This is a genomic window from Erythrobacter sp. S267, from assembly GCF_057365045.1.
On sequence record NZ_CP200298.1, the window covers coordinates 112891 to 168002 of the forward strand.

Genomic DNA, 55112 nt, shown 5'->3' on the forward strand with positions numbered 1-55112 from the left:
ACTCTTTGCGATAGCCCTGATGGCTGAAGTCATAGTGCCGCCGCGATCCGAAACCGCGCGGGTTCCCGTCTGCGTCCACCGCGACCATGTCGGGCATACGGTCGACCAGCCATTTGGGCGGCGTGGCGGTGGGGGTGCAGAGGATGACCTTCAGGCCCTCGGCGTGAAGCACCTCAATCGCGCGGTCAAGCCAGCCCCAATTGAAGCGTCCCGGCTCCGGCTCGATCCGGCTCCACGCAAACTCGCCGATCCGAACAAGGCTCAGCCCCATTTCGCGCATCCGGCGCGCATCGTCGGCCCAAGTCTCTTCTGGCCAATGTTCGGGAAAGTAACAGCAGCCGAGTTTCACGCATCACGCCTTTCTGAAAGTTTCAGGTGGCGGTACCATATCGGTGCATAAGCACCAGTACGATCCCCATTTACACATATAAAAATATCTTTATATCCTTGCGATAGAACACTGATCCCATGGCTATCGACACTCTCTTCAAGGCGCTCGCCGACCCCACACGCCTCCGCATTGCGCGGCTGCTTTCCGCTATGGAATTGGCGGTGGGTGAGCTGGCGCAGGTGCTGGGCCAAAGCCAGCCGCGCGTCTCGCGCCATGTCGGCATTCTGTGCGATGCAGGTCTGGCAGAGCGGCGGCGCGAAGGGAGCTGGGTGTTCCTGCGCGCAACCATGACGGGCGAAGCTGCGGGACCAGTTCTCGCAGCGCTCGACCAGCTGCTCGCCATTGCAGAGGAGCAGAATCCCGACTTTGCCGCCCAATGCGCTGACGACCGACGCAAGCTTGCCGCAATTCGCGCCGCGCGGGAGAGCAATGCCGGTGAATATTTCGCCCGCCACGCTGGTGAATGGGACGAGCTACGCGCGCTCCACACGCCTGAGGCTGAGGTGGAAGCGGCGCTTGCCAAGGCGCTCTCCACCGCGCCCATCGGACACTTGCTCGACGTGGGCACCGGCACGGGCCGCATGGCGGAGCTGTTTGCGGAAACAGCCGAGCGGATCACCGCGCTCGACCGCAACCTCGAAATGCTCAAAGTGGCGCGGGCGAAATTGCAGCACCTCTCCAGCCCCCAGATCGACATTGTCCAAGGCGACTTCACCGACCTGCCCTTTGGCGAGGGGGCGGTGGACACAGTCCTGTTCCACCAAGTCCTCCACTTCGCGCCCGATCCCGCTCAGCCGCTTGCCGAAGCGGCGCGCGTCATCAGCCACGGCGGGCGGATCGCGATTGTCGACTTCGCCGCGCATGACCGTGAGGAATTGCGCAGCCGCCACCAGCACACACGCCTCGGCTTCTCCGATGGCCAGATGGCGGAGCTTCTCACCCAAGCGGGTTTCTCCGCTGCGGACCCAATCGCGCTTGAAGGCGGAGAGCTGGTGGTCAAGATTCTGGATCGCTACCCGAGTTTCCTCTCCCAACAACCCCTGACCTGAAACGAAATCATGGCCCCGACCCTCGACCAACTTCACGAAGCGCGCACCGCAACCGATGCGCCCCTGTTCTCCGGCTTGCCCGGCGACATTGCGATCAGTTTCGAATTCTTCCCGCCAAAGAGCGAGAAGATGTCGGAGACTTTGTGGAACTCGGTTGCGATGCTGGGGCCGCTGGGGCCGCGCTTTGTCTCGGTCACCTATGGCGCGGGCGGCTCGACGCGGGAGCGCACGCATGAACAGGTCGTGCGCATCCAGAATGAAGCGAAGATCCCCGCCGCCGCGCACCTCACCTGCGTCAACGCGACGAAGGAAGAGGTGAACGCGGTCGCGCAGCATTATTGGGACGAAGGCATCCGCCACATCGTCGCTCTGCGCGGCGATGCTCCCGATGGTGGAGCCTACACGCCCCATCCCGGCGGCTATGCCAATGCGGTTGAGCTGATTGCGGGCCTCAAGCAAGTCGCCGATTTCGAGATTTCGGTCGCCGCCTATCCGGAGGTTCACCCCGACAGCCCCGATGCGCAAACCGACATCGCCAACCTCAAAGCGAAATTCGACGCAGGCGCAGACCGCGCGATCACGCAGTTCTTCTTTGATCCGGAATGCTTCTTCCGTTTCCGTGACGAGGCTGCTGCGGCTGGCATCGACGCCGAGATCGTGCCGGGCATCATGCCGGTGATGAGCTTTGCAGCAGTTCAACGGATGAGCGGGCTGTGCGGAACCGCGATCCCGGCTTGGATGGAGGGGCTGTTCGAAGGCCTCGACGAACGCCCCGAAGCGCGCCAGCTGGTCAGCGCGACTATCGCGGCTGAGCTGTGCCGCAAGCTTTATGCAGGCGGCGTGCGGCAGTTCCACTTCTACACGCTGAACCGCGCAGAGCTGAGCTATGCGATCTGCCATATGCTCGGGAAGCGTCCCATCGGAGACGCCGCATGAGCGCCCGCGAGCGGTTAAATGAAGCGGCCAAGGACCGCGTGCTGATTTTCGACGGCGCGTTCGGGACGCAGATTCAGGAGCGCAAGCTGTCGGAGGAGGACTATGCCGGTTCGCTGGGTCTAAATGCCGACCAAAAGGGCAATAATGACATCCTTGCTTTGACCCGGCCCGATGTCATCCGCGACATCACGCGCGCCTATCTGGACGCGGGATCGGACGTGATCTCGACCAACACCTTCTCTGCGAACTCGATCAGCCAAGCCGATTACGCGGCAGAAGATCAGGTGCGCGCGATCAACATCGCCAGCGGCAAGATCGCACGCGAGCTGGCGGATGAGTATGAGGCCAAGGATGCGGCCAAAGGGATAAAGAGGCCCCGCTTTGTCGCAGGCGCCATCGGTCCGACCAACAAGACGCTCTCGCTAAGCCCCGATGTCGAAGACCCCGGCTTTCGCGAGATCGATTTTGACGAGCTGACCGCTGTCTACAAGGAACAGGCGGCGGCCCTGATCGAAGGCGGCTGCGACTTCATCCTGATCGAGACGGTGTTCGACACGCTCAACGCGAAAGCCGGGATCATGGCAGTCAAGCAGCTCGAAGCTGACCTCGGACGCGAAGTGCCGGTGATGATCTCCATGACCCTCACCGACCTTTCGGGCCGCAACCTTTCGGGCCACACGGTGGAGGCGTTCTGGTACGCGGTGCGCCACGCCAAGCCTGCGACCATCGGCCTCAATTGCAGCTTCGGCGCGGACCAGCTGCGCCCGCATGTCCAATCGCTCTCCGGCATCGCTGATACGCTGATAATGGCCTATCCGAACGCAGGCCTGCCCAATGAGCTGGGCGAATATGACGAGCTGCCTGAGACGACAGCGACGCTGGTGCGTCAATGGGCGGAACAAGGCCAGGTGAATATTGTTGGCGGCTGCTGCGGGTCTTCTCCAGAGCATATCGCAGCGATTGCAGAGGCGGTTTCGCAGCTGCCCCCGCGCGACATTCCGACGCCCGAGGTTGCAATGCGTCTATCCGGCCTCGAACCCTTTGTGGTGGCCGCATAATGACCGAACAACAAAACTCCTCAGCGCGCTTCATCAATGTGGGTGAGCGCACCAATGTCACCGGCTCGGCGCGGTTCAAGAAGCTCATCATGGCGGACGATTATGCGACCGCTGTCGAAGTCGCTCGCCAGCAGGTCGAGAACGGCGCGCAGGTGATCGACGTCAATATGGATGAAGGTTTGCTCGACGCGGAAGCCGCGATGACGACCTTCCTCAAACTGATCGCAGCGGAGCCTGACATTGCGCGGGTCCCGGTGATGATCGACAGCTCCAAATGGGATGTGATCGAAGCAGGGCTCAAATGCGTCTCGGGCAAGCCGATTGTGAACTCGATCAGCATGAAGGAGGGCGAGGAGTCTTTCCTCGACCAAGCGCGCAAATGCATGGCCTATGGCGCGGCGGTTGTCGTGATGGCCTTTGACGAGACCGGTCAGGCCGACACCAAGACCCGCAAGGTCGAGATTTGCAAACGCGCCTATGACCTCCTCACCGGGATCGGCTTCCCGCCCGAGGATATCATCTTTGACCCCAACATCTTCGCGGTCGCCACTGGCATTGAAGAGCATGATCGCTACGGCCTCGACTTCATCGAAGCGGTTCAAGAGATCAAAAAGCAATGCCCGCATGCCAAGACCAGCGGCGGGCTCTCCAACCTCTCCTTCTCCTTCCGCGGGAATGAGACGGTGCGGCGCGCGATGCACTCGGTGTTCCTCTACCACGCCATCCCCGCCGGGCTCGACATGGCGATTGTGAATGCGGGGCAGTTGGACGTCTACGACACGATTGACCCGGTGCTTCGCGATGCCTGCGAAGACGTGATCCTGATGCGGCGCAAAGATGCGACCGAGAGGCTGATCGACCTTGCTGAAAGCTTCAAGGGCAAGAGCGTTGCGGATGAGAAGGCGGCAGAGGAATGGCGCGGCTGGGACGTGACCCGGCGGCTCGAACACGCTCTCGTCAAAGGCATCGACGCGCATGTGGTCGACGATACGGAGGAAGCGCGGGCCGCCATCGCCGACAAAGGCGGGCGGCCTATCGAAGTGATCGAAGGCCCGTTGATGGACGGCATGAATGTCGTCGGCGACCTGTTCGGCTCGGGCAAAATGTTCTTGCCCCAAGTCGTCAAATCCGCGCGCGTGATGAAGAAGGCGGTCGCCCACCTGATCCCCTACATCGAGGCTGAAAAGGAGCTCCTGCCCGAGGCTGAGCGCAGTTCCAAAGGCACGATCATCATGGCGACCGTGAAGGGCGACGTGCACGATATCGGCAAGAATATCGTCGGCGTCGTCTTGCAGTGCAACGGTTATGACGTGATCGATATGGGGGTCATGGTCCCGTGGCAGGACATCCTGAAAGCCGCGAATGACAACAAGGCCGATATGATCGGTCTCTCCGGCCTCATCACGCCGTCCTTGGACGAGATGGTGACGGTGGCAGAGGAAATGCAGCGTTCCGGCATGACCATGCCGCTGCTGATCGGTGGGGCTACGACGAGCAAGGTTCACACCGCGCTCAAAATCGACCCCAATTACGAAGGTCCGGTGATCCATGTGCTCGATGCGAGCCGTGCTGTGGGCGTTGCGTCAAAGCTGCTTTCCGACACGCAGCGGGATGGCTTTGTGGAGGAGGTCGCGGACGAATACACCCAAGTCCGCGATGCGCGCGCTGGCAAGGCGGAGAAGCAATTGCTCACCCTCGAAGAGGCGCGGGCGAATTATTACGACGCCTATCTGTCCGACAAGCCAGCGCCTCCGCTGAAGCCCGGTGTGCATGTGTTCGACGATTGGTCGCTGGAGAAATTGCGCGACTATATCGACTGGACGCCCTTCTTCCGCGCTTGGGAACTGCACGGCAATTACCCCGCGATCCTCGATGACGAAGTGGTGGGGGAGAGCGCGCGCAGCTTGAAGGCCGATGCCGATGCGATGCTCGACCAGATCATCGAAGAGAAATGGCTCACTGCGCGCGGCGTTGCCGGTTTCTGGCCGTGCGCGCGGGACGGCGACGACATCACCATCCACCGCGTCCGGCGAGAGGAGCATGTCGTGCTCCCCATGCTGCGCCAGCAGATCAAGAAATCGCGCGACCGGGCGAATATGTGCCTTGCTGACTTCATCGACCCCCATGGCGATTGGATCGGCGGCTTTGCGGTCGGCATTCACGGGCTGGAACCGCACTCTGCGCGCTTCCAGGCGGATAAAGACGACTATTCCGACATCTTGCTGAAAGCGCTGGCCGACCGCTTTGCCGAAGCCTTTGCTGAGGCGCTGCACGAACATGTGCGCCGCGATCTGTGGGGCTATGCTCCGGGCGAGCAGCTCACCAATCAGGCGCTGATCAAGGAACAATATCGCGGCATTCGGCCTGCGCCGGGCTATCCAGCATGCCCCGACCACTCGCTGAAACCGATCCTGTTTGAGCTGCTGGAGGCGGAGGCGAATGTCGGGCTGTCTTTGACTGAGAGCTTTGCGATGTGGCCGACAGCGGCGGTCAGCGGGTTCTATTTCGGCCATCCGGAGGCGCAATATTTCGGCGTCGCCAAGATCGGGCGCGACCAATTGGAGGACTATGCCAAGCGGCGCGGAGTGGATCTCCAGACAGCTGAGCGGTGGCTTCGCCCGAACCTGTGAGGCAAGCGTCTCAGAGTGAAACAACTCGTCGCAAAATCCGCTCTGATCGTTGGAATTACTCGCCAAAATGCGACGGATGGAAATGAATCCGCTCGACTCTTCCCCTTTGACTACGTAGTAACACCAAGCGAAATGTTAACCGTGGTGTAGAGCTGCCCGTCTGGGCAGGGGGGAAATTGTCATGAAAGTATTGTCAGCGACCGCTGTGGCGCTTGGCCTGTGCATGACCGCGACGCCTGCTTTGGCGCAGGATTTGGTTCACCAGCCGATTAGCCCGACTTTTGGCGGCAACCCTTTCAATTCCAACCATATTCTTGGCACTGCCAATGCGCAGAACAAGACCACTGATCCCGATGCGATCGACCGCAACGATCAGTCGAGCATCTTTTCGCGCCAACTTGAATCGCGGCTGCTCTCTGCACTCTCATCCCAGATCGTCGACGCGATCTTTGGTGAAAATCCGCAAGAGCAAGGCACGATCACTTTTGGCGGCCAGACCATCGAATTCTTCCGCGGCCTTGATGAGGTAACGCTGATTATCCGCGATGATGACACTGGCGAAGAAACCCGCATCGTTATCCCTCTGTTCGTAGAGGTGAATTGATGGGTCTTTGGGGGAAGACTGCTGCTCGGGTGAGCGCGCTTGCTGCTGCTTCGGCGATGCTGGGCGGCTGCATGTCAATTCCAAGCGATGGCCGTGATTTCCTGCCGGAGACGACCAGCCTCGCCTATTTCCCGAAACAGACGCAGACGCAGAACTTGCTGAAGCAGCTGCCCGCACCGCAGCGACAGGTGGCGATTGCGGTCTATGGATTCTCGGATCAGACCGGCCAGTTCCGCCCTACCAACACTGGGCAAACCCTATCGCGCGCTGTGACGCAAGGGGCGGGCTCGATCCTCGTCAAAGCGTTGCAGGATGCAGGCGACCGTCAGTGGTTCACTGTGGTGGAGCGCGAACGGCTCGATAACCTTCTGAAAGAGCGTCAGATCATCGGTGAGATGCGTCGGCGTTATCTGGGTGAGGAGCAAGTTGATCCCAACGCGCTGCCCGCTCTGCTGTTTGCAGGCGTGCTGCTGGAAGGCGGGATCGTCGGCTATGACACCAACACCGTGACCGGCGGGGCAGGCGCAGCCTTCCTCGGCATCGGGGCGCGGACCGAATATCGCCAGGACACCGTCACGGTTTACCTGCGCGCAGTTTCGGTGCGGACCGGCGAAGTGCTGGCCAACATCCAAACCTCCAAGACCATCGCCAGCCAAGCCATCGGCGCCAGCGCTTATCGCTTCGTCGCCTTCCGCGAATTGCTGGAAGCTGAAGCCGGGATCACCTCGAACGAGCCGGATCAGGTCGCGCTGCAGCAAGCGATTGAAAAGGCGGTCTATGGCCTCGTCTTGGAAGGGGTGGATCTGGGCCTTTGGCGATTTGACGACATGGCCGGTGCGGAGGCCTTGATGAGCAATTACCGCGCTGAGCGAGATGGGATTTACGACGCACACGATGTGCAGAAAGCGGTGGAGCGCGCAGGCTCTCTTACCGCACTGACCGTGGTCGAAAGCGAAGATGGCGAGGACGAAGGGTCCTAGCCAGCCGCGCAGATAACAATACCTCCTGGCGCTGCACATAAAACGAATAGGCGCACGGGAGCCAAGGGTCGCAAACCAGAGTTTTTCGGAGCCTGTCTTCGGGAAGCTGACAAATATCTTGGGGGCTCGTTCGCTCAGCAGCATGCGTTGTTGGTGTGGGGAAACGGGGCCATGGTGAGGAGACACTTGTTATGAGTGCGACTATAAGAATGAGAAGCCTTTTGACCGGTGCAGCGGTCGGGGCGCTGGCGGTTGCGTCGCCCGCGATGGCGCAGGACAATTCCAGCACGGTGACGCAGACCGGGACGAGCAGCTCCGTGACGGTCGATCAGATCGGCGTGGATGGCACATCAGCCGTGACACAGGGCGCTGACAGCAGCAGCGTCACGATTGAGCAGGATGGCATTGATCTTGGCTCACTTAACCCCAACACCAGCGCAAGCACGGTGACGCAGGATGGCTTTGACCAGCGGGTCAATTCGTTCCAGCGCGGCGATGGCAACGCATCGAGCGTGTCGCAATCGGGTATCGAAATGGAGCTCGACCTGATCCAGGGCGGCTTCGACAACAGCTCTGTCGTCAATCAGTCCGATACCGATAACGCGGCTGACGTCTTTCAGGACGGCAACGGCAACTTCTCGACGATTACGCAGGCGAACCGGGACGGGACGATTGATCTCGACCAGTTGGGCGATGCCAACAGCAGCACGATCACTCAGCAGTTTGACAACAACCAGAACGCCGCGGTGATCCAGTCGAACTTTACTGGCGCTATCGGCAACACCTCGATCATTACGCAGAATGCATCGAACAGCGATGCCTTCGTGACGCAGTCGGGTGAGGAGAACTTCTCCAACGTTCTGCAAGGCGACATTTCTGACAATCAGGAAGCGACGATTATCCAGACGGGTAATCGCAACTCTTCCAACGTGCAGCAGGGGCTCAACCTGAGTGGCCCGCTGGATGACGACAACGAAGTGTTCGTCACCCAGCAAGGCAATGACAACATCGCCTTCTCGCGCCAGATCAATGAGCGCAACTTTGTCGACATCGACCAGATCGGCGATTTTAACGAAGCACGGGTCGATACGCAGGGCAACGGCGCTTCGGGTAGCGGCAACGAAGACAACACTGCTCTGATCGCACAGACCGGCAACAACAACTTTGCCAGCGTCGATCAGCCCGGTGAGAACAACCTCGCCGATGTCCTACAGATGGGCAACGACAACCGGTCCGAAGTGACGCAGGGCGCGGGTTCTGACGGCAACATCGCCACCATCATGCAGACCGGCGATTTTGACGCTTCCTTTGTCACGCAAAATGGCGACGGCAACACCGCCACCGTGACCCAGGGGCCGTAATCACGCTTTCCCAGACCAGACATTGAACACACGAATTTGAAGATAGAGAAGAGGACGAAATCATGAAGAAGACAATCCTTACAGGTGCATCGCTGATTGCTTTTGCATTGGCCGCTCCGGCCCATGCGCAAAACAGCTCAACCATCAACCAGACTGGCAACAGCAACGCCGCTGACGTCACCCAGACGGGCGGCAACACATCCGAGATCGACCAAGTTGGCGACGGCAACGACGCTGATGTGGTTCAGACGGATATCGGCACAACCGGCAACTTTGCTGACATCGATCAGGTTGCGACCGGTTCGAACACCGCCTTCATCACGCAGGGTGCAGGCTCGACCGGATCGTTCGCTGATGTGACGCAAGATGGCACGTCGGATGCCAACAACGCTGTCATTAATCAGTTCTCCACCCAAGTCTCCACCGCAGAGGTCTTCCAGACCAATTCTGTCGGCAGTTTCGCAGAACTCAATCAGGGCGGCGGCAACGGCATCAACAACTTTGCTGCAGCAACGCAAGGCGACACCTCTGTGGTCGGGGGCGTAGTGGCTGATGCAACAAACGCCAATTCGATCATCCGCCAGGAAGGCGATAACAATGTTGCTTTGAGTGTTCAGGGCGGCGCAAATCAGATCTCGTTGATTGACCAGAACGGCATCAGCTCCGACAATTTCGCGAGTGTCGATCAGGGCGCATTCGGTGGCAGCGGCAGCGACGCATTCATTTTGCAGATCGGCGATGGCGACGTTGCTAGCATCTCGCAGAACAGCGACGGCAATGAGGCGGATATTGGCCAAGCCAATGGCACCGGCAATGCCTCCACTATCAATCAGGGCCTCGTCGGTGGCGCCGGTCTTGGCGGTGACGGCAACATCGCCTTCTCCGCGCAGGATGGATCGAACAACACCAGCACGATTGATCAGAACTCTCTGACCGCAGGTGGCGGAAACAGCGCTGATGTGCTGCAGTTTGGTGACGGCAACAGCAGCACCGTGTCGCAGGATGGCAGCAGCAACACTGCTCTCGTGAACCAGCTCACGAATGGTAACAGCTCCGCCATCACGCAATCTGGCATGGGCAACTCTGCCACTGTCAATCAGTGATCAAACGCTGACCATAGATGCGCCGGGCGGGCAGTGGGCTCGCCCGGCGCATTCTAATCGTGTAAGGTAACTACCAGCACCATGTTTCGACGCATCGCCTCTTTCAGCGCCACCAGCGCAGTTCTCGCAGCCAGTGTGGCCCTAGCCGTACCTGCCGCTGCGCAGACCTTCGCGCCGATTGAAGAGCCAGCGACCGAAAACAGCAACGTCTTCGTTGAGCAGATTGGCAGCGGCAACACGGCCTCGGCCACGCAAAGCTCAAACACTCAGAAATCCGTCATCCGCCAGGACGGCGACGGCAACACAGCCGGCGTCACGCAAGAGGATGCTGGCGCGCATATCGCCGTCATCGAACAGGACGGCAATGGCAATGAAGCGCAAGTCGGGCAGAGCGGCAATGGACAGGCCATTGCAACGATCGCTCAAACCGGTGACAGCAATTCGGTCCTGCTCGCCCAGCGCGACAACAGCGCGATTGGCAGCGCGGCAGAGATCGTTCAGTCGGGCGCGGGCAATTCAATCGGCCTCATTCAGGACGGCTCGGACAATCAGGCGCGCCTGATCCAGAACGGTGACAACAACACCATGACCGCCTCGCAATTGAACTCGGGCAATCGGCTTGAGTGGGTGCAGGACGGATCGGACCTGTCGGACATTACGGTTGAACAGACCGGCGGGCAGGCGATGTTCATCCTCCAGACCAATGGGGGCTAAGCGGCCTCTACTGGCGCTTTTGGCGGTGGCCCTTGCTGTGCCGAGCGCGGTCGCTGCGCAAGACGCACCCGATGACACCAATCCCAACCAAGTCCCGCGCGAGGAAAGCGCTTTCATCAGCCAGACGCGCGATGACACATCGCCGGTCTATCTGACCGAGCAGATCACACCCCAAAAAGTCGAAGCAGCGCGCGCGGCGCAGCAGCAACAGCTTGAACCTCGCGCTGGTGCCGATGAAGAGGTCACGCAGCTCTCTCAAGGGGGCGAGGGCGCTCCTGCCACGACCCAGCTTTCCGATGGCGATTCCGCCCGCGCTTTGGCGCAGCTGACCCCGGCTGAGCGACAAGTGCTGCTGGAAGCTGTCGAAGGCACCGACATTTGCGACCGCAGCTCAAATATCCCTGCGATCAAGGCCCTGTGCGATGGGCGGATTGAAACCCGCTCGGCTGAATTCCGCACCGCCCGCGACGAAGGCTCAGCGGAAGACACATTGCTCGGCGGGCGGTTCGATGCGGAGCGGGTCGCGACCCTCGAAGCGGCGATTTCGCGGCTTGCGCGCGGCTCTGGCCAGGCGGAGGATTTCTCCGACCAAGCCATCGCCTCGGTCGCCTTGGCCCAGCAGGGCGTTGGGGCAGACGCGGAGAGCGGCGCAGGCGAGGGCGATCCCGCCGGAGACCTCTCGCCTGAGACACAGGCGCTGGTCAATGCGATTGTCCAGCAATTTGGCGGTTCTTGAGCGGAGAATGATATGCGCGCGATCCATGGAATATGTCTTGGCCTGTGTGCCCTCGCGGCGGTGCTCGTAGTGGGCGGAGACGAGCCTGTGTCTGCTGGGAATGGACAGCAAGCCGCTGAGGCTGGAGCCGTCGCATTGGACGTCAAAGAGGGCGACGGCAGCGTCTCAATCGATGTGGTCGCCTATTCACGCGCTCCGCAAAGGGTTGCGTTCACCATTGAACTGTTCACCGGCAACACCTCCCGCCACAGCGGTGAGACGAGCGTCGGTGAGCGGGATCGGGTGGTGCTCTCGACGTTGAAAGCCAACGTGTCCGATGGCTGGTGCGCGCGGCTTAAAGTGCGCGAAGAGCTGGGCGACGAATACACCCATCTGGCTGGCGATTGTGCGCGGTTCGGCGTCTCGGCGACCGATTAAGCTGCTCAGGCGCACGCAGGCGCACATTTCTTTTCCACTGTAGCTCATTTTGGCGTCGTCCCCGGATTGACGCGCCATTTCGCATCCGCAACATGGGTGCCGCCTACCAGAAGTGATTCTGGCGTCTTTCGCGGGAGAGACTGGTGCGGGGCTCGCCCCGATCTGGCGCCGAAGGAGCAACCGCCCCGGAAACTCTCAGGCAAATGGACCGCGCGATGAATATGGGCACTCTGGAAAGCGTCTCGAATTTCTGTTCGAGGCCACCGAAGGGGAAGGCTGCGGACCGCGAAAGCACCGCTGGCTAAGCTCTCAGGTTCACCCGACAGAGGGGGCAGGAACGATGCCTTGGTTTGAGGCGTTGATGCTCCTGTACGGGGACCGATGATTTGAGCGATACGATTACACAAGACGAGCCGGAAGTGGTCGAGGAGCTGGGCCAAGAGCTGGGCAAGCTCCCGCTCGATGCGTGGCACCGTGCAAACGGCGCGCGCATGGTTCCGTTTGCGGGCTATGAAATGCCGATCCAATATGCGGGCGAGGGCGTGAGCCATGGCGGCGGTATCGTTGCCGAGCACAATTGGACGCGGAACTCCGCCAGCCTGTTCGATGTCTCGCATATGGGCCAATTGGCGTTGAAATCGCCTGCGGACGATCCCGATCTTGCCGCGCGTGAGCTGGAAAAGCTGCTCCCCGGCGCGATCAGCAACCTGAAACCCGGCAAGATGCGGTATTCGATGCTGCTGACGGAGGCTGGCGGGATCATCGACGATCTGATGGTCACGAATACCGGGCCTCACTTGGCTCTGGTCGTCAACGGCGCGTGCAAGTGGGACGACATCGCCCACCTGCGCGAACATCTGCATGACGATGTGACGATGACCCATTTCGACGACTTCGCGCTGCTTGCTTTGCAGGGGCCGAAGGCAGGCGAAGTGCTAGAGGCGCTGATCCCTGGCACAGGCGCGCTGACCTTCATGACGGCGGGTCTGTTTGAGTGGAACGGAGCGCATCTCTGGGTCTCACGCGCAGGCTATACCGGCGAGGACGGGTTCGAGATTGCGGTGCATGAGACCCGCGTCGAAGAGCTCGCCAATGCGCTGATCGCCGATGACCGCGTGGAGCCAGCAGGGCTGGGCGCACGGGATTCACTGCGGCTGGAGGCGGGTCTGCCGCTCTATGGCCATGACCTGACGATCAACACCGATCCGGTGAGTGCGGACCTGACCTTTGCACTCTCCAAAAAGCGCCGCGAGGCGGGCGGCTATCACGGTCACAAGGCGGTCGCTGCAAGGCTCGCCGATGCCGAGGCGGGCACGCTCAAACAGCGCCGCATTGGCCTGACACTCGAAGGCCGGATGCCCGCACGCGAAGGGGCGGAAGTGTACGCCGGAGACGCGCTTGTCGGCACCGTCACCAGCGGCGGTTTCTCGCCCACGCTTGGGCAGCCCATCGCCATGGCTTACGTCGACACCGCCCACGCCGCTGAAGGCAAAAAACTCACCTGCAAAGTTCGCACCCGCGAGCTGCCGGCAACCGTAACTGCCATGCCCTTTGTTCCACATCGCTATCTCAGGGGAAATTGATCAATGCCGCGATACTTTACCGACGAACATGAATGGATCGATGTTGAGGGCGAAAGCGCCACGGTCGGGATCACCGACTACGCGCAAGAGCAATTGGGCGACATCGTCTTCGTCGAACTGCCCAGCGTCGGCACGATGCTCGACAAGGGCGGCGATGCGGCTGTGGTCGAGAGTGTGAAAGCGGCTAGCGACGTCTACGCGCCGATCAGCGGCGAAGTGACCGAGGGCAATGAAGCGCTCGAAGAAGATCCCGCTCTCGTCAATTCAAGCCCTGAGGAAGAAGGCTGGTTCTTCCGCATGACCATCGGCGATGCCTCCGAATTGGAGGGGCTGATGGACGACAAGGCCTACAAGGCGTTTGTAGACGGGCTTTAGTTTTAACTCCCCTCCCGCTTGCGGGAGGGGTCGGGGGTGGGCCCACCCCGCTGCGACTAAGGCAGCAAGCTGCCAAGTCTCACTGCCCCTCCCGCAGGCGGGAGGGGAAAAGGAGTAGAGATGCGTTACCTACCTCTCACTGACACTGACCGTTCCGACATGCTGGCGAAGATCGGCGCGGAATCGATCGATGATCTGTTCGTCGATGTCCCCGCCGTGGCGCAGCTTGATGGGCCGATCCGCGACCTACCGATGCATGCGAGCGAGATGGCGGTGGAGCGGCATATGAAGGCGCTGGCGGGCAAAAACCTGTCAGCCGATGGCACGCCCTTTTTCCTGGGCGCAGGGGCCTATCGCCACCATATCCCGGCGAGCGTCGACACAGTGATCCAGCGCGGTGAGTTCCTGACCGCCTACACGCCCTATCAGCCCGAGATCGCTCAGGGCACGCTGCAAATGCTGTTTGAGTTCCAGACGCAGGTTGCAAACCTCTATGGCTGCGCGGTGGCGAATGCCTCGCTTTATGACGGCTCGACCGCGTGTTGGGAGGCGGTGGCGATGGCGACCCGCGTGACGCGCAAGAGCCGCGCTGTGCTCTCTGGCGCGCTCCACCCGCATTACAGCCAAGTCGTGAAGACCATGGCGCATTTCACCGGCGACGTGATTGCCGACAGCGCGCCCGCGATCCAGCCCGAGCCGGACATTGCGGGCCTCACCGCTCGCATCGACGAGGACACCGCTTGCGTCGTGGTCCAATATCCCGACATCCTTGGCCGGATCAGTGACCTCTCCGAAGTCGCTGAGGCCGCCCATGCCAAGGGCGCTCTGCTGGTGGTGGTGAACACGGAGCCTGTGGCGCTGGGCGCGATCAAATCTCCGGGTGAGATGGGCGCGGATATCGTCGTGGGCGAGGGGCAGGCGATTGGCGTCGGCCTTCAATTCGGCGGGCCTTACCTTGGCCTCTTCGCCGTGCGCGATCCCAAGCACGTGCGCCAGATGCCCGGACGTCTGTGCGGAGAGACAGTCGATGCAGAGGGCAAGCGAGGTTTCGTCCTGACGCTCTCGACCCGCGAGCAGCATATCCGGCGCGAAAAGGCGACGTCGAACATCTGCACCAATTCCGGCCTGTGCGCGCTCGCCTTCACCACGCATATGACGCTGTTGGGGGAAAAGGGCTTGCGGCAGTTGGCGGCGGAGAACCATCGCCTCGCCTGCAAGACAGCCGACCGGCTCGCCCAAGTGCCGGGAGTGACCCTGCTCAACAACGCCTTCTTCAACGAATTTACCGTGCTGATCGACAGCAAGCCCGCGAGGGAGATTGTCCGCGATCTGGCTGACAGAGGCGTGCTGGGCGGCGTGTCGCTCGGGCGGCTCTATCCGGGCGTTGAGGCGCTGGAAAACGCTCTTCTGGTCGCTGTCACAGAGACCACGACCGACGACGATATCGAGACTCTCGCCCGAGAGCTCGAAGCCTGCATCAAGGAGACCGCACAATGAACGCTCCGAACCAATCCGGCTGGAAGCCGCAAATGCAGGTCGCCGAAGATGGCACTGTGATCGGCCCTGAAACCACCACCGGCAATCGCGGTCTGATGCTCGAAGAGCCGCTGCTGTTTGAGATCGGCCATGCCGAGACAACCGGCGTCGATCTGCCAGACGTTGATGAGAATGCCGCGACCCGCCTCGGTGGTCTGACGCGTGAGGAACCCATCGGCCTTGTCGGTCTGACTGAGCCGGAGACAGTGCGTCACTATACCCGCCTCTCCCGCCAGAATTACGGCATTGATCTGGGCTTCTTCCCGCTCGGCTCTTGCACGATGAAGCACAATCCGCGCCTTAATGAAAAGATGGCGCGCCTGCCCGGTTTTGCAGACATCCACCCGCTTGCGCCTGTTCAAAGCGTGCAAGGCGCGCTCGAAGTCATCCACCAACTGGGTGAGTGGCTGTGCAAGCTCACCGGCATGCCCAGCGTCGCGATGAGTCCCAAGGCGGGCGCGCATGGTGAGCTGTGCGGGATCCTCGCGATCCGTGCCGCTCACGAAGCCCGCGGGGATGCGCGCGAGGTGGTGCTGGTGCCGGAAAGCGCGCACGGGACCAACCCTGCGACTGCCGCCTTCGCCAATTACCGCGTCGAAGACATCCCCGCGACGCCCGAAGGCCGCGTGGATACGGCGGCGCTCAAAGCTCGCCTTGGCCCCGATGTAGCAGCGGTCATGATCACCAATCCCAACACCTGCGGATTGTTCGAGAAGGACTTCCGTGAAATCGCCGATGCGGTCCACGCAGCGGGCGGCTACGTCTATTGCGACGGTGCGAACTTCAACGCCATCGTTGGCCGCGTGCGCCCCGGTGACCTTGGCGTCGATGCGATGCACATCAACCTTCACAAGACCTTCTCCACCCCGCATGGCGGTGGCGGTCCCGGCTCTGGCCCGGTGGTCTTCTCCGAAGCGCTCGCCCCTTTCGCTCCGCTGCCCTTTGTTCGCAAACACGACGACCCCGGATCGGAGTCCGGGGCAGGCGCCACTTTCGAGCTGGTCGAAGAGGAAGCGCGGCAGGAAGATCGCGGTGAGACCTTTGGCCGGATGACCGCTTTCCACGGCCAGATGGGCATGTTCACCCGCGCTTTGACCTATATGCTCAGCCACGGTGCGGATGGTCTGAAGCAAGTGGCCGAGGACGCGGTGCTCAACGCGAACTACGTCCTGCGCGAACTCGAGGACGTGCTCCACGCACCCTTTGCCGAAAGCGGCCCGTGCATGCACGAGGCTCTGTTTGGCGATAAGGACTTTGGCGGCGGGCTTTCGACGCTCGACCTTGCGAAAGGGCTGATTGACGAAGGCTATCACCCGATGACGGTCTATTTCCCGCTGGTCGTCCACGGCGCGATGTTGGTCGAGCCGACTGAGACGGAAAGCAAAGCCTCCATCGACCAGTTCGTCACCGCGATGCGATCACTGGTTGAACGCGCTGTGGCGGGGGATGAGAGCCTCAAGCAGGCTCCGTACTACGCCCCGCGACGGCGGCTGGACGAAACGCTGGCAGCGCGCAAGCCGAAGTTGCGGTGGAGCCCGCCTGAAGCGGAGTAATCAGCCCTTTCGGGCAGGCACGGAAGCCTCTGGATCATCGGGGAGCGGGGCATTCTTGTCCTGCTTCACCTTGATGCTGATCTCCGACAGGTTGAGGATCGCGACGTAGAAGCCGATCACCGCGAGCGAGCTTGACCCCAGCACCGCGAGAGCTGCGCCCTTGGTGCCGTTCCAGTCAATCGCGGTGTCGAGCAGCAGCAGCGCCAGCACAGTCGGCACCGCGCGCACGATGAAGGCAGTGCCTGCGCGCCCGGCGGAGACGAGCAGCGATTCAAGGCTCGCGCCCACCAGCTCAACCGCGCCGGCAATCGCGAGGATCACCATCGCCCAGTAGAAGCCGCGGAACTCTTCTCCGGCCAGAATCTCCAGCCCCCAGCGGCCAAAGAACAGCGCGATCAGCACCGCGATTACGCCGCCGATCAGCGCGATATTGGCCATGCGCCGCGCGATGGAGAGCGCGTCTTCCTTGGCATGGACCAGCTCTGGCAGGATCGCTTTGGAGACGGTCTGTGCCAAGCTGACGAGCGCCTGACCCAGCTGGCTCGCGACTCGGAAACCGCCCAGCAAAGCCGCGCCGCCGAAGGTACCGACCAGCAGGATCATCACTTGCTTGCCCGCAATGGTGAGGCTGCCCGACATGTTGGTCGACCACACGAACGCCCAGGCATCGGCGTGTTTCGCCGGAATGCGGGTGAAGCTGTAGGCGCTAAGCGCGATCCGTTCGGTCCGCGCCGCCGCTATCCAAAGGGCAATGGCGACCGCGACTTCGGCGGCTGCAAAGGCGAGGATAAAGCCCATGACCGTCGGCATATAGAGCACCGCCAGCACGGCTCCGGCCGCGCGGATGATCGGCTGCACGGCCTCGGCAGCGGTGGCGGAGGGGAATTTGAAACGCAGGCGCAGAATGCCCGTCGGCGTGGTGCGGATCGTCAGCAGCGAGATCACGCAATAGGCAAAGGTCAGCGCGTAAAGCTCCTCTGGCAGGGGCAGCCAGTAAGGCGCGCTCCACACCAGCAGAGCAGCAAAGGCAGTGCCCATCACGACGGAGAGGGAATCGAGCGCAATCGCAAAGCCGGTCGCATCGCGCACGTTGCCGTCCTTGCCACTCTCCCCATTTGCGCCCCAACGCACGATGAACTGCCAGGTCTGGAAGTTGGCGAGGCCCGTTACCGCTTGGCCCAAAGCGACGATGGCGGCGAAATAGCCGAAGCCTTCCAGCCCCAAGGTCCGCGTCGCCAGTGCGAGATAGACAAGGCTCAGCACCGCGTTGATCCCGCGTCCGCCGAGCAGCCAGCCCATATTGGTGAAAAGGCGCTTCATCGCGCTGGTTCGTCCCGCCCGATCAGGCCGGCTCTGCCCGGCTCAACTCAGAGACGCCTTCGCGCCGTTCGAGGATGCGGGCGGTGATGTTGTAGGTCCGCTCATTATCGACATCGATGGCATAGTGGCCATCCGACAGCTCAATCGGAACGAGCTTCACGCCAAACCTTTTGGAGAGCGTCGCAAACAGCTTCTCCTTCGACCCATTGCCCAGTTTAAACCGGATGAGGTTCATAAAACCGAACGCCTTGATGATCCGGGTCGGGAATTTGATGAACTGCCCGCCGCCGCGCATGATTTCCGCCGCCGCCAACGCCCGCTCGCTGCCCATCCAATACATATTGCAGTTGGAATAGCTGCCATCCTGAAACGTGTAGAAGCGGCGCTGGCCTTCGGGATCGGCTTTGATGATGTTCTCACGCGATGCAAGGCCCGGGGCGACGTCTGCGCCCTGTTCCAGGCATTTGCGGATGAATTCGGAATAGCCTTCGCCCGTCACCAGGCAATTGTCCGCCGTGGTGATGACCAGCGGAAACTCGGCTCCTTCGGCTCCTGCAAAGACGCTGTCGACGATGTTGAACGCGCCATCGACAAAGCTTAACCGGCCCTCTTCGATCAGAGCGGCAATCGTGGGCAGAGCGGCGATCTCGTCAGGTTCATGCGCGACGATGCGGATTTCGCCGATATCGGGGCAATCGGCGACCTGTTTCACCACCCGCTCAACCATCGGAACGCCATTGACCGGCACCACGGCTTTCTGCGCGACGCCTGCATTGGCGGCGAGCGGATCGAGCACGCCAGAGCGCTTGCCCGCCATAACCAGCGCGGTAGCCCTTGTCCGTTGGGTGCCCAGTGTTGTCATGTATTGCGTCCTTAAGGGTAAATCGCCAGCCGCCTTTAACGCCATTTCTGCGCCCGCGCAAAGCGTGAGAGCGCATAGATTGAGGCAGGCCTTGAGAAAGGTGGGACCGGTCGCCACAAGCGAGCCTGTTATGAAGATCATCTTCTCTCGCAAAGGCTTTGATTCGAGCGCTGGGGGCGGGCCGTCCCCCATCGTGAATGGCCGTCCGGTGAGCCTGCCGATCCCGGCGGGCACTGCGAGCCGCACGACCTATGGCGATCTGGGCCTGGGCGAGCTGGCGGCGAAGGCGAGCAAGGGGAAGCTGGGCGCGCAGGATTTATGCCACCACGACCCGATGTTCCTTGCGGATGGCGCCTGCGCCTTTGGCCAGCACAGCGCGGCGCAAACCCATCTGGAGCGGCAGGGCGTGGGACTGGGCGACGTGTTCGTCTTCTTCGGCCTGTTTGCCGACGGGGTGACGCGCGAACCCCATCACCGCATCTTCGGCTATCTGCGGGTTGAGGAGATGATCGCTCTGGGCGAGGGCATCCCGCAAGCCATGCTCGACATCGACCATCCGCACGCTTTGGCGATGCACTCGGCCAATGACGTGATCTGGTTGGGGGAGGGGCGGACCGCTAACCGTGCCAGCGACACCTTGCGGCTGACCGTGCCCGGTGGCCCTCCGAGCCTGTGGCAGCGACCCGATTGGCTGGGGCGTGGAGGGCTGTCTTATCACGACCGCGTGGATCGCTGGATCAGGGGAGCCACGGGACAAAAGCGCTTGCGGAGCGTCGCGCGCGGTCAGGAATTTGTCGCCGATGTCGGTCGCAGGAAGGCCCCACGCGAATGGCTGGAGGCTGTGATCGCAGAGATCAATTCCTAAGCCCCCTCTCCTTTAGGGGAGGGGGTTGGGGGAGGGGGCTGCATCAAAGCGTCTTGATAATCCCGGAGAAATCGAGCGCGCCGTGCTCTTGCGCAAAGGCCTCATAAATCTCCTGCGCGTGGCTTCCCAGCGGCGTGTTCGCCCCTGCGCTGCCCGCCGCTTCCATCGCCAGCTTCAAATCCTTGAGCATCAGCGCCGAGGCAAAGCCGCCTTGGTACTCATTGTCCGAGGGGCTTTGCGGGCCGACGCCCGGCACCGGACAGTAACTCGTCATCGACCAGTTCTGGCCGCTTGAGACGCTGGAGATGTCGTAGAATGTCTGCGCATCCAGACCCAGTTTCTCGGCCATCGCAAACGCCTCTGCCGTGCCGATCATATGGATCGCGAGCAGCATGTTGTTGCAGATTTTCGCGGCCTGTCCGTTGCCCGCATCGCCCGCATGGATCACCGCTTTGCCCATCGCTTCGAGCACAGGCTTGGCCGCGTCGAAAGCGTGGATCTCGCCGCCGACCATAAAGGTGAGGGTCCCGCCATTCGCCGCTGCAATCCCGCCGGAAACAGGCGCATCGACCATCTTGTAGCCCTCTGCATGGGCCGCGTCAGCGACTTCGCGGGCTGTCGCAACGTCGATAGTGGAGCAATCGATCAGCACAGCGGCGTGCGGCGCATGGCCGATCACATCGCCCGTATATACGCTCTTCACGATAGCGCCATTGGGCAGCATCGAGACAACCGCTTCTACCCCTTCGACGGCATCGCGTGCACTCGTGAAGGTGGAACAACCCGCTTGCTTCGCCGCGCTCAAAGCCGCGTCGGACAGATCAAAAGCGCGCACATCGTGCCCCGCTTTCACCAGATTGGCGGCCATCCCGCCGCCCATATTGCCAAGGCCGATAAAGGCGATTTTCATTGTCTCTCTCCCTCAAGCGAGTTGATCGAAAAGGAGCAACCCGCCCAATGCGGCCGCTAGTAGACCGCCAATTCCATAGACCCAGCCTTCAAATGAGTTGCTGCTTGCCCAAAGCTGGTTCTCGCTAGGTTGCCTCATCTGCCAGATCGCGATTCCAAACCCTCCTAACCCTCCGATTAGAAGAACCAGTCCGCCGATCACCGCCCCTTCCACTGGCCCTCACGCTTTTCGATGAAGGCGGCCATGCCTTCCGCCTTGTCCTCGCTTGCGGTGAGGATCTGGAAAATGCGGCGCTCCATGATCAGGCCTTGGTCGAGCGTGCTCTCGAACGCGGCGTTGACCATTTCCTTGTTTGCGATGGCGGCCATCGGGGGCATGCTCGCAATGGTGGCGGCGGTCTTGAGAACCTCTGCCAGCAATTCCGCTTGAGGCACCACGCGCACCACAAGGTTTGCGCGTTCCGCTTCCTCGGCGCTCATCATCCGGCCCGTCAGGCACATTTCCATCGACTTCGACTTGCCGATGGCCCGCGTCAGGCGCTGCGATCCGCCCATGCCGGGAGCCACGCCAAGCTTGATTTCGGGCTGGCCGAATTTGGCGTTGTCCGACGCAATGATGAAGTCCGCCATCATCGCCAGTTCACACCCGCCGCCAAGCGCAAAGCCGTTGACCGCCGCGATCCAAGGCTTGCGGGTTTTCTTCACGATCTCGGAGGTCCAGGGGCTGAAGAAATCGTCGAGATAGAAGTCGGCTGCCGCCTTCTCGCTCATCTCCTTGATGTCCGCACCCGCCGCGAACGCCTTCTCACCCGATCCGGTCAGCACCGCGCACAGCTGGCTGTCATCGGCCTGGTAGCCGGCAAAGGCGCAGGTGAGGTCGGCGAGGACCTGGCTGTTCAGCGCGTTCAAGGCCTTGGGCCGGTTCAATGTAATCAGCGTGACGCCCTTCGTGCCCTGCGCGTCGGTTTCGACGGTGATGGTTTCGTAGCTCATTTTCTCTCTCCGTTTCCGTCATGCTGAACTCGTTTCAGCATCCATCGCCAGCGCGATCTTCAAATGCTGGCTCGGGCGATGGACCCTGAAACAAGTTCAGGGTGACGAATGTTTCTTCAAAGTGGTACCCACTCCTCACCCTCTGGCAGCGGGGCGAAGATGCTCTCGATCAGCTCCTCGCTCACGTCTGTTGGCAAAGCGGGGTCCCATTTGGGATCGTGGGTCTTGTCGACGATCACCGCGCGCACGCCTTCGGCAAAGTCGGGACGGGTGAGGACGCGGGATGCGATGCGGTATTCCATCCGCATATTGTCGGCAAAGTCGGTAAGGTCGCGGCTTTCGGCGAGCTGGCGCAGCGCCACTTTGCAGGTTTGCGGGCTCTTGGTGCCGAGCGTGTCGCGCTCTTTCTGTGCCCACTCCGCGCCGCCATTCTCGTCGGTTTCGATCTCGGCTTCGAGGCTGGCGATGATGTCTTCGAGCGTGTCGGAGGCGAAGTGCTTGGCGATTTTGAGGGCGTTTTCCTCGATCCGGGCAGGCGGAGGCGTACCAACCGGTTCTGACAAGATGCCCCGGATGCGGTCGGGCTTCTCGGCGATCCGCGCCTTTAGCTCATCGAGCATGTCGCTCGGCACGTAATGCGTCGCGAGGCCCGCCCACAGGCACTCCTCGCCTTTGAGCCGCGCGCCGGTCAGCGCAAGGAATTGCCCCATCCGCCCGCCGAGCCGCGAGAGATACCAGCCACCGCCCACATCCGGGAACAGACCGATGCCGGTTTCGGGCATGGCAAAGCGGGTGTTCTCCGTCGCGACGCGGAAGCGGGCGGGCATGGCAATGCCGACCCCGCCACCCATGGTGACGCCATCCATGAAGGCGACCACGGGCTTTTTATAGGTGAAGAGCTGGTGGTTGAGCTGGTATTCGTCGTGGAAGAACTTGCGCCCCGAAACGCCGCCATCGTTCAGCGCAGAATTGCGCAGGAAGGCGATGTCGCCGCCAGCGCAAAAGCCGCGTGAGCCCTCTGCATGGTCGATGATAACCGCCTTGATCGCGTCATCGCTCGCCCAATCGGAGAGCGCTGCGGACATCGCGTGGCACATCTCCAGCGTCAGCGCATGGAGCGCCTTGGGTCGGTTGAGCGTGATATGGCCGATAGGACCTTCGCTGCGGGTGAGAACGTCTTGGGTGGCGGTATCAGTCATCATTGCTCCAGAGGTCGGGCGGCGAAACCTGCCATGCAAACCACCAATAGGTAAGGCCTGCAACTGCCCCTCCGATGAAAACGGTTGAGAGCGCGAGAGCCGAACTTTCTATCGAGTTTGTCAACTCGCTTGGGAAGAGAATGAGACCGCCTCCACCGCCGAGGATCGGGAAAACCCACCAGTACGGAGGTCTAAAGTTCTCGGTCACCACGATGCAGATTGCGGCGAGAGGAATTGCGGCAATGCTGCCAACGACAGCGAGAATAAAAGCCGTCCCCAGTATCTGCCGCGCGGGCATTTCTCCAATCAGCGCGGAAAGCACTGCAAAGACCAAAGAGCCCGCCGCAGCCGCTACCGCGTAGCTGATCAAGATTTGGACAATCCTCACTGCCGCAAAAGGTCCCGGCCCACGACCATGCGCATGATCTGGTTCGTCCCCTCCAGAATCGAGTGGACGCGCAGGTCGCGCCAGAACCGTTCAATCGGGTAGTCCTGAAGGTAGCCATAGCCGCCGTGGAGTTGCAGGGCGCGGTCGACTACGCTCGAGCCATTGTCGGTCGCAAGCCGCTTTGCCATGGCGGAGAAGCGCGATTTGTCCGGCGCATTCTCGGTCACTTTGCAGGCGGCGAGATAGAGCAGCGCGCGGGCGGCTTCGAGGTCGGTGGCCATGTCAGCCAGCGTGAACTGCGTGTTCTGGAACTCCGCGACAGCCTTGCCAAATTGCGAGCGTTCCTTGGTGTAGCTGATCGCTTCGTCCAAGCAGCGCTGCGCGCCGCCAAGCGAACAGGCGCCGATGTTCAGGCGTCCCCCATCAAGCCCCATCATCGCAATGCGAAAACCTTCGCCTTCGCCTCCGACCACGTTCTCAACCGGCACGCGCACATCTTCAAGGATCAGCTGCGCGGTGGGTTGGGAGTGCCATCCGAGCTTCTTCTCATTCGCACCAAAGCTGACGCCGGGCATGTCCTTCTCGATCACCATGCAGGTGATGCCTTTCGGCCCGTCCTCTCCGGTGCGGACCATCGCGACATAGACTTCGTTTGAGCCTGCGCCCGAGATGAACTGCTTGGTGCCGTTCAGGACATAATGGTCGCCGTCCAGCTTGGCCGTGGTCTTCAGTGCGGCGGCGTCCGAGCCGGAGGAAGGCTCGGTCAGGCAATAAGAGGCGATCTTGTTCATGCCGACAAGGTCGGGGAGATATTTGTCCTTCACCGTCTGCGATCCGAAGCGGTCGATCATCCATGCGGCCATATTGTGGATCGAGATGAAGGCAGATGTGGAGGGGCAGCCATAGGCCATCGCTTCCATGATCAGCGCCGCTTCCAATCGCCCAAGGCCGATGCCGCCGCTTTCCTCCGACACATAAATCGCGCCAAAGCCAAGCTCGGCCGATTGCTTGATCGTGTCGATGGGGAAGATGTGCTTCTCGTCCCACTCTGCGGCGTGCGGCGTAATGTTGTCGGCGGTGAACCGCTGCGCCATTTCCTGGATCGCAAGCTGGTCGTCGGTGAGTGCAAATTGTCCGGTCATGGCGTTCCATCTAGCCTCTAGCGCCACGCTAGAAAAGAGCGCCAGTGAAGCTTCGGCAGATAGGTTTTAATTGGTCGCTCGAACGCTTTTTGTGCGACACAAAGTAACCCAAAGTCGCGGATGCGCGTAGTAATGGATATGAACATGCTTGTTACGCCCGCGCGCGCGCCCCGCTTGCTGATAGTTTACAACGCCGATGGCGGGTTTTTGAACATGCTCAAAGACGCTGTCTGGAAGATCGCCAAGCCTGAAACTTATCCCTGCTCGCTCTGCGCGATCACCTATGGGCCGGTGGCGATGCACAGCGATTGGCGGCGGTTCCTCGACAGTCTGAAGCTTGAGGTTGTGTATCATCACAAGGATGATTTCGCCGCTGACTATCCCGATCATGGCATCGCTTTACCCGCGATTGTGATGGTGAATGCGGAGGATGATCTGAGCGTGTTGGTCTCTGCGCGGGAGCTTGATATGCTCTACAACACGACCGGGCTGATCAAGCGGGTTGAGGACGCGCTGATTGCCGAGCAGGTCAAGCGTCCCGCGCTGCGGATTGTGGCGTAGGGCGGATTGTGGCTTAGCCAGGCGGCTAGTCGACGATAGCTTCGGCCTCGATCTCGACCTTCCAGTCAGGGGCGCACAGCCATGCAACCCCGGCCATCGTGGCGGCAGGTTGGGCGTCGGCGAAAAAGCGCGCATGGACCGCGCCGACTGCGTCCTGATCGGCTGGATCGGTCAGCAGCATGCGGGTGCGCACGACGTCCTTGGCAGAGCCGCCCAGATCCTCAATCGCCTTGACGATCAGCGTGAGGCACCGCTCGGCTTGTGGGCCCGCGCCTCCCGGAGTGGTCTGGCCGTCCGGGTCAATCGGCCCGGTGCCCGCAACGATGATGCGGTTGCCCACACGGACCGCGCGGCAAAAGCCGAATTGCTCCTCGTAGGGTGAGCCAGAGGTGGTCCGCTGGCGTTCGCTAGTCATCCGCAAGTGACCGCGGTGATGATCGAATTGTCGTCATAACGCACATTCACTCGGTCGGTCCGATAATCCATCGACCAAGCGCTGCGCGGAGGCCCCCAGCGCAAGGTCTTCGCGCCGCTCTGGGCGAGGATTGTGGCGCCCATTTCGGGGGTCACTGGCTGGCCGACATAGCTCTGTAATTCGCGCGCATTGCACACGCCGAACATGTCGCGCGAGGGGCGCTGGGGCTCTTCGGCGGCAGGCGGGGGAGGTGGCGGCGGCGTGGCAGGTGTTTCCGCCGCAGCGGTGCATCCGGCAAGGGCGAGCGGTGCGAGAAGCAGAATTGTCCGAACGATCATGCGCAGCGCTTTCGTTCATTGGTGGGATCGTCCGAGAGGTTTGTGGCGTCGGACTGGAAGGTCAACGCGTCTGATCCGGGTTTATTGATCAGCGAGGATTTCTGTGTCCAAGTCTCCCCTTCGCCGCTCATCTCCAGATCGACGATAACTGTGTCGCCGACAGGGAGGGCCGTCACCACCTTACCAGCGCTCTCGTAGAATGTAATTTCGCGGGCGCTGACTTCGATCCTGAGGTCGCTTTCAGGCGAGCAAGTGCCCTCGACGTAATCCCACACGCCGTGAAAGCGGTCAGGGATGGTGCCTCCGGTGACGTCCTTTGCAGCATTATCGGGTGCTGGCTCGGGCGCTTCTTGTACGGCTTCCCCGGCCGCTTCGGAGACAACCTCAGCCGGAGACTCTTCCGGTCCGTTGCTCTCATCAGAGACTTCCAGCCCGGAGCCGCAGGCGCTGAGCGTCAGTGCTGCCACGCTGATTGTTGCCCATCGCAAAACTGGTCGCGTCATCATTCCTCCTTGTCCGCTTCCGCCTCTGGAGCCTTCCCTAGCACATCTACCCTGAACCGCTGCTCCAACAGGCTCGTGTCATTGCCCGGATACCAGCGCTGTGAGGTTATGCCTTCATGCCAAGCGACCAGCTCCGTCAAGGTCCCTTGCGCAGAGGGGACTTCGGGAGTGATCCGATAAGCGGGATCGGCAAAGGCTTCATCCGCGCTGACGATAACCCAGCCATCCGCGCGCAGGGCCGTCACTAGATCGCCGATAAGCATCGCGGCAAGGTCGGTTTCGTGCAGCAGGAGATTGTGGACGATAGGGCGGTCAAACGCCTCCAACGCCAGCCCATGATAGAATGCGGCGGCTTCGACGTGGGTCTCTACAAACAACCTGCCAGCGGCGTCGAGATCGTATTCCGCCCCCTCTCGCTCAGCCCGGTTCAGCGCGCCATCGATCCACCAGTCTGACGCGTCCACGGTTGGGCTGGCGTTGAGCAATCCGCGCTGGGCCAATGCCGCGCGCACAGCATCGCGTTTGGCCGCATCGCGGCGGCCCTCGTCGAGATAAGGAAAGCGGAACCAGGGCCGCACGCCGTCGCGCCCCGTCAGCCAGTCCTGCGCCGCATCGACATTGGCGATGAAGTCGTCCGTATCCGTCTGCGAGAGGCGCGGGTGATCGGCGGTGTGGTTGGCGAGCACATGCCCAGCCGCGACATAGGCCTCGATGCGCGCCTCTGCCCCATCGCGCTGGGGGATCTTGCCGGGATTGACGAAGAACACCGCCTGCTCAACGCCTGCCTCGCGCAAGGCGGTGATCAAGGCCTGCGTTCGCTCATCCTCGGAGAAGAAGGCTCCGGGGTGACGCGGCGTGTCGTCAAAGGTGATGGCGATGCGCTTGGGGTGAGGCGCTGTCTCGGCCTCCTCCGCCTGCGCTCCCGGCGCAATCAGAGCCAGAGCAAGCAGTGCGAAGAGGGCCGAAAGCAAGCGCATCCCGCTCACCCCATCGTCGGGATGACGAAAGCGTCACCCTGATCCGGGCTTCCATCGGGCCAGCGCTGGGTGATCTTCTTCTTCTTGGTCCAGAATTGCAGACCCTCGGTCCCGTATTGGTCGATGTCGCCAAAGCCAGACCGCTTCCAGCCGCCAAAGGTGTGGTAGCTGACCGGAACGGGAATCGGTACGTTGACGCCGACCATGCCGACATTGACGCGGCTCGCAAATTCGCGCGCGGCGTGGCCGTTGCGGGTGAAGATCGCGACGCCGTTGCCATATTGATGCTCGCTCGGCAGGCGGACGGCTTCCTCGAAATCGGCAGCGCGCACGATTTGCAGAACAGGCCCGAAGATTTCCTCCTGATAGGAGCTCATCTGCGGGGTCACGTGGTCAATCAGGGTCGGGCCGACGAAGAAGCCTTTCTCATGGCCCTGAAGCGTGAAGCCGCGCCCGTCGATGACGATCTCTGCGCCCTCGGCCTCTGCCGTGCCGATCCATTGTTCGATCCGCGCCTTGTGTTCCGGCGTGACGACCGGGCCGTAATGCGCGTCTGGATCGTGGGAGACGCCGATGCGAAGCGCGTTGATCGCGGGGATCAGCTTTTCTTTCAGCCGCTCCGCCGTGTCCTCACCCACCGGCACAACCACGGGCAGCGCCATGCAGCGCTCACCCGCCGAGCCGAAGGCGGCACCGGTCAGATCGTTCACCACTTGGTCGAGGTCTGCATCGGGCATCACAACGCCGTGGTTCTTCGCTCCGCCAAAGGCCTGCACGCGCTTGTGGAATTCAGCCCCGCGGCGGTAGATGTAATGGGCGATGTCGGAGGAGCCGACGAAGCTGATCGCGGGAATGTCAGGATGCTCGATAATCGCATCGACCATTGCCTTGTCGCCGTGGAGGACTTGGAGCAGACCTTCTGGCGCGCCCGCTTCGATGAACAATTCGGCGAGGCGCACGGGCACGGACGGATCGCGCTCAGAGGGTTTGAGGATAAAGGCATTGCCCGCCGCGCAGGCCATGCCGAACATCCACATCGGGATCATTGCGGGGAAGTTGAACGGAGTAATCCCTGCGCCAATGCCCAACGGCTGACGCATCGAATAAACGTCGATGCCCGGCCCTGCGCCTTGCGTATACTCGCCCTTCAAGACCTGCGGGATGCCGCAAGCAAATTCGATCACTTCAAGGCCCCGCTGCACGTCTCCCATCGCATCAGGCACCGTCTTGCCGTGCTCAGATGAGAGCAGCTCGGCGAGCGACTGCATATTCGCCTCGATCAGCTCCTTGAACTTGAACATGACGCGAGCGCGTTTCTGCGGATTGGTCGCGGCCCAAGCGGGCTGGACTTGCTTTGCCGTCGCCACCGCGCGTTCCAGCAGAGCCGCATCGCCCAAGGCAACCTCGGCTTGCACTTCGCCGGTCGACGGGTTCCAGATGGAATGCTTGCGGGTCGCGGGCGGGCTGTCGCCAACAATAAAGTGATCAACCTGGCGCATGGGGAATCTCCTCTCCGATTTGAGGGCGAGTTTTGGCGCGCAGATGGGCTGCTTGCAAGCGCTGTGGCAGGGGGGCTTGCGAAAGCTTCGTTTCGGCTTGGCAGATTGTATTCTTCGTGCCTTTCAGCGCGGCTGCAAACACCGTTTGTGACAAGCGCCATTTCGCCTTAAGGGGCAGGGGCAATTTCATGAGGGATATTTTCGATGAGCCTTGAACTGACCACCACTTTGGAAAACGCACCGGTTGTGCCTCTGATCGGAGAGGACGATCCGGCGACCGCAATCGCTGTCGCAAAGGCGCTGGATGCGGGAGGCTTGAGCGTCCTCGAGGTCGTGCTGCGCAGCCCCGGTGCCCAAGCCGGGATGGAAGCGATCCTTGCTCACAACGCTGAACAAGGCGGGCGCATGATCGTGGGCGCAGGAACCGTGCTTACGCTCGATCAGGCCAAGTCGGTTCATGCCAGCGGTGCTCAATTCATCGTCTCACCCGGCCTCGTGGACGAAATTGCCCAGTATTGTCTCGCGGAGGACATTCCCTTCTTCCCCGGCACCATGACCGCGGGCGAAGTGCAGCGCGCATGGGCCATGGGGCTGCGCGCGGTGAAGTTCTTCCCGGCGAGCCTTGCGGGCGGTGTGCCGATGCTCAAAGCGTTCTCGTCCGTGTTTGGCGGCATGCGCTTTATGCCCACCGGCGGCGTCTCGGCCAAGAACCTGTCTGACTTCCTCGCCGTGCCCAGCGTTATCGCCTGTGGAGGCAGCTGGCTGACGCCAAAGGATGCGATTGCGGAAGGCCGGTTTGAGGATGTGACGGCTCTGGCAGCAGAGGCCGTGACCATCGCGAAAGCTGCGCGCTAGGTTGGCGGCTCAAGGCGCGTCTCAGCAGCGGGCTTCCAAACTTTCTCGGAACAATCCGGCGGTGCGACCCATTGATTTGGTGTCGTAACAAAAATGGAGTCACGCGAAACAAACATGCTTTCAATTGTAACAGATCAGTTCAACGCCTTTTATACCGACACGCTTGCCACCATCCCTTCGCTGATGATCGGCGCCGGAGTGCTGCTCATCACCTGGGTCGTGGCGAAGTGCGCTGGGATCATCGCTCGCATGATTATCGGCCAGACTGAACTGCGCACCTCGCTGCGCATTCTGTTGCAAAAGGTCATCAAGCTGGGCGTGTGGATCGTCGGCCTGATGATCGCGGCGGTGGTTGTCTTCCCAGACTTCACGCCTGCCAGCATGATCGCGGGGCTGGGGATCGGCTCGCTCGCAGTGGGCTTTGCGTTCAAGGATGTGCTCGAAAACTTCCTCGCCGGGGTCTTCATCATGCTGCGCGAGAAAATGCGCATCGGCGATGTGATCGAAGTCGACGGCGTGACGGGTACGGTCGAATACATCTCCCTGCGCGAAACGCATATCCGCGCCTTTTCGGGTGAGCTCACCATCATGCCCAACGCGATGCTGTTCCAGAGCCCGGTGGAGATCTGGACGGACGAACCCAAGCGCCGCTTTGAAGTGGTGATCGGCGTCGCCTATGACACCGATCTCGACAAAGCCGCCGAGACTTTGCGCAACGCGGTTGAGGGGTGCGCGATGGTCGATCCTGACAAGCCGATCCATGTGCTGGCTGACGCTTTCAACTCAAGCTCGGTCGATTTCGTCGTGCGCTGGTGGGCGGCTTCCTCCGGCCCAGAGGCGGGCGGCAACCGCGACCAGGTGATCCGCGCGATCAAAGCTGCGCTCGATAAAGCGAAGATCGAGATTCCGTTCCCTTACGTGACCCACACGTTCAAGGAAGACGTGCCTGTCGCAGACGGATCATCCGAGAAAGCGTAGGCGGCTGCAAAAGAGGCGTTGACGGGCACGGCCCAGCGGTGCCAATCACGCGCTGCTGAACAGGCGGGTGTAGCTCAATGGTAGAGCAGCAGCTTCCCAAGCTGACGACGAGGGTTCGATTCCCTTCACCCGCTCCACTCCCGACGGTCGTTTCGCGGGTTCCGGTTCCGTAGGCCGCTTGGCGCGGCCCTCTCCGGCCTTTGGCCTCCGAGTCCACCCGCTCCAGCCGCTTCGCATCTTCCGCTGGTTCCGGTTCCGTAGGCCGCTTAGGAACGGCCCGCTCCCGTCACTTCCCAAAGAACCGCCGTCCATGGGCAAACGCAAGGAACAGGCCGCCAAGCACGGTGGGGATCGTCTCATCCACGCCAAACTCTTCGAGGAACAGCGCGCCCACGATCAGCGCCATGCCGATACAGGCTGGGACAAGGAACCTGGGCGTACGCGCCGAGGGTGATATCGCGACAATGCTGCCCGAGGCCAGGACCGCGAGCACGGCGAGAACGATATGCACCATCTCGTTCTCCGCCAGAGCCGCAACGAAGGGTGAGGCTGCTGCGAAGATCGGCAGGATCAGGCAATGCACAATACAGGCAAGGCCAAGCCCCGTTGCTGCGCCGTCAATTGGCTTGGTGGGGGCTGCGGCTGTGTCTTGAGTGGTTGTCACGCTAAAAAATTCCGATCCAAAAACTGTTTGCGACCAAGGCGTGAGGCTCACTCGCTCACGCCCGAAATTTAGGCTCAAGCCCGTCTACTTCGGGGGCATCCGGATTGCACCATCCAATCGGAATTGGTGCCCATTGATATACGAATTGCGGGCAATCTCGCAGATGAGCGAGGCGAATTCCTCTGGTTCTCCCAATCGCTTGGGGAAGGGGACGGAGGCATTGAGCTGGTCCCACATTTGCGGGTTGCGGTCCTTCATCCCCAGCATCAAAGGCGTCGCAAATATCCCCGGCATGACCGAGTTTACGCGGATGCCCAGCTCCATCAGATCGCGCGCCATTGGCAGGACGAGGCCGTTTACGCCGGACTTGCATGAGCCATAGATCACCTGTCCGATCTGTCCGTCTTGCGCTGCAACGCTGGCGGTCAGAGTGATGGATCCGCGCTCTCCGTCGTCATTGAGCGGTTCGGAGTTCGCCATACCCAATGCGGAAATCGACGCGATGCGGTAGCTGGCGACCAAGATACCCTCAGCGCCAAAGGCGTAATCCTCGGTCGGCAGACGCTTGTAACCGCCGGTCGTCTTGTCAAAACCGATGGTCTTGCCGCGCCGCGAGGCCATGGCGCAGTGGACCGTCACGCGTTCCTGTCCGTTGGCCGCACGCGCCGCTTCGAACCCGGCCAGCGCGCTTTCCTCATCCATGATGTTGACATGGTGAAACGTGCCTCCGATCGCGGCGGCGTGTTCCTCGCCTGCTTCATCGTTGATGTCGAAAATCGCGACTTTCAGCCCTGCATCGGCCAGCGCCTTTGCGCTTGCCCGGCCCAATCCTGACGCCCCGCCAGTCACGACAGCGGCCATCCCTGCTTCCAATTTCATGAGCTGGTGCTCTCCCCCTGCATATCTCTCAACTGCGAGTAAGCCCGAAAACGAGAGCTGTGCCAAGAGGGGGATTTCTTGCGCCAGCGCTTCTCGTCACCCATCTGCAATGATACCGAGGCACTAGAGCTGCCAATGGCTATAGAGAGTATCACTTCCATGCACCCGATCACCCCGAACCGTCGCCGCTTTCTGCAATCGACCGCCAGCGCCTTCACTGCTCTGGTCGCGAGCGGTTGCATGTCATCGCGCGACGCCTCTGCTCCCGCACAAGTTGCCGGCGCGGATGGCTTTGCCGGCTACGGCCCACTGGTCGAGGACCCGGCAGGCATTCTCGACCTGCCAGAGGGCTTCTCCTACCGCGTCGTGTCGCGCCTTGGCGATACGATGAGCGACGGAGGCACGGTGCCGGACAAGGCCGACGGGATGGGCTGCTTTGACCTAGGAAACGGTGAGATCGCGCTGGTGCGCAATCACGAATTGGTGCCCAATGACGAAAGCGGAGGCGACTTTGCCCACGGCTTTGGTCGCAGAAACGGCGAGCTGGTGCCGGGTGGCACGACCAACATCGTGCTCGATGCAGAAACTCTGGCTGTGAAGCGCGAGTTCCGCTCGCTCGGCGGGACGATCCGCAATTGCTCTGGCGGGGTGACGCCTTGGGGCACGTGGCTCACTTGCGAGGAAGCACCGACAGGCCCCGGCCAACGCTATGGCGACGGGCTGGAGCGCAATCACGGCTGGGTCTTCGAAGTCCCCGCCTCTGCCACCGGTCTGGTCGAGGCTGTGCCGCTCACCGCATTGGGCCGCTTCAATCACGAAGCCGCAGTGGTCGATCCGGCAACTGGCATCGTTTACGAGACCGAGGACCGCGATGACGGCGTGCTCTATCGCTTTGTGCCGCAAGTGCCCGGTGACTTGGCAAAAGGCGGCAAGCTTCAGGCGATGGTGATTGAGGGGCTCTCCGACACGCGCAACTGGGAAAGTGCGGACATGCCAGTGGGCCAATCCTATCCGGTGCGCTGGGTCGATCTCGACAAAGTTGAGGCTCCGCAAGATGATCTGCGCCAGCGCGCGGCGGCCAAGGGCGCGGCTTTGATAGCGCGCGGAGAGGGGCTCCACATGGGCGTCCGGCGCGAGACGAGCGAGGTCTTCATCTGCTCGACCAGCGGCGGTGCGGCGCAATACGGCCAGATCTTCCGTCTCGTCCCTGGCGTGGCGGGCGCACCCGACCGCGTGGAGCTGTTCTTCGAAAGCGAGAGCAAGGAGCAATTCAATTACGGCGACAATCTGTGCGTTGGTCCCAATGGCCACCTTGTGGTGTGCGAGGACCAGTACACGTCCTTTGTCGACAACCATCTGCGCGGGATCACGCCTGCGGGCACAGCGTATGATCTTGGCCATCTGCGCCGTCAGACTGAGCTTGCCGGTGCCTGCTTTTCGCCCGATGGCAAGTGGATGTTCGTTAACGCCTATGCGCCGACGCTGACTTTGGCGATTACGGGGCCGTGGGCGGAGATGGCTTGATCGCCTGATCGAGCGCAGATGGACGGTTTTCTCCTCGCCATGGTGCTGACCTTCGCGATTGCCTTTGGCGGGCGCGAGCAGTTGATCGTCGCGCAATTCGCCGAACAGCTGGAGCGCACCGCCCCGCTGCTCCTGACCGGAGCCCTGTGCGCAATCGCCAGCGCGGCGGCCATGGCCTATGCGGGCGCGCATATGGCCGCGCTTCTGCCCGAACGAGCCGCGCAAATGCTGGTCGCCTTCGCCCTTGCCATCGCCGCGTTTGAGCTCGCATGGCGGGTTAGGCTCAAGCCGATGAAAGAGCCCACTCGCTCCTACATCGCCATTGGAGCCGTCCTGCTTGCCCGCCAGATCGGCGACGGAGCGCGCTTTGCGATCTTTGCGCTGGCTGCATGGACTGTGTTTCCGACCACTGCCTTGATCGGTGGCGCTATCGGAGGGGTTGCGGCCGTGGCGTTGGGATGGAGCCTGGGCCTTTCCAAACTGCAGGCTTTTCCGCTTCGCGCGATCCGAATGATCTTTGCCCTGTGTTTGATTGTTGCGGCTTTAGTGATCGGATTGAACGCTCGTTACACGTTCCTGTGATCGCATTGTACGATCACTGCGAATTGGGTTTTGCGTTAGAAAAACCCTTTAAATCTGATATTTAACTCCCACATAGGGTGTGAACGAGGGAGCGCCATTAAAGGCCCCTCGAACAAGGTAGGCGATGAGCGCCAGCCAGAAATTCACACTCCGATTGGAGGAAAATTATGTTGGACCCTAACAACAACGCCCAGACCCAGATGGTTGCCGAAATCAATGCACTGCTGGCCGATCACTTCGCGCTCTATGTGAAGACGAAGAACTTTCACTGGCACGTGAAGGGCCCGCGTTTCCGCGACCTGCACTTGCTGTTCGATGAGCAGGCAGCCGAGGTGCAAAAGGAAATCGACGTTATCGGCGAACGCGCCCGCAAAATTGGCGGCGACACGCTGACTTCGATTGGTTCGATAGCATCGCACACGCAGATCGCCGACCAGGACAATGTGAACCTCTCGGCTGAAGAGATGATCACCGAATTGCGCGATGACAACGCCAAGCTGGTGACGCGTCTGAAAGCGATGAAGGAAACCGCCGAAGCCGCAGGTGACAATGCCACCGATGGGTTGATCGACGACTGGACCGACGCCGCTGAAGAGCGCGTCTGGTTCCTGAGCTCGGCTCTCGGCTAACGCCGACCGGCACAACAAAATACGCGTATAAGGGGCCGTCCATGCTTTGCGTGGGCGGCCCTTTTGCTATGCGGGGGCCATGAACAATATCGCAATCATCGAAGACGCTGACACGCAGGCCATCGCGGACTGGTTCACCACCAAACTGGCCGAGCGCTTGCAGGCCAGTTCAGAGCGGGTTCGGATCGCAGTTCCGGGTGGCTCGACACCGTTTCCCATCTTCGAAGTCCTCGCCAAGACCGACCTCGATTTTGCGCGGCTCGATATCTTCATGACCGATGACCGCGTCGTGCCGACCGATCACCCCGCCTCCAATGTCGGGCGCGTGCTGGAGATTTTCGAGGGCGCGACGCAGGCCAGCGTCCATGCGCTCAGCGAGGGCGACGACATTCCGGCCTTCGATCTCGTCTGGTTGGGCATGGGAGCGGACGGGCACTTTGCTTCGCTCTTCCCCAACACTGACCCGCAGGTTGATGACCCGCAGATTGTGCGCCGTCTGACCCCCGATCCGCTTCCGCCAGAGGCGCCGTTTGACCGCGTGACGCTCACCATCCCGGCGCTGCTGCGCACGGGCGAGATGATCTTTGTCATCCGTGGCGAGGAGAAACGCGCGGTCTTTGATGCAGGCGCAGCTAGAGAGCACGACCTGCCCATCGCCCGGTTGCTCTCCGCGGCCGCTAAACAAAATCTCCCCGTGACCGTTTTCACCTGATGATCAACTGGCTGCCTGCTCCCATCCACCGCGCTCTGCTCCCGCTCGCACACCGTGTGCGCCGTGTATGGCGGCGGGTGAGCAAGAAGCCGTTCTCAGGCGTCAGCGCGGTCGTCACGAACCTGTCTGGCGATGTCCTGTTGGTGCGCCATTCATATGGCGCGGATGTTTGGGCTCTTCCGGGAGGGGGACTTGGCAAAGGCGAAGACCCGGAGGAGGGGCTACGCCGCGAAATTCAGGAGGAAGTGGGCATCAAGCTGGGGGCTGTGACCTATCTCGGCTGCCATGAAGAGCTGCTCTTCAACGCCCCGCACACAGCCCATCTCTTCGCTGCCACCTGCAACGCTCTGCCCAAGCCGGACGGGCGCGAAGTGATCGAAGCGCGCTTCTTCCCCTCGCATTCTCTGCCCGAGCCATTGGGCAAGACCACAGCGATCCGCATCCAGATCTGGCGCGAGCGGGCTCCCAAGGGCGCGAGTTAGAGCAGACTTAGCTGCGCATCGTCCTTGGCCGTTTTGTCGCCGGCTTCCTCCGCGCCTTCTAGATTGCTGAGCGTCAGGCCCATCAGGCGGATGGGGAGGGGCAGGGGCAGGACCTCTTCCAGCAATTCACGCGAGAGGCGGGCAAAGGTCTCCTTGTCCTCGATCCATGCAGACCCACCTTTGGCAGAGACGCTTTTCGCGCGGCTCATGGCTTTGAAGTCGGTGTATTTGAGCTTCAGCGTAACGGTCCGCCCGCGCACCTGGACGTCTTTGCCTCCCGCCGCTTCGATCCGGTCCCAGACGATGTCGATGATGTTTTCGAGCGTGTCGCGAAGGGCGCTGCCGCTGGAGATATCCTCGCTAAAGGTCCGCTCCCCGCCGACCGATTTGCGCACCCTATGCGCGCGGACGGGGCGCAGGTCGATGCCGCGGGCTGCACGGAAGAGGTAGTCGGCAAAGGAGCCAAAATTGACGCGCAGGAAGTCGATGTCTTTGGCGGCGAGATCAGCGCCGGTTTCAATCCCGAGCCGCTTCATCTTCTCCTCCGCCTTCGGCCCGACCCCGTGGAAGCGGCGGATGGGCAGGCCAGCGACGAAATCCGCGCCTTGCCCGGGACGGATCACGCACATCCCGTCGGGCTTGTTCTGGTCGCTCGCAAGCTTGGCGAGGAACTTGTTGTAGCTCACCCCTGCGCTCGCCGTCAGTTTGGTTTTGGCGCGGATTTCCTGCCGGATCAGTTCGGCGATGCGCGTCGCGCTGCCAATGCCGAGCCGGTCCTCGGTAACATCGAGATAGGCTTCGTCGAGGCTCAAAGGCTCCACATGGGGGGTGTGATGTTCGAAGATGCGGCGGATCTGCGCGCTTGCCTCCTTATAGGCGTCAAAGCGGTGGCGCACGAAGATAAGATCGGGGCAAAGCCGCTTCGCCGTGACCGAGGGCATGGCGCTTTTGACGCCGAACTTGCGCGCTTCGTAGCTAGCCGCCGCCACGACGCCGCGCCCGCCTGACCCTCCGACCGCGACGGGCTTGCCTTGCAACTCTGGATGGTCGCGCTGCTCGACGCTCGCAAAGAAGGCATCCATATCGACATGGATGATCTTGCGCAGGCCCTGGGCCTCTTCCTCATGATCGTTTGTCGGGGGAGCAGCGGCAGACATGGGCATGCAAACTACGCCCTTCGCGCTGGCAGGGAAAGCGCCTCAAACATCCGCGTGGCGGATAGGGGCTGCGTGGTTGCTAGGGATTGTTGCGCTGTGTGGAACTTGACCGCTCTTCGGCCATTTTGTGCATATGCGAAATGAACAGTGGTCAAGCGGCTCGGTGGCAGGCAAAGGACCTGCCATGGCCGCATCTGTGCCCCTCTCGAAGCCCTCCGGCACGCTTGGCGAGACCGAGCTGATCTGGATGATGGCGATGCTGATGGCGCTGCAAGCCTTCGGCATCGATGCGATGTTGCCTGCGCTGGACGACATGGCGCTGGACCTTGGCGTGCCCGGCAATGACCGGCAATTTGTAATCGGAGTGTACCTCCTCACAGCAGGCGTCGGAGCTTTGTTTCCCGGGGCTTTGGCCGATCGATTTGGCCGCCGTCCGATCCTGCTGGGATCAATTGCAGCCTATATCGCTCTCGCGATCGCCAGTGCCTATGCGCCCGATTACGACACGCTGATCGCGATCCGGGCCGCGCAAGGTTTCTTCGGAGCCGGCATCGTCGCTATCCCGCCCGCTATCATCCGTGACCGCGTGGGCGGCGACAAGATGGCGCGCATGATGAGCCTCATTTTCGTCATCTTCCTGATGGTCCCCGCCATCGCTCCCAGCATCGGAGAGCTGATCCTGTTGGTCGGCGACTGGCGCATGATCTTCGCCGCAATGGCACTGCAAGGCATCATCATCGGCAGCTGGGTCTATTTCCGCTTGCCGGAGAGCCTGACCGACGAAAACCGCCAGGAAATCCGCCCGCGTGTGATCGGTCGCAACATGTTCCGGGCGCTCAGCCTGCCGAGCGTCTTTGGCTATGTCATCGGCTCATCACTAGTGTTCGGGGCGCTGTTTGGCTTCATCAATTCCTCGCAGCAATTGATCACCGAGACCTTTGGCGCGGGCGAGATTTTCCCGATTGTCTTTGGCATTTGCGCAGGCGCAATGGCGGTGGCGAGCTGGTCAAACTCGCGCATTGTTGAACGGTTCGGCGCGCGGCGGGTTAGCCACACGGCTTTGTTCCTGTTTATCGGCGTCGCTGGCTTGCAGGTCTATTTTGCGTTCCAGCCGGATGAGACGCTGTGGGAGTTCGTGCCCTTGATGGCCGTCAATATGATGCTGCTGGGCTTTATCGGCAGCAACTTTGGCGCGATTGCGATGAACCCATTCTTCGACATTGCGGGGGCGGCCAGCTCCGCCCACGGCTTTGTCCGCATGACGACCGCCTCGCTGATCGGAGGGCTGATCGGATATTCCTTCGACGGCACCGCGCGCCCCTTGGCGCTGGCGCTGCTCGCCTCTGGAGTGATCTGCCTCCTGCTCGTGATCTTCAGCGAGAAGGGCAAGCTGTTCGGCCCGCCCGATTGGGCCAAGGGTCCCACGAAGATGCGGAACATGTGAGAAGGGGGGAGGGGTTCTCCCAACGGCTGCGCAGCAGCCGCAAGGGCGACCGCCCGCCCGCAGGGGCACCGTAGCGAAGCGAAGGAGCTGCCCCGAGGACGCGCCCGCGGATGCGGGTGCACAAACAAAGACTCCTAACCCTCACTCTCCAGCTTCCTCCACGCCAGATCGGCAAATTCGCACAGCAGCGGCCGTGTGTCGCGCGGGTCGATTATATCCTCGACATTGAAGCGTTCAGCGGAGCGGAAGGGGGAGGTGACTTTGCCGAGGCGTTCCTTAATTGTCTCAAGCTCAGCCATCGGGTCTCCCCCGGCTTTGGCTACTGCTTCGAGATCGGATTTATAAGCGACCTCCAAGCCGCCCGCGATAGGCAAGCTTCCCCAATCGCCGCTCGGCCAGCAGAAGCGGTATTGGTAGCGCTCCGCATTGCTCATCGCGCTGCCCGCAATGCCGTAGGCGCGGCGCAGGACAACGCTGGCGAGGGGCACGCTCGCTTTGTAGATTGCGTTCATCGCTTGGACGCCGTAGCGGATCGTCCCCGCAACTTCCGCCTCGCGCCCGATCATGAAGCCGGGATTGTCGACGAGGTGGACGATTGGCAGGCGGAACTGGTCTGCGAGTTTGACGAAACGCTCGACCTTTTCGCTGGTCTTCGCCTCCCACGAACCGCCAAGGAAGCTGGGATCGCTCGCCACCACCGCGACGGGCCAGCCGTTTAGGCGGGCGAGGGCGGTGATCGCCGCGCGGCCCCAATTCTTGCCGATCTCGAACACGGTGCCCTTGTCGAGCACCATCTCCATGCATCGCCGCATCGAATAGACCTGTTTGTCATCGCGCGGGACGAGGCTGAGCAACTCCTCCTCGCGCCGGTCTGCGGGGTCGGAGGGGGCTACGCGGCGGGCGAGCTGGCCGACATGTTCCGGCATGAAGCTGAGGAAATAGCGCGCCCGTGCAAAGGCCTCTTCCTCGCTCGCGACCTCATCATCGACCACGCCGTTGCGGGTGTGGATGTCGACGCCGCCGAGCTCTTCCTTGGCCTGCTGGTGGTCGCTCGCGCTCTTGTAGGCTTCTCCGAGGCCATCGACGACCGCAGGACCAGCGGCGAAGAGTTGGGAGAGCCCGCGCACCATGATCGAGTAATGGCTGGCCGCGATCCGTGCGGCGCCCAGACCCGCCGTCGGGCCAAGCGCCAGTGCCACGACCGGCACAGTATCGAGGTTCTCGACCACATCGCCCCAGCCGGGCACGGCGGGAATGTAAGTGGCACCGATTTGCTCGAGCGTGCGGACAGAGCCTCCGCCGCCGGTCCCGTCGATCATCTTGACGATGGGGAGCTTCAGCTCATGCGCCATCTTCTCGGCCTGCACCATCTTGCGCGCGATCCCCGCATCCGCCGCGCCGCCGCGAATGGTGAAGTCGTCGGCGGTGGCGACGATGGGCCGGCCGTGGACGGTTGCCTTGCCGAACAGGAAGGGGGCGGGGGTGACGCCTGTCAGGTCGCCATTTTCGTCATATTGGGCTGTGCCAGCGATCTTGCCAATCTCGCGGAAGGAGCCGGGATCGCACAGAGCGGCAAGCCGGGCGCGCGCATCCATTTTGCCGCGCGAGTGTTGCTTGGCGACCTTGTCCGCCCCGCCCATTTCCTCGGCGAGCGCCTCGCGTTGGCGCAGTTCTTCGAGTTCGCGTTCCCAGCTCAATACTCACTCCCGTCATGCTGAACTTGTTTCAGCATCCATCGCCGGTGAAAGGCAACTGGAATAGCGCTGAGGATGGACCCTGAAACAAGTTCAGGGTGACAGATTAGGCTCCAAAGTAGAGGTCACTCCGAAGGCTCCACCACCCCCGGTTCGATGGTGCACAGCACAGCCTCTACCTGCACCTGCCCGCCCTCGGAGGCGTCGAGCCCTGTGACCGTCCCGTCAAACGGAGCGGTGAGCGCATGCTCCATCTTCATCGCCTCGAGCACCATCAGGCGCTGTCCAGCAGTGACTACCTCGCCCTCGGAGACATCAAGCGCAATGACCTTCCCGGGCATCGGCGCGAGGATCGCTCCGTCCGCGGCGGAGGCAGTGCCGGTGCCGCGAGGGGGCTGGGATGAAAACTCACGTGACTTGCCGCGTTCTGTAACAAGAACAGTATCTGCATCTAGTGAGTCGGCCAGCGGAAAGCCTGAGAATATGTCCGCTTTGACACTGTAAGAGCTTCCTTCGGCGAAGACCATTATCTTGCGGTTGGGTGCTGAGTTGAGCCGGAAACCACCCGCGGTTTCATTCACTCGCCAAGGAGACCAGTATGTCTCGGGTCCTAAGTTAGAATTTTCCCAAAGAAGGGAGGCTGCTGAAGCGATTGCATTTTTTGAAGGTGCACGACTTTCAATTAATGTCGGCTCATGCCTTGCGATCAGTCCGGTGTCGAGATTGCCCGCAGCAAAGTCTTCGTTGTCAAGGCATTCATATACAAATGCTTTGTTGGTCATGATTGGCCATATTACTAAGCAATCAAGGTTCCTTAGAAGAGATGTGCGGGCTTGTTCCCTGCTTTGAGCATGCTGGATGATCTTGGCGATCATGGGGTCATAGAACGGAGTCACCCAGTCCCCTGCTTCGACACTCCATTCAAGTCGTGCACCGTTGTCCCGATAGATTCTTTCGACGCATCCCGGACTCGGCAAAAACCCTTTCGCCGGATCCTCCGCATAAAGCCGCGCTTCAATTGCCCAGCCGTTGATCGAAAGCTCGTCCTGCTTCAGTGGGATCGGCTCTCCGCTGGCGACGCGCAACTGCCATTCGACCAAGTCCACGCCGGTGATTTCCTCGGTCACCGGGTGTTCAACCTGCAAACGCGTGTTCATTTCCATGAAGTAAATGCGGTCGGCTTTGAGGCCCTTACTCGCATCGGCGATGAACTCGATCGTGCCTGCGCCCTCGTAATCGACCGCTTTGGCCGCGCGCACGGCGGCGGCGCAGATTTCTTCGCGGGTGGCTTCGTCCATGCCGGGGGCGGGGGCTTCCTCGATCACCTTCTGGTGGCGGCGTTGAAGGGAACAGTCGCGCTCGAACAGGTGGACGACATTGCCGTGGCTGTCGCCGAAGACCTGCACCTCGATATGGCGCGGAGAGGTGATCCACTTCTCCAGGAGCACTTCATCGTTGCCGAAGGAGGACTTGGCCTCGCGCTGGCAGGACTCCAGTGATGCAGCGAAGTCCGCCGGGTCATCGACCTTGCGCATCCCCTTGCCGCCGCCGCCTGCGACCGCCTTGATGAGGACGGGATAGCCGATGGCGTCGGCCTCTTTGGTCAGGCGTCCGAGCGATTGATCCTCGCCGAGATAGCCCGGAGTGACCGGTACCCCAGCGGCGATCATCCGCTCCTTGGCGGCGTCTTTCAGGCCCATCGCCTCGATACTGGCAGGCTTGGGGCCGACCCAAATGAGGCCTGCGTCGATGACAGCCTGCGCGAACTGCGCGTTCTCCGAGAGGAAGCCGTAGCCCGGATGGATCGCCTCCGCGCCTGTTTCCTTGGCGGCTGCAATGATCTTCTCACCGACGAGATAGCTTTCGGCAGCAGGAGAGGGGCCGATATGGACCGCTTCGTCAGCCGAGCGCGTGTGCAGCGCCTTCGCATCCGCGTCCGAATAGACTGCGACTGTGGCGATGCCCATCTCGCGTGCGGTGCGCATGATGCGGCAGGCGATTTCGCCGCGATTGGCGATGAGGAGTTTTGTGATCATTCTGCGAGCCAATACATGCCGTATTTGGTGCATTCAGATGGCGGGACCATCGTGAAGCTGGTGTTCGCCACTTTCCAGCCGTCTTCGGTTTTTACCATGCTGAGCGAGTTGACCCCGCAATGGGCAATCTCGCCATCCACTTCGAAGCTGTAGGGGCCCCAAACATGGGCCATATCGCCATCGACGCGGATGGTGCGGAAATCCATGCGCTCTGCGGTCTGACGAGTCCCTTGGCCCCACCGTTCAAGGTGAGCGGCCACCGACACGATGTCCACACGCGGATTGTCCGGGTCCATGTGGTTGTGAATGAAGATCGTGCCTTCCGGCAGCATATGATCGGCAAGCAGTGATTTGTCGTCGCTGCTGATCGCGTCCATGAACTCTGCCGCGGCAAGCATGACGCTGCCTTCGGGCGTCGGGCTAAGCGTCGTCTGTGCGCTCGCGCTGGATGCTGTGATTGCCAAGGCTATGGCAAGGAATGTCTCTCTCATGCCAATGGGATTAGCCACCGCTCGGCAAAAAGAAAACCGTCATCCCGGACTTGATCCGGGATCTCGCTTTCTTTGCAGTGGTAAAAGAAGAAGCGGGCCCCCGGTTCAGGTCCCGGGAGACGACTAAGCTGAAGGCCTGAAATCCTTGATGCCCCAAGTGATCGCGCCGTCGGGATGCTTCTCACGGTTGATCGCGGCGGAGAGGAAGGCACGCGCGCCATAGAGCGCTTTCTCCCAGCGCGGCACGAAGGTGCGAGAGTTCCATGCTTCGGTCCCGCGCTTCCTCACCTTGCGCCCAATCGCGCCGTAAATGCGCGCAGCAGACAGCACCGCCCAGCGGCTGCGGAAGGGCAGGCGTTCCGCGCCGACGCGCGCCGCCGCCTCGTGCTTTTCGACCAGCGCGACGAGCTTGGCGGCCATCTCGGCCAGTTCCTCGCGGTGGTGGGGCTTGGTGTGTTGGCCCGGCTCAATATCCTGCTCGACCAGCCACATGACAGGGAGGTAGCAGCGCCCCGCTGCGTCATCCTCGACAATGTCGCGTGCGATGTTGGAGAGCTGGAAGGCGAGGCCAAGATCATTCGCGCGGTCGAGCGTGTCCTGATCCTTGGGATCGACACCCATGACCACCGCCATCATCACACCCACAGCGCCAGCCACATGGTAGCAATAGCGCATCATGTCGGCTTCGGTCTTGGGCCGCCAGTCTTCGGAATCGAGCTGGAAACCCTCGATCACGTCCTCGGCCATCTGCGGGGTCAGCCCGCATTCCTCCGCCACCACGCCGAGGCAGTCGAAGGCGGGATCGCCGGTTGGCTCTCCGGCAAAGGCCTTGGCGGTGAGTTTGCGGATCAGGGCGAGACGGGTTTCGAGGTCGGACTGGTCGCCCAACTCTCCGCCCAGCACTTGGTTGTCGGCGATGTCATCGCATTGGCGGCACCAGGCATAAAGCAGCCATGCGCGCTCGCGTGTCTCGCTGTCGAACAGCTGCGAGGCGGCAGAGAAACTCTGCGAGCCATGCTTGATGACGCTGCGTGCATGGGCGACCAGCCGTGCGCGTTGTTCAGAATCCACGGCCATGGCGGCGTCCTAGAGTTCCTCAGCCTTCATCCGAAAGATCGGCGTGTGCGGTTCATAGGCCGCCATTTTAACGAGCAGATCGTCCACTGTCTCCGCCGCGATCAGGATGTTCTGGTGGGCGGGGCGGACAAAGCCGACCTCGGCCATCTTGGCGTTGAACTTCAGCAAGTCGTCATAGAACCCAAAAGCGTTGAGGACGCCGACGGGATCAGAATGATAGCCCAGCTGTGCCCAGCTCATCGCCTCCCACAATTCGTCCATCGTGCCCACTCCGCCGGGCAAAGTGATGAAGCCATCCGACAGGTCGGTGAAGCGTTGCTTCCTCTCATGCATGCCGGATACGGTGATCAGCTCGTCGCAATTGTGATTAGCAACTTCGGAGTTCACTAGAGCCTCTGGGATGACCCCGATGACTTCCCCGCCTGCGTCCTTGGCACCGCTTGCCACTGCGCCCATAAGGCCCAGCCGCCCGCCGCCATAGACGACGCCGATGCCGCGCTCAGCCAAGGTCGCTCCGACCTCAGAGGCGAGCGCCATATAGCGCGGATCCTCGGGCGTTGCCGAGCCGCAGTAAATTGCAAGACGCTTCATGATGGGTCAGTGACCTCGCAGGCCGCATCTATGATCATATTGTCTTCTTCCGATGGCGGCGTGGCGGCAAAGTCCATGGTCAGTTCCTGCGCCGGAGCCATCATATTTGTCACCCCAGGGGAGGTGTGGATGAAGGCTTCGCTGATCCCCAAAAGGCGGGCTGAACAGTCCACGGCCATGACAAAATCGACCTGCATCACATTGTCCGGTTCATTGAATTGCACCCGCAGCAGAACCAGCTGCAATTGTTCATCATCGCGCTCAAGAGTGTCTCTCCACGTCGCATCGAGCCAGCCTTGCCCATCGGCGTCGTCCATCACCGCGATCCATTCATGTTCATGGCCTGGATCGACGAAGGGGGAGGTGCCCAAGGCAAGGGCTGAACTGGCGAGAAGAAGTAGAGATGCGAACATGGGCTCTTAATAGCTCGGCTAGGTTTCAGCACAATCCCTGCGAGACACTTCGTATTGCTTGGATCAGCTGTTCAAGGCTGCGCGGGCGCGGCGTGCGGCACCTTAGGGCGAGGTGTTGGTCCAGTCTTCGCCGCAGACATGGCGGAACACGGCGTTGCGAGAGGCATCGTCGCGTGCGTCGTTGCCAGCGCGTTGGAAGGTGCCGAGATCTTCTTTCTGTACCTTGGGAAGGAAGGAATAGGGCACTGTCTCTCAGGCTTGAGTGATTGCAAAGCGGGAACGCTCGCAGTCGATCGCCATGGCGACATCGATGATGTAGATGCTGCCACCGGGTTTGGGCTCTGCGCCGCGCACGAGGATGGTCGGATAAACCTCTCTGCCATCACTGTAATCGGGCAGCGGCGTCCGGTCGAATAGCACAACCTCATCCTTGTCCCGGTCTGCCAACTGCCAATCGTGGACGTGACTCTCGCCGACCAGCTGCGACTTGGGCAAATCCATCGTCGCCAGATCGAGCGACAGCGCGGAGAACAACAGGGCGAGTGTGACAATCACGCCGTCGCCTTAACCGCAAGGCGTTTCATCAATCCGCTTCCTTGCTACAGGCGATGTCCATCAATGGCATTCCTTCACCGCTTACCGGGGTAAATCGAGGCAGTGGCTCGTTACTCGTGATTATCGTAGGGGGAAGCGGGATATCTGCGCGCTTCGACACAGTGGCCTCAAGCCTCTGTTCGCAGTCAAACGCAATCAGGCGATCCTCAAATTTGAGCGGCGTACCGTCTTCTTGGGCGACAAAGCGGATCAAGACACTGGGATAGTCGCGGTCTCGGATCGTCTGCGGCTTGGTCGAGTTGCGGTCCCAATAGATCGAGTGCGTTTGGTAATCGCTCAGCAATTCCCAATCATGCTGGTGGGCGTCTTCGACCAGAGCCGATACGCCAAACTCAGTGGGAGCAATGATAGCAAGAAGCAGGCTGATCATCATGCCGTCGCCTTAACCGCCAGATCCTCCAGCATGATGCTTGCCGTTGCCTTGCCGCTGCCGACGACGCCGGGGATGCCTGCTCCGGGGTGCGTGCCTGCGCCGACGAGGTAGAAATTGTCGATCACATCGTCGCGGTTGTGGCCGCGCAGATAGGCGCTCTGCCACAGGACCGGCTCAAGGCTGAAGGCACTGCCCATATGGGCGTTGAGATCGTGGCTGAAATCCTTGGGCGCATAGTGGAACTTGGTCACGATGCGGTCGTGGATGTCGGGGATCAGGCGGCGGCCAATCTCGTCAAGGATCGCCTTTTCAAGCTGTGGTCCGACCTCGTCCCAATTGACCGGCATCTTGCCCATGTGAGCGACGGGGACGAGCGCGTAGAACGTGCTTTTACCCTGCGGTGCCATGCTGGGATCGGTGACGGTCGGGTGGTGGAGGTAGATCGAGAAATCCTGCGGCAGCACGCCGTGCTTGTAGATGTCGTCGACCAGCCCATGATAGCGCGGGCCGAACAGGATCATGTGGTGCGGAATGCCCGGCCACGTCCCTTCCAGACCAAAGTGCACCACGAAGAGCGACGGGCTGTAGCTCTTCTTGGCGAGCGACTTGGAGTAGGCCTTGCCGCGTTCCGTCCCGCCGAGCAGGTCTTTGTAGGAGTGCATGATGTCCGCGTTGGAAGCGACCGCGTCGAAGCGTTCTTTCCAGCCGCTCTCGGTCTCAACTTCGCTCGCTTTTGTGCCGACAGTGTGGACCTGTTTGACCCCGTCGCCGACGCGCATCGTCCCGCCGAGGCGTTCAAAGTGGCGCACCATGCCCGCGATCAAGCGGTTGGTCCCGCCGCGTGCCCACCATACGCCGCCATCTTTCTCCAGCTTATGGATCAGCGCGTAGATCGAGGAGGTCTTCATCGGGCTGCCGCCGACGAGCAGCGTGTGGAAGCTGAACGCCTCGCGCAGTTTCTCGCTCTTGATGTATTTCGACACCATCGAATAAACGCTGCGCCAAGCCTGCTTCTTGATCAGCGCAGGCGCGGCTTTCAGCATCGATTTGAAGTCGAGAAACGGCACGGTGCCGAGCTTCAGATAGCCTTCCTCATAGACCTCGGCGGAATATTCGAGGAAGCGTTGATAGCCGATCACGTCGTCGGGATTGAGCTTGGCGATTTCCGCAGCGAGCTCTTCCTCGTCGTTCGAATAATCGAAGTTGGTGCCGTCAGGCCAGTTGAGGCGGTAGAAGGGCATGACCTTCATCAGCTCGACGTCCTCAGAGATGTCGTGGCCGGTCAGTTGCCAGAGTTCCTCAAGGCAGGGTGGGTCTGTGATGACCGTGGGGCCTGCGTCAAAGGTAAATCCGTCCCGCTCCCAGAAATAGGCCCGCCCGCCCGGCTTGTCGCGCGCTTCGACCACAGTGGTGGCTATGCCATGCGATTGCAGCCGGATCGCCAGCGCCATCCCGCCAAACCCTGCGCCGATGACGCAGGCTGTCTTGCCGGCATATTTCTCGGCGATGGCCGGGTTGATGCCTTTGTCGCGGTGTATCGGCGGGTTGAGGTCTAGAGTGGGATCAGCGTTCATGCCTCGGTCTCCGTGGGCAGTTTGGTCGGACTTGTGGGTCCGGGATTGGGCTCGGCCGGTGGCTTTGGAGGCCCCCCAGCCGTCAATGTCGGGCCGCGGCGAAACATTGCCGCGATGGCCGACGGAATAGGTACGGGGGGCTCTCCCCACAGGACGCGCACCTTGTCAAAGACGCTGGAGCGCGCGGCGTAGAACCGCTCGATCAAACCTTCGCGTAAGCCGTAAAAGCGTTGGAGCACTTTCACGCGGCGCTCTGGCTTGGCGGCGAAGAACAGGAAACGGTTGAGCAGACGATAATATCCCGTCGCACTCCAATGGCGGCGCGCGCGCATCTCCATAAAGGCGGCGAGCTGCTCTCCGGAAAGGTCTGCCTCCTGCGCAATGGCGAGGGCATTATCGACCGCGAGGCACATCGTGTAGCTGGTGAGCGGATGGGTAAAGCCCCCGCGCGTGCCAGCAACCGCGACGCCGGGGATGCGGATTTCGTTCTGATAGGCGGAGAAGTCTCCCCCGGTGATGACGGGGAGCACGCCTGCCTCATGCCCGATGATCGCATTGTCGCCCCAATCGTGGTCGGCTGCATATTGGTCGATGCGGGCGGATAGCATTCCGCGATCTAGGTCGGGATCGTCGGCGTAATAGGTGTCCTCGATAAACACGTCGTGGCTCGCTATCGGCAGGACATAAACGAAGCGGTAGGCGCTGCCATTGCCTGCAGGGGCATTCTGCTCAACCGTCGCGTCCATGATGACCGGGCGCTCCACGCCGTGGGGCTCAGGCAAGCGGATGTGCCGGCCCAAAAAGACCTGCCAGCCGCCATTCATATGTTTGGAGGGTTTGAAGGTGCGGCAATCGATGACAGTGCGCGCCTCCAGCCGCTCTGCCTCGCCATATTCAGCAGGGGCTAAGTCGACACCGCGCGCGTCCAAACCGCTCGCCTTGCGCCCGAGGAACAAGGACCCCTCCGGCATCTCGCGCACCAGCCCCTCGTGAAAGTCAGCCGACGACATGGAGCGGTAAGCGGTCTTCAACTTGCGGCGATATTTGGGGAAGCGGACCTCGTATCCGTCATCCCACCCCGTCTGGCGAAAGGCGCTCATCAGAGCCTTGCCTTCGTCAGAGAGGTCGCTGTCGAACCAGCTCCAGCGGTGATTGCCGCCGATTGCGCGGCCCGCTTCGACCACGGCTATGCGGAACTGGGGGCGCGCGCGGTGGAGGGCCAGAGCGATCAAACCACCAGCAAGACCACCGCCCACGATCACGCAATCGTATTGGGCGCTTGCGCCTTGGGTGGGGGCCTGTTGTGAGTCGCTCATGGAGTAAGATGCCCTAGGGCAGGATCAGGTGTGGGGCAATGTCGGCTGGTGAGTGATTTTCAGTGGCCCTTGCGCCATTCTCGCTTTTGATTCAGGTTCTTGGGCATGGCCAAACTCATCCCGACCCGTATGACCATCCTGGTCTCCCTCGGCATTACGATTGCAACGGTGTTCATCCTGCTCGCGATGGACCGCCCGCCGATCTGTGAGTGCGGCTATGTCAAGCTGTGGCACGGCGACATCAACTCGATGGGCAACAGCCAGCACATCGCCGATTGGTACACGCCCAGCCACATAATCCACGGGCCGATTTTCTACGCGCTGGGCTGGTTGCTCTTCGCCAAGTGGAAGCTGGGCGGAGAGGGTGCGGTCAAGTGGGGTCTGCCGCTGGCGGTGTTCCTTGAGGCCGCTTGGGAGGTGCTTGAGAACACGCCCATGATCATCGACCGCTTCCGCTCTGTGACGGCAAACTGGGGCTATACCGGCGACAGCGTGCTGAACTCCACGGCAGATATCGGCTGGATGGCGTTTGGCTTCTGGCTCGCCATGAAGCTGCCGATCAAGGTCACGATTGCGTTGGCGATCATCATGGAGCTGGTCGCCGCCTATGTTGTGCGCGACGGGCTGACGCTGACCGTGATCATGCTGCTGTTCCCGGTTGATGCGATTGCACAGTGGCAGGCGGCTGGGGCGGCATAGGGGACCCGAGATTAGGACCCGGCCAAGGGGAACCTTAAAGACGTGTGGCTCGTTTAGAACGCACCCCCGCTTTTAAACCTACAGGCATAACCCCCGATGGCTTTTTACCGCTCGCTCGCCGCAACGGCCTCTTTTGCCGCGCTCGCTCTTACCTCTCCGGCTGTGGCTGAGGAGCCGTCCCAAGAGGCCACGACAGAGCAGCAGCAGGCCCAAGATGCCCCTCCCTTTATCCCGCCGCGCTCAAACCAGATTCAGGAATCCCCGGTTCCAGTCCGCCCTTTCGAAAAGCCGGTCTTTGACGAGACCTGGGCGACCATCGGCATCGGCGCTGGCCTTGTGCCGAGCTACACTGGCTCAGATGATTTCCGGGTCTTCCCACTGCCGCTGATCGTGGGCCGCGTGGGCGGGATCGGGATCAGCCCCAACGGGCCGGGCTTCAACCTCGATCTGCTGTCCGAGGGTCCTCCCAGCGGCCCTCCGGGTGCAGCATCTGCCAAGCCGAGCTTTTCCTTCGGCCCCGCCTTCCGTTTCCGCAATGACCGCGCCAATCAGGTTGAGGACGAGGTGGTTGAACTGGCCGAGCCGCTCGACACCGCCTTCGAAATCGGCGCGAGCGCTGGCGTCAGCTTTCCCGGAGTGCTGCGCTCCGGCGACCGGTTGGGTTTCTCCACGCAGGTGCGCTGGGACATTCTGGGCGCGCATGATGGGATGCTGGTTGAGCCGAGCGTGAGCTACTTCACCCCCATTGGCCGCGCGGCAAGCCTGCAACTCGGCGCCAATGCGAGCTTCGTCGATGACAGCTATGCCGACTATTACTACTCGGTCACGCCTGCCCAGAGCGCCGACACCGGCCTGCCTGAATTCACCGCGGATGGAGGTCTGGACTCGCTCGGCCTTGTCGCCATCGGTACCTATGACCTTGATGGCAACGCGCTGAATGGCGGTTTCAGCATCTACGCCATTGGCGGCTATTCACGGCTGGTCGGCGACAGCGCGGACACGCCCTACACCTCGATCAGAGGCAGCGCGGACCAGTTCCTTGTCGGCGTGGGCGTTGGCTATACGTTTTAGCGTGTGAGCCTATTGCGGGAAGCGGCGATTGAAGACGGCTTCCATGGCGGTCATCATCGCTTGCTCAGTATCAGGCGTCATCGGCTCGTTTTCCATCTGCACGCGAAGGGTGCGAATCTGGCTTTGCATGACGTTCATCTTGAGCAGCGCCGGGCTGGAGAGGACAACGCGCTGCATCTCTGCCATGTCCTCTGGCGAGAGATCGCCAAGCGCACCGGCCACCGTTGAATTGAGGTCGCGGTTGATCTGGTCATCGGAGATCGGCCCTTCGTCCTTCAGATCGGACATCATCGCGTCGATGGTGAAGTTGTTCGACAAAGCGCCGAGCACTCGCTTGCCCAAATCGCTGCGATAGAAGGCCGCGGCCTCGACCGCTTCGTCCGGGGTCAGATAGCGCGCGAACAAATTGGCCATGCGCGGCAGATACAGCTCGCGCACATAGTCGGTGTGAGAGGTGAGCATCGGGCGCACACTCTCCGCGATTTCCTCAATCAGGCCGGGGCTTTGCTTCTCCAACACACGGATGTTGGGGTCACGGGCAAGTTCGCGCCGCATAGTGGCCAGGCCCATTTCCATGACCACGGCGTCGTCAACGCCTTCCTCCATAGCGACATAGAGATCGAAATGCGCGGGCGTGGGCTCCGCGTCATAGGTTTCGACCGCAATCGGGGGCGGAGGCGCGGGTGGTGCAGGTGAGACATAATTTTGCGGCGGCGCAGGAGGGGCGGGCGGCGCGGGCGGCGGGATGTAAAGCGCGGGCGGTGCAGGCGGCGGGATCATCAGCATCTCAGCCTCTTCGCTCTGCGCCTGATCCTCAGCCATCTCCTGCGCCTCAACCGGCACGGAGTGGATTACCAGGGGGCAGACGAGAAGAGCTGCGGCGGAAGCGGTGTTACGAAGTGACATTGACGACCCTTAAGCGGAGAAAACTGTTAGCGCATTGTATCGCAGCGCCATTCTGGACAAAGCGCTTCCAGCGTCAAGCGCGTTTGCTGGGTGAGCCGGGTGAGTTCCAGAAGGTGCGGTCAAAAACCCACAGCGATCCCCACGCGAGCGCCCGTGCTGTCGCGCACAGTTGATCCGGCGATGGCGGCTGAGATGTAAACCCGCTCTGTCACCCGCGCGGCGAGCGATCCGGCAAAGCCCCGCTCTCCGCGATAGGTCGCCATATTGGCGCTCACTGAAAGGTTGCGATCAGGCACCACCATCGTCCCGCCCATGGCCATCGCCGCCGCAATCCCGCCGCGCGCATTGATGTCGACCTCGTCCAGCCGGAAGCCCACTTCCTCCAACTGAAAGCTCAGTGCATCGACGCGGGTGCTTAAGGCGGAGAATTGCGCGTCCGAGACCAGCGCCACCGCATCCACCGCCACCCTCACATTCTCAACCGATTGTGCGCTTGCAACGCTGCTGGTGCCGAGCGTTCCGCTTGCGTCCACCGTGACCGCCTCTACCGGGCCGATCTGTGCGAGAGTGGAGGCCTCAATATCACCGATCCGCACGGCACTGCCGTCGCCGCCCAACGTTACTTGGTTGTCGGCAGTGGAGACCGCCCCTGCGCCCACGGCGGTCGATCCTGCAAAGCTGGCCTGCGCGCCCATGCCGATGGCGGTTGCGCCCACGCCGCTTGCATTGGCCTCAGCCCCCAAGGCGGTCGCCTCTGCCGCGCTCGCCACTGACAAAGTGCCGTAAGCGCTCGCCGAGGCTCCGGTCGCCTGTGCCGCGGTGCCGGTTGCGGTGGTGTTGGTCGCAGAGGCGATGGATTGCTGGCCGATGGCGGAGGAGTTGGTCCCGCTGGCCGTTGCCCGGTTGCCGAATGCGGTCGAGTTCAAAGCGGTTGAGCGCGCCTGTGTCCCAATCGCGACATTGTTGAAATCGAAGGCAAAGGCGCCTGATCCGATGGCGAGCGCTTCGTCACGCACCGCGTGGGCGTTCTCTCCGATGGCGGTCGCGCGCGCCCCTTCGGCCAAAGAACCCGCGCCAACGGCAAGCGAGTTCAGCCCGCTGGCTTGCGCGCTTGATCCCAGTGCCGTCGCATCATCGGCCCCAGCGCTGGCAAGATTACCCAGCGCCATGGCCCGCGCTCCCACGGCGGAGGAGGAAGTGCCAAAGGCCATGGCATTTTTCGCGCTCGCATTGGCTGATGTGCCAAAGGCGATGGCATCCACGCCGCTGCTGATCGCGACCCGGCCAATGGCGATGGAGCGCACATTGCTCGCTTGCGAGATGCGCCCCATTGCAATCCCGTCATCCCCGCTTGCCAAAACGAACATGCCGATGGCGACGCTGTTGTCTCCAAAAGCATCCGAAGCGGCGCCAATCGCGGTCGATCCGGCTCCGGTGGCCTGTGCTGAGCGGCCAAAAGCGCTGGCGAGAGCATCCGATGCGTTGCTCCCAGCCTGCGCAAACTGGCCCACAGCCGTACCGCTATTGCCGAGAGCACTGGCGCTGTCGCCGACTGCGACGCTTTGCGTGCCGCTTGCGTCTGCGTCATTGCCGATAGCGGTCGCGTTGGAGCCCTCTGCGCTTGACCCTTCTCCGCATTCGAGGCTGTCATCAGTGCTCCCTGCCACATTGTCTGGCCCGGCATCCGTGTTGCAAGGGGGCGTGGCATCGGCGCGGGCAGGGGAGGGCAGAGCGAAGGCTGCAATCAGCAAAAGCGCCGCTAAAGCGGCCAGCGCCATGGGCGCGCGGATTAGGGAATCGATGGACATGGGCGTTTTGTGCCTGACGGGATTGTCCAAGGCCCGCCGGGTTGCCTCCGGATCGGCGCCAACTGCCAGGCCTGACCCGCCTGCGGCAGACAATTCGTCGTCCGCGCCAACCTGAGTATCAGCCCCCTTGCATCCGCGCACTCAATATATGATAACGTTGTCAACAGGAATTGAGGAGGGGTCGCATGTTGAACAAATCTACCTTGAAAGGCGGCGTCGCTGCCTGTTTTGCATCAGCCATACTTGCGTCGTGCGGAGGGGGAGGTGGATCGTCGAGCCCGCCGATTTCTGCGCCTGCACCCTCTCCTTCGCCCACTCCCACGCCAACGCCTACCCCGACACCTCCAGCAACAGGTGGGCAAAGCCAGCTCTCGCAAGCCGATGCGCGGATCGGGGCCTGCGTCAACATGGCCAACCATCTCGAAGCCGAGCCCACCGAAGGCGCATGGGGCCGCGCGATCAATGACAGTGACTTTGCCGATATCGCGGCCGTCGGGTTTGAGACGGTGCGGCTGCCCGTGCGCTGGTCCGCCCACGCATCAAACACGCCGCCCTATTCGATTGATGAGGCATGGATGAGCCGCGTCGAGGAGGTCGTGGGCAAAGCGCGCACTGCGGGTCTACGCGTGATCCTCAATGATCATCATTACGATGCGATCTTCCAAAACCCGGCGGCAGAGACAGCGCGCTTCACAGCGATCTGGAAGCAAGTGGCCGAGCGGTTCCAGAGCGCCGATGATCAGGTCTGGTTCGAGCTGATGAACGAACCGCATGCGAGCATCACGGATGCCAATCTGCTATCAATTCTGGAGCCCGCTTTGGCCGAAGTGCGCGCCACCAATCCGACCCGCCCGGTTGTGATTGGCGGGCAGAATTACAGCGGGATCAACTCGCTTGCGACTCTGCCTCTGCCAGACGATCCCTATCTGATCGCGACCTTCCATTTCTACGACCCGTTTCCCTTCACCCATCAGGGCGCGCCTTGGGTTACTCCGATGCAGCCGGTCGGCGCGACCTATGGCAGCGGAGCGGATCAGGCAGAGCTGGATGGCGCAGTGCAAAAGGCACGCGACTTCATGGCCAGCACGGGCCGACCGGTCTTTATGGGCGAGTATGGCGCCTACGAAATCATCCCGATGGACCAGCGTGTTGCCTATTACAGCGCTGTCTCGCAGGCCTTCCGCGCGGCGGAGATTGACGGCTGTGTCTGGGGCTACACCAACAGCTTTGAATTCCGCGCTGACGATGGAACCTGGCATCAGGAATTGCTCGACGCGATAGGGCTCTGAACTCCGATTGCGCTGGACCACGCGCTGCCAAACGCCTAGTACACGCCCATCCCCGGGGAGCCATGAGGCTGAGAGGGCGGTTCAAGTCCGCCGACCCGTTGAACCTGAACCCGTTAGCACGGGCGGAGGGAAGGGCGCGTTTTCAGGCCCGAGAACCCTTTCCGCCCAGTTGGAGAGAACTCACATGGCCGACATCAATTCACCGGTAGAAATTGGCGTAACCACCGGACCCATTCGTGGCAGCCGCAAGATTCAT

General features: G+C 61.6%; 58 protein-coding genes, 1 tRNA gene and 2 riboswitches (2 of these 61 only partly in view). Of the genes, 30 read left to right on the forward strand and 29 right to left on the reverse strand.

Annotation, left to right across the window (positions count from 1 at the left end; genetic code table 11):
• Window positions 1-349, reverse strand: the beginning of a protein-coding gene (locus AC0V6X_RS00505; protein ID WP_486182634.1) for a beta-galactosidase. 1556 nt of this gene lie to the left of the window's left edge; 349 of the gene's 1905 nt are visible here — the first part of the coding sequence; the start codon lies at window positions 347-349; the stop codon falls past the left edge of the window.
• Between the two features lie 119 nt (window positions 350-468).
• Here AC0V6X_RS00505 and AC0V6X_RS00510 point away from each other — a divergent pair, with 119 nt between their 5' ends.
• The 15 genes from AC0V6X_RS00510 (at window position 469) to gcvPB (ending at window position 17026) form a co-directional block, all read left to right on the forward strand.
• Window positions 469-1440: an ArsR/SmtB family transcription factor gene (locus AC0V6X_RS00510; RefSeq protein WP_486182635.1), complete on the forward strand. Its 972-nt coding sequence runs from the start codon at window positions 469-471 to the stop codon at window positions 1438-1440.
• Window positions 1441-1449: 9 nt separating this feature from the next.
• Window positions 1450-2376, forward strand: coding sequence for a methylenetetrahydrofolate reductase (metF, locus tag AC0V6X_RS00515; protein ID WP_486182636.1), 927 nt, complete (start codon window positions 1450-1452; stop codon window positions 2374-2376).
• Entirely contained in the window at window positions 2373-3434 is a 1062-nt protein-coding gene (locus tag AC0V6X_RS00520; protein WP_486182637.1) for a homocysteine S-methyltransferase family protein, read from the forward strand. The genes metF and AC0V6X_RS00520 overlap by 4 nt, the downstream gene beginning before the upstream one ends.
• Complete coding sequence (gene metH, locus AC0V6X_RS00525; RefSeq protein ID WP_486182638.1) at window positions 3434-6064, forward strand: methionine synthase; 2631 nt, start codon at window positions 3434-3436, stop codon at window positions 6062-6064. Before AC0V6X_RS00520 ends, metH begins: the two co-directional genes overlap by 1 nt.
• 181 nt (window positions 6065-6245) lie before the next feature.
• Window positions 6246-6668, forward strand: coding sequence for a curli assembly protein CsgF (locus tag AC0V6X_RS00530; protein WP_486182639.1), 423 nt, complete (start codon window positions 6246-6248; stop codon window positions 6666-6668).
• A gap of 71 nt (window positions 6669-6739) precedes the next feature.
• Complete coding sequence (locus tag AC0V6X_RS00535; protein WP_486182640.1) at window positions 6740-7648, forward strand: CsgG/HfaB family protein; 909 nt, start codon at window positions 6740-6742, stop codon at window positions 7646-7648.
• Window positions 7649-7857: 209 nt separating this feature from the next.
• Window positions 7858-9009 (forward strand): hypothetical protein, encoded by a 1152-nt coding sequence (locus AC0V6X_RS00540; RefSeq protein WP_486182641.1) that lies wholly within the window; start codon window positions 7858-7860, stop codon window positions 9007-9009.
• A 62-nt stretch (window positions 9010-9071) separates the two neighbouring features.
• Window positions 9072-10112 carry a hypothetical protein gene (locus tag AC0V6X_RS00545; protein WP_486182642.1) on the forward strand — a complete coding sequence of 347 codons (1041 nt, stop codon included), beginning with the start codon at window positions 9072-9074 and terminating at the stop codon, window positions 10110-10112.
• An 81-nt stretch (window positions 10113-10193) separates the two neighbouring features.
• Window positions 10194-10826, forward strand: coding sequence for a hypothetical protein (locus AC0V6X_RS00550; protein ID WP_486182643.1), 633 nt, complete (start codon window positions 10194-10196; stop codon window positions 10824-10826).
• Between the two features lie 25 nt (window positions 10827-10851).
• Window positions 10852-11562 carry a hypothetical protein gene (locus tag AC0V6X_RS00555; protein WP_486182644.1) on the forward strand — a complete coding sequence of 237 codons (711 nt, stop codon included), beginning with the start codon at window positions 10852-10854 and terminating at the stop codon, window positions 11560-11562.
• A gap of 12 nt (window positions 11563-11574) precedes the next feature.
• Complete coding sequence (locus AC0V6X_RS00560; RefSeq protein WP_486182645.1) at window positions 11575-11979, forward strand: hypothetical protein; 405 nt, start codon at window positions 11575-11577, stop codon at window positions 11977-11979.
• A gap of 121 nt (window positions 11980-12100) precedes the next feature.
• Window positions 12101-12200, forward strand: a riboswitch (glycine riboswitch).
• Between the two features lie 165 nt (window positions 12201-12365).
• A complete protein-coding gene (gene gcvT, locus AC0V6X_RS00565) occupies window positions 12366-13562 on the forward strand; it encodes a glycine cleavage system aminomethyltransferase GcvT (RefSeq protein ID WP_486182646.1) in 1197 nt (398 codons plus the stop codon).
• Between the two features lie 3 nt (window positions 13563-13565).
• A complete protein-coding gene (gcvH, locus tag AC0V6X_RS00570; RefSeq protein WP_486182647.1) occupies window positions 13566-13937 on the forward strand; it encodes a glycine cleavage system protein GcvH in 372 nt (123 codons plus the stop codon).
• A gap of 120 nt (window positions 13938-14057) precedes the next feature.
• Window positions 14058-15434: an aminomethyl-transferring glycine dehydrogenase subunit GcvPA gene (gene gcvPA / locus AC0V6X_RS00575; RefSeq protein WP_486182648.1), complete on the forward strand. Its 1377-nt coding sequence runs from the start codon at window positions 14058-14060 to the stop codon at window positions 15432-15434.
• A complete protein-coding gene (gene gcvPB, locus AC0V6X_RS00580; protein WP_486182649.1) occupies window positions 15431-17026 on the forward strand; it encodes an aminomethyl-transferring glycine dehydrogenase subunit GcvPB in 1596 nt (531 codons plus the stop codon). The genes gcvPA and gcvPB overlap by 4 nt, the downstream gene beginning before the upstream one ends.
• Here gcvPB and AC0V6X_RS00585 read toward each other — a convergent pair whose 3' ends face one another.
• Window positions 17027-18346 (reverse strand): lipopolysaccharide biosynthesis protein, encoded by a 1320-nt coding sequence (locus tag AC0V6X_RS00585; RefSeq protein ID WP_486182650.1) that lies wholly within the window; start codon window positions 18344-18346, stop codon window positions 17027-17029.
• 22 nt (window positions 18347-18368) lie between these two features.
• Window positions 18369-19208 (reverse strand): hypothetical protein, encoded by an 840-nt coding sequence (locus AC0V6X_RS00590; protein WP_486182651.1) that lies wholly within the window; start codon window positions 19206-19208, stop codon window positions 18369-18371.
• Between the two features lie 130 nt (window positions 19209-19338).
• Between AC0V6X_RS00590 and AC0V6X_RS00595 the strand changes: the two genes are divergently transcribed.
• Window positions 19339-20073 carry an Nmad3 family putative nucleotide modification protein gene (locus tag AC0V6X_RS00595; RefSeq protein WP_486182652.1) on the forward strand — a complete coding sequence of 245 codons (735 nt, stop codon included), beginning with the start codon at window positions 19339-19341 and terminating at the stop codon, window positions 20071-20073.
• A gap of 43 nt (window positions 20074-20116) precedes the next feature.
• Here AC0V6X_RS00595 and mmsB read toward each other — a convergent pair whose 3' ends face one another.
• The 5 genes from mmsB to AC0V6X_RS00620 form a co-directional block, all read right to left on the reverse strand.
• A complete protein-coding gene (gene mmsB, locus AC0V6X_RS00600) occupies window positions 20117-20983 on the reverse strand; it encodes a 3-hydroxyisobutyrate dehydrogenase (protein WP_486182653.1) in 867 nt (288 codons plus the stop codon).
• 197 nt (window positions 20984-21180) lie between these two features.
• The gene (locus AC0V6X_RS00605) at window positions 21181-21975 is read right to left on the reverse strand and encodes an enoyl-CoA hydratase-related protein (protein WP_486182654.1); all 795 of its coding nucleotides are present in this window, start codon (window positions 21973-21975) and stop codon (window positions 21181-21183) included.
• A 116-nt stretch (window positions 21976-22091) separates the two neighbouring features.
• A complete protein-coding gene (locus AC0V6X_RS00610) occupies window positions 22092-23177 on the reverse strand; it encodes an enoyl-CoA hydratase/isomerase family protein (protein ID WP_486182655.1) in 1086 nt (361 codons plus the stop codon).
• Window positions 23167-23544 (reverse strand): hypothetical protein, encoded by a 378-nt coding sequence (locus tag AC0V6X_RS00615; protein ID WP_486182656.1) that lies wholly within the window; start codon window positions 23542-23544, stop codon window positions 23167-23169. Before AC0V6X_RS00615 ends, AC0V6X_RS00610 begins: the two co-directional genes overlap by 11 nt.
• Before the next feature lie 14 nt (window positions 23545-23558).
• A complete protein-coding gene (locus AC0V6X_RS00620; protein ID WP_486182657.1) occupies window positions 23559-24704 on the reverse strand; it encodes an acyl-CoA dehydrogenase family protein in 1146 nt (381 codons plus the stop codon).
• A 144-nt stretch (window positions 24705-24848) separates the two neighbouring features.
• Here AC0V6X_RS00620 and AC0V6X_RS00625 point away from each other — a divergent pair, with 144 nt between their 5' ends.
• Window positions 24849-25265: a hypothetical protein gene (locus AC0V6X_RS00625; protein WP_486182658.1), complete on the forward strand. Its 417-nt coding sequence runs from the start codon at window positions 24849-24851 to the stop codon at window positions 25263-25265.
• Between the two features lie 25 nt (window positions 25266-25290).
• Here the strand turns inward: AC0V6X_RS00625 and AC0V6X_RS00630 are convergent, their stop codons facing one another.
• Genes AC0V6X_RS00630 through AC0V6X_RS00650 form a run of 5 tightly spaced genes read right to left on the reverse strand, consistent with a single transcriptional unit; the run spans window position 25291 to window position 28997 of the window.
• Window positions 25291-25680, reverse strand: coding sequence for a RidA family protein (locus AC0V6X_RS00630; protein WP_486182659.1), 390 nt, complete (start codon window positions 25678-25680; stop codon window positions 25291-25293).
• Complete coding sequence (locus AC0V6X_RS00635; RefSeq protein ID WP_486182660.1) at window positions 25677-26018, reverse strand: I78 family peptidase inhibitor; 342 nt, start codon at window positions 26016-26018, stop codon at window positions 25677-25679. Before AC0V6X_RS00635 ends, AC0V6X_RS00630 begins: the two co-directional genes overlap by 4 nt.
• The gene (locus tag AC0V6X_RS00640; RefSeq protein ID WP_486182661.1) at window positions 26015-26521 is read right to left on the reverse strand and encodes a hypothetical protein; all 507 of its coding nucleotides are present in this window, start codon (window positions 26519-26521) and stop codon (window positions 26015-26017) included. The genes AC0V6X_RS00635 and AC0V6X_RS00640 overlap by 4 nt, the downstream gene beginning before the upstream one ends.
• Window positions 26521-27498: a polysaccharide deacetylase family protein gene (locus AC0V6X_RS00645; protein WP_486182662.1), complete on the reverse strand. Its 978-nt coding sequence runs from the start codon at window positions 27496-27498 to the stop codon at window positions 26521-26523. Before AC0V6X_RS00645 ends, AC0V6X_RS00640 begins: the two co-directional genes overlap by 1 nt.
• Before the next feature lie 5 nt (window positions 27499-27503).
• Window positions 27504-28997, reverse strand: coding sequence for a CoA-acylating methylmalonate-semialdehyde dehydrogenase (locus tag AC0V6X_RS00650; RefSeq protein WP_486182663.1), 1494 nt, complete (start codon window positions 28995-28997; stop codon window positions 27504-27506).
• 204 nt (window positions 28998-29201) lie between these two features.
• Here AC0V6X_RS00650 and AC0V6X_RS00655 point away from each other — a divergent pair, with 204 nt between their 5' ends.
• The 3 genes from AC0V6X_RS00655 (at window position 29202) to AC0V6X_RS00665 (ending at window position 30967) form a co-directional block, all read left to right on the forward strand.
• On the forward strand, window positions 29202-29852 hold the full coding sequence (locus tag AC0V6X_RS00655; protein ID WP_486182664.1) for a bifunctional 4-hydroxy-2-oxoglutarate aldolase/2-dehydro-3-deoxy-phosphogluconate aldolase: 651 nt from the start codon (window positions 29202-29204) through the stop codon (window positions 29850-29852).
• 114 nt (window positions 29853-29966) lie between these two features.
• The gene (locus tag AC0V6X_RS00660) at window positions 29967-30830 is read left to right on the forward strand and encodes a mechanosensitive ion channel family protein (RefSeq protein ID WP_486182665.1); all 864 of its coding nucleotides are present in this window, start codon (window positions 29967-29969) and stop codon (window positions 30828-30830) included.
• Window positions 30831-30893: 63 nt separating this feature from the next.
• Window positions 30894-30967 (forward strand) — tRNA-Gly (locus AC0V6X_RS00665).
• 149 nt (window positions 30968-31116) lie between these two features.
• On the opposite strand, the gene AC0V6X_RS00670 is transcribed toward AC0V6X_RS00665, so the two are convergent.
• Complete coding sequence (locus AC0V6X_RS00670; protein WP_486182666.1) at window positions 31117-31494, reverse strand: MerC domain-containing protein; 378 nt, start codon at window positions 31492-31494, stop codon at window positions 31117-31119.
• 84 nt (window positions 31495-31578) lie between these two features.
• Window positions 31579-32373, reverse strand: a complete 795-nt coding sequence (locus tag AC0V6X_RS00675) for an SDR family oxidoreductase (RefSeq protein ID WP_486182667.1) — start codon at window positions 32371-32373, stop codon at window positions 31579-31581.
• 135 nt (window positions 32374-32508) lie between these two features.
• Between AC0V6X_RS00675 and AC0V6X_RS00680 the strand changes: the two genes are divergently transcribed.
• The 5 genes from AC0V6X_RS00680 to AC0V6X_RS00700 all read left to right on the forward strand — a co-directional run bounded on the left by AC0V6X_RS00680 (window position 32509) and on the right by AC0V6X_RS00700 (window position 36302).
• Complete coding sequence (locus AC0V6X_RS00680) at window positions 32509-33897, forward strand: alkaline phosphatase PhoX (RefSeq protein WP_486182668.1); 1389 nt, start codon at window positions 32509-32511, stop codon at window positions 33895-33897.
• Window positions 33898-33915: 18 nt separating this feature from the next.
• Window positions 33916-34479, forward strand: coding sequence for a hypothetical protein (locus AC0V6X_RS00685; RefSeq protein WP_486182669.1), 564 nt, complete (start codon window positions 33916-33918; stop codon window positions 34477-34479).
• A gap of 167 nt (window positions 34480-34646) precedes the next feature.
• The gene (locus AC0V6X_RS00690; RefSeq protein ID WP_486182670.1) at window positions 34647-35108 is read left to right on the forward strand and encodes a Dps family protein; all 462 of its coding nucleotides are present in this window, start codon (window positions 34647-34649) and stop codon (window positions 35106-35108) included.
• A 79-nt stretch (window positions 35109-35187) separates the two neighbouring features.
• Window positions 35188-35820 carry a 6-phosphogluconolactonase gene (locus tag AC0V6X_RS00695; RefSeq protein ID WP_486182671.1) on the forward strand — a complete coding sequence of 211 codons (633 nt, stop codon included), beginning with the start codon at window positions 35188-35190 and terminating at the stop codon, window positions 35818-35820.
• On the forward strand, window positions 35820-36302 hold the full coding sequence (locus AC0V6X_RS00700) for an NUDIX hydrolase (RefSeq protein WP_486182672.1): 483 nt from the start codon (window positions 35820-35822) through the stop codon (window positions 36300-36302). The genes AC0V6X_RS00695 and AC0V6X_RS00700 overlap by 1 nt, the downstream gene beginning before the upstream one ends.
• Here AC0V6X_RS00700 and dinB read toward each other — a convergent pair.
• The gene (gene dinB / locus AC0V6X_RS00705) at window positions 36299-37459 is read right to left on the reverse strand and encodes a DNA polymerase IV (protein ID WP_486185491.1); all 1161 of its coding nucleotides are present in this window, start codon (window positions 37457-37459) and stop codon (window positions 36299-36301) included. The two genes, AC0V6X_RS00700 and dinB, sit on opposite strands and share 4 nt — an antisense overlap.
• Before the next feature lie 184 nt (window positions 37460-37643).
• Between dinB and AC0V6X_RS00710 the strand changes: the two genes are divergently transcribed.
• On the forward strand, window positions 37644-38903 hold the full coding sequence (locus AC0V6X_RS00710; RefSeq protein WP_486182673.1) for a multidrug effflux MFS transporter: 1260 nt from the start codon (window positions 37644-37646) through the stop codon (window positions 38901-38903).
• A 134-nt stretch (window positions 38904-39037) separates the two neighbouring features.
• Here the strand turns inward: AC0V6X_RS00710 and AC0V6X_RS00715 are convergent, their stop codons facing one another.
• The 11 genes from AC0V6X_RS00715 to crtY all read right to left on the reverse strand — a co-directional run bounded on the left by AC0V6X_RS00715 (window position 39038) and on the right by crtY (window position 49083).
• Window positions 39038-40600, reverse strand: coding sequence for an acyl-CoA carboxylase subunit beta (locus AC0V6X_RS00715; protein ID WP_486182674.1), 1563 nt, complete (start codon window positions 40598-40600; stop codon window positions 39038-39040).
• A gap of 122 nt (window positions 40601-40722) precedes the next feature.
• Entirely contained in the window at window positions 40723-42633 is a 1911-nt protein-coding gene (locus AC0V6X_RS00720; protein WP_486182675.1) for an ATP-binding protein, read from the reverse strand.
• Window positions 42630-43124, reverse strand: coding sequence for a hypothetical protein (locus AC0V6X_RS00725; RefSeq protein ID WP_486182676.1), 495 nt, complete (start codon window positions 43122-43124; stop codon window positions 42630-42632). The genes AC0V6X_RS00720 and AC0V6X_RS00725 overlap by 4 nt, the downstream gene beginning before the upstream one ends.
• Window positions 43125-43247: 123 nt before the next feature.
• Complete coding sequence (locus AC0V6X_RS00730; RefSeq protein WP_486182677.1) at window positions 43248-44201, reverse strand: phytoene/squalene synthase family protein; 954 nt, start codon at window positions 44199-44201, stop codon at window positions 43248-43250.
• Between the two features lie 9 nt (window positions 44202-44210).
• Window positions 44211-44792, reverse strand: coding sequence for an LOG family protein (locus AC0V6X_RS00735; protein WP_486182678.1), 582 nt, complete (start codon window positions 44790-44792; stop codon window positions 44211-44213).
• On the reverse strand, window positions 44789-45205 hold the full coding sequence (locus AC0V6X_RS00740; protein WP_486182679.1) for a hypothetical protein: 417 nt from the start codon (window positions 45203-45205) through the stop codon (window positions 44789-44791). Before AC0V6X_RS00740 ends, AC0V6X_RS00735 begins: the two co-directional genes overlap by 4 nt.
• Window positions 45206-45307: 102 nt before the next feature.
• Window positions 45308-45451, reverse strand: a complete 144-nt coding sequence (locus tag AC0V6X_RS00745) for a hypothetical protein (protein ID WP_486182680.1) — start codon at window positions 45449-45451, stop codon at window positions 45308-45310.
• Window positions 45452-45457: 6 nt separating this feature from the next.
• On the reverse strand, window positions 45458-45760 hold the full coding sequence (locus AC0V6X_RS00750; protein ID WP_486182681.1) for a hypothetical protein: 303 nt from the start codon (window positions 45758-45760) through the stop codon (window positions 45458-45460).
• Window positions 45761-45788: 28 nt separating this feature from the next.
• Window positions 45789-46193 (reverse strand): hypothetical protein, encoded by a 405-nt coding sequence (locus AC0V6X_RS00755; protein ID WP_486182682.1) that lies wholly within the window; start codon window positions 46191-46193, stop codon window positions 45789-45791.
• Window positions 46190-47767 (reverse strand): phytoene desaturase, encoded by a 1578-nt coding sequence (locus AC0V6X_RS00760; RefSeq protein ID WP_486182683.1) that lies wholly within the window; start codon window positions 47765-47767, stop codon window positions 46190-46192. The genes AC0V6X_RS00755 and AC0V6X_RS00760 overlap by 4 nt, the downstream gene beginning before the upstream one ends.
• A complete protein-coding gene (gene crtY / locus AC0V6X_RS00765) occupies window positions 47764-49083 on the reverse strand; it encodes a lycopene beta-cyclase CrtY (protein ID WP_486182684.1) in 1320 nt (439 codons plus the stop codon). The genes AC0V6X_RS00760 and crtY overlap by 4 nt, the downstream gene beginning before the upstream one ends.
• A gap of 105 nt (window positions 49084-49188) precedes the next feature.
• Here crtY and AC0V6X_RS00770 point away from each other — a divergent pair, with 105 nt between their 5' ends.
• Window positions 49189-49782, forward strand: coding sequence for a DUF2585 family protein (locus AC0V6X_RS00770; RefSeq protein WP_486182685.1), 594 nt, complete (start codon window positions 49189-49191; stop codon window positions 49780-49782).
• 96 nt (window positions 49783-49878) lie between these two features.
• The gene (locus AC0V6X_RS00775; protein ID WP_486182686.1) at window positions 49879-50853 is read left to right on the forward strand and encodes a MipA/OmpV family protein; all 975 of its coding nucleotides are present in this window, start codon (window positions 49879-49881) and stop codon (window positions 50851-50853) included.
• Window positions 50854-50862: 9 nt separating this feature from the next.
• Here the strand turns inward: AC0V6X_RS00775 and AC0V6X_RS00780 are convergent, their stop codons facing one another.
• A complete protein-coding gene (locus AC0V6X_RS00780; protein WP_486182687.1) occupies window positions 50863-51759 on the reverse strand; it encodes a DUF2059 domain-containing protein in 897 nt (298 codons plus the stop codon).
• Between the two features lie 119 nt (window positions 51760-51878).
• A complete protein-coding gene (locus AC0V6X_RS00785) occupies window positions 51879-53567 on the reverse strand; it encodes a YadA-like family protein (RefSeq protein ID WP_486182688.1) in 1689 nt (562 codons plus the stop codon).
• Window positions 53568-53752: 185 nt separating this feature from the next.
• Here AC0V6X_RS00785 and AC0V6X_RS00790 point away from each other — a divergent pair, with 185 nt between their 5' ends.
• Both AC0V6X_RS00790 and thiC read left to right on the forward strand, forming a co-directional pair.
• A complete protein-coding gene (locus tag AC0V6X_RS00790; protein WP_486182689.1) occupies window positions 53753-54856 on the forward strand; it encodes a glycoside hydrolase family 5 protein in 1104 nt (367 codons plus the stop codon).
• Window positions 54857-54899: 43 nt separating this feature from the next.
• A riboswitch (TPP riboswitch) is annotated at window positions 54900-55004 on the forward strand.
• Between the two features lie 36 nt (window positions 55005-55040).
• Window positions 55041-55112, forward strand: partial view of a phosphomethylpyrimidine synthase ThiC gene (gene thiC / locus AC0V6X_RS00795; RefSeq protein ID WP_486182690.1) — the start only. 1791 nt of this gene lie beyond the right edge of the window; 72 of the gene's 1863 nt are visible here — the first part of the coding sequence; its start codon is at window positions 55041-55043; the stop codon falls past the right edge of the window.

Bases quoted from the DNA above. Each gene is read 5' to 3' on its own strand.
- AC0V6X_RS00590 (WP_486182651.1), bottom strand. From the start codon at position 19,208: ATGACAACACTGGGCACCCAACGGACAAGGGCTACCGCGCTGGTTATG.
- AC0V6X_RS00675 (WP_486182667.1), bottom strand. From the start codon at position 32,373: ATGAAATTGGAAGCAGGGATGGCCGCTGTCGTGACTGGCGGGGCGTCA.
- AC0V6X_RS00690 (WP_486182670.1), top strand. From the start codon at position 34,647: ATGTTGGACCCTAACAACAACGCCCAGACCCAGATGGTTGCCGAAATC.
- AC0V6X_RS00610 (WP_486182655.1), bottom strand. From the start codon at position 23,177: ATGATGACTGATACCGCCACCCAAGACGTTCTCACCCGCAGCGAAGGT.
- AC0V6X_RS00710 (WP_486182673.1), top strand. From the start codon at position 37,644: ATGGCCGCATCTGTGCCCCTCTCGAAGCCCTCCGGCACGCTTGGCGAG.
- AC0V6X_RS00595 (WP_486182652.1), top strand. From the start codon at position 19,339: ATGAAGATCATCTTCTCTCGCAAAGGCTTTGATTCGAGCGCTGGGGGC.
- AC0V6X_RS00660 (WP_486182665.1), top strand. From the start codon at position 29,967: ATGCTTTCAATTGTAACAGATCAGTTCAACGCCTTTTATACCGACACG.
- AC0V6X_RS00520 (WP_486182637.1), top strand. From the start codon at position 2,373: ATGAGCGCCCGCGAGCGGTTAAATGAAGCGGCCAAGGACCGCGTGCTG.
- metF (WP_486182636.1), top strand. From the start codon at position 1,450: ATGGCCCCGACCCTCGACCAACTTCACGAAGCGCGCACCGCAACCGAT.
- AC0V6X_RS00655 (WP_486182664.1), top strand. From the start codon at position 29,202: ATGAGCCTTGAACTGACCACCACTTTGGAAAACGCACCGGTTGTGCCT.
- AC0V6X_RS00585 (WP_486182650.1), bottom strand. From the start codon at position 18,346: ATGAAGCGCCTTTTCACCAATATGGGCTGGCTGCTCGGCGGACGCGGG.
- AC0V6X_RS00540 (WP_486182641.1), top strand. From the start codon at position 7,858: ATGAGAAGCCTTTTGACCGGTGCAGCGGTCGGGGCGCTGGCGGTTGCG.
- AC0V6X_RS00630 (WP_486182659.1), bottom strand. From the start codon at position 25,680: ATGACTAGCGAACGCCAGCGGACCACCTCTGGCTCACCCTACGAGGAG.
- AC0V6X_RS00775 (WP_486182686.1), top strand. From the start codon at position 49,879: ATGGCTTTTTACCGCTCGCTCGCCGCAACGGCCTCTTTTGCCGCGCTC.
- AC0V6X_RS00720 (WP_486182675.1), bottom strand. From the start codon at position 42,633: ATGATCACAAAACTCCTCATCGCCAATCGCGGCGAAATCGCCTGCCGC.
- AC0V6X_RS00605 (WP_486182654.1), bottom strand. From the start codon at position 21,975: ATGAGCTACGAAACCATCACCGTCGAAACCGACGCGCAGGGCACGAAG.
- AC0V6X_RS00645 (WP_486182662.1), bottom strand. From the start codon at position 27,498: ATGCGCTTGCTTTCGGCCCTCTTCGCACTGCTTGCTCTGGCTCTGATT.
- AC0V6X_RS00535 (WP_486182640.1), top strand. From the start codon at position 6,740: ATGTCAATTCCAAGCGATGGCCGTGATTTCCTGCCGGAGACGACCAGC.
- AC0V6X_RS00790 (WP_486182689.1), top strand. From the start codon at position 53,753: ATGTTGAACAAATCTACCTTGAAAGGCGGCGTCGCTGCCTGTTTTGCA.
- AC0V6X_RS00780 (WP_486182687.1), bottom strand. From the start codon at position 51,759: ATGTCACTTCGTAACACCGCTTCCGCCGCAGCTCTTCTCGTCTGCCCC.
- AC0V6X_RS00770 (WP_486182685.1), top strand. From the start codon at position 49,189: ATGGCCAAACTCATCCCGACCCGTATGACCATCCTGGTCTCCCTCGGC.
- AC0V6X_RS00740 (WP_486182679.1), bottom strand. From the start codon at position 45,205: ATGTTCGCATCTCTACTTCTTCTCGCCAGTTCAGCCCTTGCCTTGGGC.
- AC0V6X_RS00725 (WP_486182676.1), bottom strand. From the start codon at position 43,124: ATGAGAGAGACATTCCTTGCCATAGCCTTGGCAATCACAGCATCCAGC.
- AC0V6X_RS00530 (WP_486182639.1), top strand. From the start codon at position 6,246: ATGAAAGTATTGTCAGCGACCGCTGTGGCGCTTGGCCTGTGCATGACC.
- AC0V6X_RS00650 (WP_486182663.1), bottom strand. From the start codon at position 28,997: ATGCGCCAGGTTGATCACTTTATTGTTGGCGACAGCCCGCCCGCGACC.
- AC0V6X_RS00550 (WP_486182643.1), top strand. From the start codon at position 10,194: ATGTTTCGACGCATCGCCTCTTTCAGCGCCACCAGCGCAGTTCTCGCA.
- dinB (WP_486185491.1), bottom strand. From the start codon at position 37,459: ATGTCTGCCGCTGCTCCCCCGACAAACGATCATGAGGAAGAGGCCCAG.
- AC0V6X_RS00760 (WP_486182683.1), bottom strand. From the start codon at position 47,767: ATGAACGCTGATCCCACTCTAGACCTCAACCCGCCGATACACCGCGAC.
- AC0V6X_RS00635 (WP_486182660.1), bottom strand. From the start codon at position 26,018: ATGATCGTTCGGACAATTCTGCTTCTCGCACCGCTCGCCCTTGCCGGA.
- AC0V6X_RS00545 (WP_486182642.1), top strand. From the start codon at position 9,072: ATGAAGAAGACAATCCTTACAGGTGCATCGCTGATTGCTTTTGCATTG.
- gcvPA (WP_486182648.1), top strand. From the start codon at position 14,058: ATGCGTTACCTACCTCTCACTGACACTGACCGTTCCGACATGCTGGCG.
- AC0V6X_RS00735 (WP_486182678.1), bottom strand. From the start codon at position 44,792: ATGAAGCGTCTTGCAATTTACTGCGGCTCGGCAACGCCCGAGGATCCG.
- crtY (WP_486182684.1), bottom strand. From the start codon at position 49,083: ATGAGCGACTCACAACAGGCCCCCACCCAAGGCGCAAGCGCCCAATAC.
- AC0V6X_RS00560 (WP_486182645.1), top strand. From the start codon at position 11,575: ATGCGCGCGATCCATGGAATATGTCTTGGCCTGTGTGCCCTCGCGGCG.
- AC0V6X_RS00700 (WP_486182672.1), top strand. From the start codon at position 35,820: ATGATCAACTGGCTGCCTGCTCCCATCCACCGCGCTCTGCTCCCGCTC.
- AC0V6X_RS00640 (WP_486182661.1), bottom strand. From the start codon at position 26,521: ATGACGCGACCAGTTTTGCGATGGGCAACAATCAGCGTGGCAGCACTG.
- AC0V6X_RS00620 (WP_486182657.1), bottom strand. From the start codon at position 24,704: ATGACCGGACAATTTGCACTCACCGACGACCAGCTTGCGATCCAGGAA.
- AC0V6X_RS00685 (WP_486182669.1), top strand. From the start codon at position 33,916: ATGGACGGTTTTCTCCTCGCCATGGTGCTGACCTTCGCGATTGCCTTT.
- AC0V6X_RS00625 (WP_486182658.1), top strand. From the start codon at position 24,849: ATGCTTGTTACGCCCGCGCGCGCGCCCCGCTTGCTGATAGTTTACAAC.
- AC0V6X_RS00680 (WP_486182668.1), top strand. From the start codon at position 32,509: ATGGCTATAGAGAGTATCACTTCCATGCACCCGATCACCCCGAACCGT.
- AC0V6X_RS00755 (WP_486182682.1), bottom strand. From the start codon at position 46,193: ATGATGATCAGCCTGCTTCTTGCTATCATTGCTCCCACTGAGTTTGGC.
- AC0V6X_RS00510 (WP_486182635.1), top strand. From the start codon at position 469: ATGGCTATCGACACTCTCTTCAAGGCGCTCGCCGACCCCACACGCCTC.
- AC0V6X_RS00785 (WP_486182688.1), bottom strand. From the start codon at position 53,567: ATGTCCATCGATTCCCTAATCCGCGCGCCCATGGCGCTGGCCGCTTTA.
- AC0V6X_RS00730 (WP_486182677.1), bottom strand. From the start codon at position 44,201: ATGGCCGTGGATTCTGAACAACGCGCACGGCTGGTCGCCCATGCACGC.
- metH (WP_486182638.1), top strand. From the start codon at position 3,434: ATGACCGAACAACAAAACTCCTCAGCGCGCTTCATCAATGTGGGTGAG.
- mmsB (WP_486182653.1), bottom strand. From the start codon at position 20,983: ATGAAAATCGCCTTTATCGGCCTTGGCAATATGGGCGGCGGGATGGCC.
- AC0V6X_RS00695 (WP_486182671.1), top strand. From the start codon at position 35,188: ATGAACAATATCGCAATCATCGAAGACGCTGACACGCAGGCCATCGCG.
- gcvH (WP_486182647.1), top strand. From the start codon at position 13,566: ATGCCGCGATACTTTACCGACGAACATGAATGGATCGATGTTGAGGGC.
- gcvPB (WP_486182649.1), top strand. From the start codon at position 15,431: ATGAACGCTCCGAACCAATCCGGCTGGAAGCCGCAAATGCAGGTCGCC.